The organism is Psychrobacter sp. NZS113, from assembly GCF_015864825.1.
GTDB lineage: Bacteria > Pseudomonadota > Gammaproteobacteria > Pseudomonadales > Moraxellaceae > Psychrobacter.
Genome location: NZ_JADYWL010000011.1, coordinates 1 through 54,945 on the forward strand (window position 1 = coordinate 1; position 54,945 = coordinate 54,945).

General features: G+C 43.1%; 45 protein-coding genes and 1 tRNA gene. 19 read left to right on the top strand and 27 right to left on the bottom strand.

All coding sequences use genetic code 11. The annotated features are described in order from the left end of the window. On the bottom strand, nt 1-2,861 hold a 2,861-nt coding region (locus I6E61_RS13510; protein ID WP_197135230.1), incomplete at its 3' end, for a Calx-beta domain-containing protein. Between the two features lie 77 nt (nt 2,862-2,938). After that, on the bottom strand, nt 2,939-3,922 hold the full coding sequence (locus I6E61_RS13515; RefSeq protein ID WP_197135231.1) for an OmpA family protein: 984 nt from the start codon (nt 3,920-3,922) through the stop codon (nt 2,939-2,941). A gap of 1,268 nt (nt 3,923-5,190) precedes the next feature. Between I6E61_RS13515 and I6E61_RS13520 the strand changes: the two genes are divergently transcribed. Then, nucleotides 5,191-6,900, top strand: a complete 1,710-nt coding sequence (locus I6E61_RS13520; protein WP_197135232.1) for a multidrug ABC transporter permease/ATP-binding protein — start codon at nt 5,191-5,193, stop codon at nt 6,898-6,900. Between the two features lie 250 nt (nt 6,901-7,150). Here I6E61_RS13520 and I6E61_RS13525 read toward each other — a convergent pair whose 3' ends face one another. Continuing rightward, nucleotides 7,151-8,659: a PepSY domain-containing protein gene (locus tag I6E61_RS13525; protein WP_197135233.1), complete on the bottom strand. Its 1,509-nt coding sequence runs from the start codon at nt 8,657-8,659 to the stop codon at nt 7,151-7,153. 290 nt (nt 8,660-8,949) lie between these two features. On the opposite strand from I6E61_RS13525, the gene I6E61_RS13530 reads away from it, so the two are divergent. Then, on the top strand, nt 8,950-11,154 hold the full coding sequence (locus tag I6E61_RS13530; protein WP_227685945.1) for a TonB-dependent siderophore receptor: 2,205 nt from the start codon (nt 8,950-8,952) through the stop codon (nt 11,152-11,154). Nucleotides 11,155-11,257: 103 nt separating this feature from the next. Next, nucleotides 11,258-11,467 carry a TonB-dependent receptor gene (locus tag I6E61_RS13535; RefSeq protein ID WP_197135234.1) on the top strand — a complete coding sequence of 70 codons (210 nt, stop codon included), beginning with the start codon at nt 11,258-11,260 and terminating at the stop codon, nt 11,465-11,467. Nucleotides 11,468-11,596: 129 nt separating this feature from the next. Here I6E61_RS13535 and I6E61_RS13540 read toward each other — a convergent pair whose 3' ends face one another. Together I6E61_RS13540 and I6E61_RS13545 are read right to left on the bottom strand one after the other, a co-directional pair. Continuing rightward, the gene (locus I6E61_RS13540) at nt 11,597-12,280 is read right to left on the bottom strand and encodes a cupin domain-containing protein (protein ID WP_197135235.1); all 684 of its coding nucleotides are present in this window, start codon (nt 12,278-12,280) and stop codon (nt 11,597-11,599) included. Nucleotides 12,281-12,448: 168 nt separating this feature from the next. Beyond that, nucleotides 12,449-13,312 carry a universal stress protein gene (locus I6E61_RS13545; protein ID WP_197135236.1) on the bottom strand — a complete coding sequence of 288 codons (864 nt, stop codon included), beginning with the start codon at nt 13,310-13,312 and terminating at the stop codon, nt 12,449-12,451. Between the two features lie 476 nt (nt 13,313-13,788). On the opposite strand from I6E61_RS13545, the gene I6E61_RS13550 reads away from it, so the two are divergent. The 10 genes from I6E61_RS13550 to I6E61_RS13595 all read left to right on the top strand — a co-directional run bounded on the left by I6E61_RS13550 (nt 13,789) and on the right by I6E61_RS13595 (nt 24,610). Continuing rightward, nucleotides 13,789-14,322 carry a DUF2058 domain-containing protein gene (locus I6E61_RS13550; RefSeq protein ID WP_110922836.1) on the top strand — a complete coding sequence of 178 codons (534 nt, stop codon included), beginning with the start codon at nt 13,789-13,791 and terminating at the stop codon, nt 14,320-14,322. A gap of 370 nt (nt 14,323-14,692) precedes the next feature. Then, on the top strand, nt 14,693-15,112 hold the full coding sequence (locus I6E61_RS13555) for a hypothetical protein (RefSeq protein WP_197135237.1): 420 nt from the start codon (nt 14,693-14,695) through the stop codon (nt 15,110-15,112). A gap of 344 nt (nt 15,113-15,456) precedes the next feature. Further along, nucleotides 15,457-17,610: an FAD-dependent oxidoreductase gene (locus I6E61_RS13560; protein ID WP_197135238.1), complete on the top strand. Its 2,154-nt coding sequence runs from the start codon at nt 15,457-15,459 to the stop codon at nt 17,608-17,610. A 7-nt stretch (nt 17,611-17,617) separates the two neighbouring features. Then, entirely contained in the window at nt 17,618-18,916 is a 1,299-nt protein-coding gene (locus tag I6E61_RS13565) for an ABC transporter substrate-binding protein (RefSeq protein ID WP_197135239.1), read from the top strand. After that, entirely contained in the window at nt 18,913-20,724 is a 1,812-nt protein-coding gene (locus tag I6E61_RS13570) for an ABC transporter permease (protein WP_194196787.1), read from the top strand. The genes I6E61_RS13565 and I6E61_RS13570 overlap by 4 nt, the downstream gene beginning before the upstream one ends. Before the next feature lie 47 nt (nt 20,725-20,771). Next, the gene (locus I6E61_RS13575) at nt 20,772-21,401 is read left to right on the top strand and encodes an ATP-binding cassette domain-containing protein (RefSeq protein ID WP_110922831.1); all 630 of its coding nucleotides are present in this window, start codon (nt 20,772-20,774) and stop codon (nt 21,399-21,401) included. A gap of 40 nt (nt 21,402-21,441) precedes the next feature. Continuing rightward, the gene (locus I6E61_RS13580) at nt 21,442-22,086 is read left to right on the top strand and encodes a CDP-alcohol phosphatidyltransferase family protein (protein WP_194196788.1); all 645 of its coding nucleotides are present in this window, start codon (nt 21,442-21,444) and stop codon (nt 22,084-22,086) included. Between the two features lie 20 nt (nt 22,087-22,106). Continuing rightward, complete coding sequence (locus I6E61_RS13585; protein WP_197135240.1) at nt 22,107-22,928, top strand: sterol desaturase family protein; 822 nt, start codon at nt 22,107-22,109, stop codon at nt 22,926-22,928. A gap of 360 nt (nt 22,929-23,288) precedes the next feature. Continuing rightward, entirely contained in the window at nt 23,289-23,840 is a 552-nt protein-coding gene (locus I6E61_RS13590; RefSeq protein ID WP_197135241.1) for a carboxymuconolactone decarboxylase family protein, read from the top strand. A gap of 116 nt (nt 23,841-23,956) precedes the next feature. Then, entirely contained in the window at nt 23,957-24,610 is a 654-nt protein-coding gene (locus I6E61_RS13595; protein WP_197135242.1) for a DsbA family protein, read from the top strand. Nucleotides 24,611-24,745: 135 nt separating this feature from the next. Here I6E61_RS13595 and I6E61_RS13600 read toward each other — a convergent pair whose 3' ends face one another. From I6E61_RS13600 to speB, 9 genes are all read right to left on the bottom strand, one after another. Further along, entirely contained in the window at nt 24,746-25,357 is a 612-nt protein-coding gene (locus I6E61_RS13600) for a TetR/AcrR family transcriptional regulator (RefSeq protein WP_194196792.1), read from the bottom strand. A gap of 332 nt (nt 25,358-25,689) precedes the next feature. Next, nucleotides 25,690-27,219, bottom strand: coding sequence for an aldehyde dehydrogenase family protein (locus I6E61_RS13605; RefSeq protein ID WP_227685951.1), 1,530 nt, complete (start codon nt 27,217-27,219; stop codon nt 25,690-25,692). A gap of 185 nt (nt 27,220-27,404) precedes the next feature. After that, nucleotides 27,405-28,811, bottom strand: a complete 1,407-nt coding sequence (locus I6E61_RS13610; protein ID WP_197135243.1) for a YjiH family protein — start codon at nt 28,809-28,811, stop codon at nt 27,405-27,407. A 1-nt stretch (nt 28,812) separates the two neighbouring features. Further along, nucleotides 28,813-30,606 carry a D-lactate dehydrogenase gene (gene dld, locus I6E61_RS13615; RefSeq protein WP_197135244.1) on the bottom strand — a complete coding sequence of 598 codons (1,794 nt, stop codon included), beginning with the start codon at nt 30,604-30,606 and terminating at the stop codon, nt 28,813-28,815. 91 nt (nt 30,607-30,697) lie between these two features. Then, nucleotides 30,698-32,419: a 5-guanidino-2-oxopentanoate decarboxylase gene (locus tag I6E61_RS13620; protein WP_197135245.1), complete on the bottom strand. Its 1,722-nt coding sequence runs from the start codon at nt 32,417-32,419 to the stop codon at nt 30,698-30,700. 91 nt (nt 32,420-32,510) lie between these two features. Next, entirely contained in the window at nt 32,511-33,254 is a 744-nt protein-coding gene (locus I6E61_RS13625) for an MBL fold metallo-hydrolase (protein WP_197135246.1), read from the bottom strand. Further along, nucleotides 33,251-34,051, bottom strand: coding sequence for a carbon-nitrogen hydrolase family protein (locus tag I6E61_RS13630; protein ID WP_197135247.1), 801 nt, complete (start codon nt 34,049-34,051; stop codon nt 33,251-33,253). The genes I6E61_RS13625 and I6E61_RS13630 overlap by 4 nt, the downstream gene beginning before the upstream one ends. Next, nucleotides 34,048-35,394: a cytosine permease gene (locus I6E61_RS13635; RefSeq protein ID WP_197135248.1), complete on the bottom strand. Its 1,347-nt coding sequence runs from the start codon at nt 35,392-35,394 to the stop codon at nt 34,048-34,050. The genes I6E61_RS13630 and I6E61_RS13635 overlap by 4 nt, the downstream gene beginning before the upstream one ends. A gap of 171 nt (nt 35,395-35,565) precedes the next feature. Further along, nucleotides 35,566-36,534: an agmatinase gene (gene speB / locus I6E61_RS13640; RefSeq protein WP_194196800.1), complete on the bottom strand. Its 969-nt coding sequence runs from the start codon at nt 36,532-36,534 to the stop codon at nt 35,566-35,568. A gap of 185 nt (nt 36,535-36,719) precedes the next feature. Here speB and I6E61_RS13645 point away from each other — a divergent pair, with 185 nt between their 5' ends. After that, nucleotides 36,720-37,622 carry a LysR family transcriptional regulator gene (locus tag I6E61_RS13645; protein WP_227685952.1) on the top strand — a complete coding sequence of 301 codons (903 nt, stop codon included), beginning with the start codon at nt 36,720-36,722 and terminating at the stop codon, nt 37,620-37,622. 8 nt (nt 37,623-37,630) lie between these two features. Here the strand turns inward: I6E61_RS13645 and I6E61_RS13650 are convergent, their stop codons facing one another. The 3 genes from I6E61_RS13650 to I6E61_RS13660 form a co-directional block, all read right to left on the bottom strand. After that, complete coding sequence (locus tag I6E61_RS13650) at nt 37,631-39,424, bottom strand: potassium/proton antiporter (protein ID WP_197135249.1); 1,794 nt, start codon at nt 39,422-39,424, stop codon at nt 37,631-37,633. Between the two features lie 434 nt (nt 39,425-39,858). After that, nucleotides 39,859-40,194 carry a GlpM family protein gene (locus I6E61_RS13655; protein WP_110922815.1) on the bottom strand — a complete coding sequence of 112 codons (336 nt, stop codon included), beginning with the start codon at nt 40,192-40,194 and terminating at the stop codon, nt 39,859-39,861. A gap of 202 nt (nt 40,195-40,396) precedes the next feature. Continuing rightward, a complete protein-coding gene (locus tag I6E61_RS13660) occupies nt 40,397-42,061 on the bottom strand; it encodes an alpha-keto acid decarboxylase family protein (protein ID WP_197135250.1) in 1,665 nt (554 codons plus the stop codon). A gap of 244 nt (nt 42,062-42,305) precedes the next feature. Here I6E61_RS13660 and I6E61_RS13665 point away from each other — a divergent pair. Next, nucleotides 42,306-42,380: transfer RNA gene (locus tag I6E61_RS13665), tRNA-Gly, on the top strand. A gap of 427 nt (nt 42,381-42,807) precedes the next feature. On the opposite strand, the gene I6E61_RS13670 is transcribed toward I6E61_RS13665, so the two are convergent. After that, nucleotides 42,808-43,035, bottom strand: a complete 228-nt coding sequence (locus tag I6E61_RS13670) for a helix-turn-helix transcriptional regulator (RefSeq protein ID WP_197135251.1) — start codon at nt 43,033-43,035, stop codon at nt 42,808-42,810. 196 nt (nt 43,036-43,231) lie between these two features. Here I6E61_RS13670 and I6E61_RS13675 point away from each other — a divergent pair, with 196 nt between their 5' ends. The 4 genes from I6E61_RS13675 to I6E61_RS13690 are packed head-to-tail and all read left to right on the top strand — an operon-like array spanning nt 43,232 to nt 45,310. Next, complete coding sequence (locus I6E61_RS13675; protein WP_011513303.1) at nt 43,232-43,447, top strand: hypothetical protein; 216 nt, start codon at nt 43,232-43,234, stop codon at nt 43,445-43,447. Nucleotides 43,448-43,465: 18 nt separating this feature from the next. Then, nucleotides 43,466-44,689 (top strand): tyrosine-type recombinase/integrase, encoded by a 1,224-nt coding sequence (locus I6E61_RS13680; protein WP_197135252.1) that lies wholly within the window; start codon nt 43,466-43,468, stop codon nt 44,687-44,689. Beyond that, nucleotides 44,686-44,979, top strand: a complete 294-nt coding sequence (locus tag I6E61_RS13685; protein WP_197135253.1) for a hypothetical protein — start codon at nt 44,686-44,688, stop codon at nt 44,977-44,979. Before I6E61_RS13680 ends, I6E61_RS13685 begins: the two co-directional genes overlap by 4 nt. A gap of 10 nt (nt 44,980-44,989) precedes the next feature. Further along, nucleotides 44,990-45,310: a hypothetical protein gene (locus tag I6E61_RS13690; protein WP_227685954.1), complete on the top strand. Its 321-nt coding sequence runs from the start codon at nt 44,990-44,992 to the stop codon at nt 45,308-45,310. 398 nt (nt 45,311-45,708) lie between these two features. Here I6E61_RS13690 and I6E61_RS13695 read toward each other — a convergent pair whose 3' ends face one another. The 9 genes from I6E61_RS13695 to hisD all read right to left on the bottom strand — a co-directional run bounded on the left by I6E61_RS13695 (nt 45,709) and on the right by hisD (nt 54,436). Beyond that, the gene (locus tag I6E61_RS13695; protein ID WP_197135254.1) at nt 45,709-46,656 is read right to left on the bottom strand and encodes an ester cyclase; all 948 of its coding nucleotides are present in this window, start codon (nt 46,654-46,656) and stop codon (nt 45,709-45,711) included. Between the two features lie 39 nt (nt 46,657-46,695). After that, the gene (locus I6E61_RS13700; protein ID WP_197135255.1) at nt 46,696-47,754 is read right to left on the bottom strand and encodes an ester cyclase; all 1,059 of its coding nucleotides are present in this window, start codon (nt 47,752-47,754) and stop codon (nt 46,696-46,698) included. Between the two features lie 141 nt (nt 47,755-47,895). After that, nucleotides 47,896-48,438 (bottom strand): ester cyclase, encoded by a 543-nt coding sequence (locus tag I6E61_RS13705; RefSeq protein ID WP_197135256.1) that lies wholly within the window; start codon nt 48,436-48,438, stop codon nt 47,896-47,898. A 63-nt stretch (nt 48,439-48,501) separates the two neighbouring features. Continuing rightward, a complete protein-coding gene (locus I6E61_RS13710) occupies nt 48,502-49,206 on the bottom strand; it encodes an RraA family protein (RefSeq protein ID WP_197135257.1) in 705 nt (234 codons plus the stop codon). 70 nt (nt 49,207-49,276) lie between these two features. Beyond that, nucleotides 49,277-49,987, bottom strand: a complete 711-nt coding sequence (locus I6E61_RS13715; protein WP_197135258.1) for an alpha/beta fold hydrolase — start codon at nt 49,985-49,987, stop codon at nt 49,277-49,279. A 74-nt stretch (nt 49,988-50,061) separates the two neighbouring features. Continuing rightward, nucleotides 50,062-51,054 (bottom strand): cupin domain-containing protein, encoded by a 993-nt coding sequence (locus I6E61_RS13720; protein WP_197135259.1) that lies wholly within the window; start codon nt 51,052-51,054, stop codon nt 50,062-50,064. 54 nt (nt 51,055-51,108) lie between these two features. After that, nucleotides 51,109-52,158 (bottom strand): LacI family DNA-binding transcriptional regulator, encoded by a 1,050-nt coding sequence (locus I6E61_RS13725; protein WP_197135260.1) that lies wholly within the window; start codon nt 52,156-52,158, stop codon nt 51,109-51,111. Nucleotides 52,159-52,288: 130 nt separating this feature from the next. After that, on the bottom strand, nt 52,289-53,062 hold the full coding sequence (locus I6E61_RS13730) for an SDR family NAD(P)-dependent oxidoreductase (protein ID WP_197135261.1): 774 nt from the start codon (nt 53,060-53,062) through the stop codon (nt 52,289-52,291). Between the two features lie 66 nt (nt 53,063-53,128). Next, on the bottom strand, nt 53,129-54,436 hold the full coding sequence (gene hisD, locus I6E61_RS13735) for a histidinol dehydrogenase (protein ID WP_197135262.1): 1,308 nt from the start codon (nt 54,434-54,436) through the stop codon (nt 53,129-53,131). Nucleotides 54,437-54,945: the final 509 nt, after the last annotated feature.

Genomic DNA, 54,945 nt, shown 5'->3' on the forward strand with positions numbered 1-54,945 from the left:
ATGTCGCCAAGCGCTAGGCTTGCGGTGACGGTGCTGTCTTTGTCCGTCGCGCCCGTTTGACTGATGGCGAAGACGATGCTGTCGCCTGCGCCTTCGGTGGCGCTATCACTCGTTGCGGCAATGCTCACCACAGGTATGGCGTCGCCGGCATCGATGATGGTGCCAGTGCCACTATCCGCCCCAATGGTTAAGCTGGTGGTTTCATTGTTCTCAAGGATGGCATCATTTGATGTCGGGTAGCTGACGGTAAAGTCGGTCACCCCAGCCGGGACGGTGATGGTGCCGGTGGCAGCGTCATAGGTGACGCCATTGCTAAAGAGGAGATCAGCAGGGTCGCTACTGTAATCATCGCCCTCTGTGGCGCTATTACCTGCCAAGTCAAAGTCATAGGTGACGTCGGCTTCGGTGACGCCATTGATGGTGACTTGGTGAACCAGATTGTCCCCTTCTGTGGCGCTGGCATTGCCCACGCTGACGGTCGGTTTGTCGCCCTCGTTGACGGTGCCGTCTGCCGCATCTTCATCGAAGATGGTGGCGCTGTCGGTGGCGGTGCCAATGCTGGCGTTGATCGGATTGCTGATCTCGAGCACCAAACTGTCTGATTGTTCATAAACCAAATCATCGACTACAGTAAAGGTAATGGCTGGCGCAGACGTGCTGCCCGCTGGGATGGTGACCTGAATACCTTCATCAAGGAATGTCTGAATATCTGTTACATTATCTAGAAATATAACCTTACCATTAATATCGGTATAGCTGATTGATGCAATATCAGCCGCTTCTATTGTGCTATCCGCTAACTTGACATCTACAGTCGTAGGAAATTCGCTTAAGTTGTTCTGAGATACTTCAAATACCAAACCATTACTAACACCTTCAATGGCTTCCGCTTTAGTCGCTGCGATATCAACCACTGGTTTGTCGCCACCCAAAGCTGGATTATTAGGATCCACAGGTGTACTGCCGTCAGTAGTGCCATCATCATAGATGATCGTACTTACCGTGTCATTATCAGTACTAATAGTTGCTGTTCCTGATGTGACTGCAACGATCTTAACGGTAAAGTCCTCTGGACCTTCAAACACATTATCATCAGTGATCGTTACAGTAACATCCACTGAGGTTTGTCCTGCTGGGATAGTAATATCTTGTGTCACAGGCGTTGTATAATCAGCTGATCCTTCAGTACTTCCATCACTAATAGTAACAGTAATAATCGTATCTTCAGTGCTCGGATTACTTAAGCTAACGGTATAGGTCGCTTCATTTGCACTACCATCAGCAGCAGTTTCACTCAAGGTTTTAGTCCCACTAATGCTCACAACTGGGGTGTCATCACCTACCGATGGATCAGTAGGATCAACTGGTATGCTACCGTCAGTAGTACCATTATCATAAATAGTAGTTGTAACACTATTATTATCTGGTCCAACAGAGGCTGTACCGGATATGACTTCAGTTACCATAACTATAAAGTCTTCTGGGCCTTCAAACAGATTGTCATCCGTAATCGGTACAGTGACATTCGCTGACGTTTGACCTGCTGGGATAGTGATTGTTTGAGTTATAGGTGCTGTATAGTCCTCGCTACCTTCGGTGCTACCGCCACCAATCGTAACAGTGACCACAGTGTCTTGATTGCTTAGTTTGCTAAGATTAATCGTATAGGTTGCTTCATTCGAGCTGCCATCAACAGTCGTTTCGTTCAAGCTCTCGGTGCCTGTGATACTAACTATTAATGGATAGTCTGCGGTAATGGTCGCTTGATTCGACTGCAAGCCATTGGTGTCAGATACTATATAGTCAACTGGGGTTGGATCAGTGATAAATCCTGACTCTGGTGTAAAGCTAACCTTTCCTGTCGTAGGATCAACTTCCCAAGTGCCTTCACCATCTACTACTAAGCTGGTGACTTCATCACCGGTAACAGGGTCGATTAATTTTACGGTCGTTGGGTCTAAGTCATTTTCAGTATCACTATCATTTGCCACGACATCGATAGTGATTGACTGACCTGTTTCACCAAAGACAGTGTCATCTTCAGCAATAGGAGAAGTTTGTGGATAGTCAATAACGATGGTCGCTTGATTCGACTGCAAGCCATTGGTGTCAGATACTATATAGTCAACTGGTGTTGGATCAGCGGTAAAACCTGACTCTGGTGTAAAGCTAACCTCTCCTGTCATAAGGTCAACTTGCCAAGTACCTTCACCATCTACTACTAAGCTGGTGACTTCATCACCGGTAACAGGGTCGATTAATTTTACGGTCGTTGGGTCTAGGTCATTTTCAGGATCGCTATCATTTGCCACGACATCGATAATGATTGACTGACCTGTTTCACCAAAGACAGTGTCATCTTCAGCAACAGGAGCATTATCATTATCATCACTACCACCGCCACTGATACACGCAATCAAACCTGCCAATCCAAGTCCTGCAGCGGCAGGTATCCACCAAGGTATAGCCACTGCAATATATTCTTCACCGCCAAGCGCCTGTCCTTCTACATCACCGATTTCTAACTGAGTCACATAATCGTAGGTTTCGCCAGTGTCAGGAATGTAATAATAGTACTCACCATCCTCAGCAACACCGACTAAAGCACTGTCTGAAGTATCATAGAAGCCTTCTATAATCAGATCGCTGTCTACCCCTTCTTCTTCGAATGAGACATGCAAGTCGTTTTTTAGGCGCTTAGTGATGATATGGTTAGGGGCATGGCCAATCGCTGTGTCAAAAAACTCATAGTTCACTTTGTCAGTGGCTGCGATAACTGTCGGTATACCGTCTTTAGTAACGACCGGTACTTGGCTGATAGTTTGAGTGGCATCATTAATTTTAATTATAATAGTATTCATTTTTTTACCCTTGATTTTAAATATATTGGCTAAATTTCTTTATATCAGGCAACCTTAGCTACCAAAGTAAAATAAAATTATCGATGACGCACATCTTCTTCTACGACAGCTATCACACGGCGATTTAGCTGACGACCCTCTACAGTATCATTGCTGGCTCTTGGCTGTGTCTCTCCGTAACCAATCGCGCTTAAACGCTCAGCTTTGATGTTAAATTTTGAAATCAAACGCGCTTTGACAGCATCGACTCGGCGCTGTGATAATGCTTGGTTATAGCTATCACTACTGCGACTGTCAGTATGACCTTCAATGGTCGCTATTGTATTTGGGTATTGCACCATAAACTCTGCCAATTCAGCTATTTTTGTATCATATTCAGGCCGTACGATCGCTTTGTCAGTCTCAAACAATACTTCAAGATCAATTGTCATCTTTTCGGCCAATACGGCAGGTTGCTCCACGACTGGCGGCAGCTTTACTGGCGGTGTAGTAGCAATCACTGGTACAGGACAGTTTGGTACGACACGACTGATTTGATGCGTTTGATAACGCTTATTTTCTAGCAGTGGTAATGCGCTATCTGTCGTTATTTGATTGAGCGAACCTTGGCCATTTTCATCCATATCTACATAAAAAAAGTATGTTTGACCACCAACCAGCTCGTAATCTTTTTGCTCGGCCAACAGATTATTGTCTTTAAAACCAGTTGCATGAGCACTTATTTGGTTTGTACCCACACAAGAATTGACCGCTGTATAATTACCAGGATGCAAACTGACTTGAAATCTATTATTAATCGCAATATTGGCACTGGTTTGCTCCGGATCATTATCACTTTTGCGCACAAATATCAGTCGAACTTCATCACTCGCGACTTGTTTCGCCAATACAGTACTGATATCACTGTCAATTTGATTATTCCATACAACCCTATCAACACGGCGAGTATCTCCATTATTATCGAGGCGGCTGTTAGCCGTTGTGGTCGCACAAGCAGTCACTCCTAGCAGCGTGGTTACTAGCGCTACTTCGACGATGACTTTTTTGAAAAATTTACTCATGATAACTTCCTAAATAACAATTTATTGAGCTATTGTTGATTAATATATGGCGTTTTTGAATTAATTGCTGTATAAAAGATATATTCCTTAATATGAATATAGTTATTTATTAATAATTTATTGGTGGCCTTTGCCTTCGCAGAGCGTTTTTTAGATGGTGTAAAAGGCTAATGTCTATACTGATAATTCGATCAGACTTCATAAATATTATATAGATGTAGGTATAACCCATATAGTTTGTCAATGTCAAAAAAATCAAGCACATACACGATAAGTGGCGTATATTCTATGACCAGCTACCATTATATATGGTTATCTGATGTCAATTCCGTAGGTACTTATGCCAAAGTCTAGATACCAATAGCATAACAGCAAAAATCAAGCCAAACCTGTTTCTACATCTTATTCTATAAAAAGTTCTGACGCCAAATTTCACCACGCTCGTAACTGCTATAGTTGAATTCAAATAATTTCGATACAAGGAAATCAAGTGCAAGTTATACATTATTACGCTTAGCGAGGATGATGTAACGGATTTGACTATATGTTACGTTAAAACAAGGCAGTATGTCGCTTTATCTCTCCTTATGTAATACCTCTTATTCTTCTTCAAAAATCTATGACTTCCCTTCAAACAGCTTACTTAATTTAAGTGCTCTCATAACCTAAGAATCATACTACTCCATACTGATGAGATTACCTCGATTTGGTTTTCTTACTTACGAGATAGTATATACCTGATCCTACCTAACTGATGCGCAGTCGTGGATATACTGCATGGTTGTCTACTATTTTTTAGACCACTGCTATCTTGAATTTCATACTTCCGTTTTACCTATTCTTAACCATGATAGATTCCTATCGATACGATGAAATCAATCGAGTTTGAGTTCTATGCTTTTTTCAGCATCACTTAAAACGGTAGTAACACAATATTCAGCATTCCCTCTCACGGTCACAAACACGTTGACACATATACAGATTGACGTCACAATATTGTAAATATAAATGGTTATCAATAACATCTAAGGCCTGTCTGACTTTTCTTGCCTACCTTCTTCTATTCCACGTATATCTATATATCTTCTGCTGTCTTGATAAGATACCGCCGAATATCATTCAGAGAAGTGCAATAAATAACGTTAGCAACTCTCAATTTATAGTCTGCAATGATTAAAACTTACTTGTATATTTACGATAAAAGTCAGGCTTTGCCTAACAATCCTTTTCTCCCATCACACATACAATTATTATCATAACGAGCCATTATGTCTTCACGCACTACCGCTTCTTTGTACCATATGATTTGGACGCATTATCGCCTGCCTTTTCTCAAAGTTATCCTGCTTAATTTGGTAAATGCGGCTGTCAGTGTGGGCATCATTGCGTATATAAACCATACCTTTATCAGCCAGCCTGTTTTTGCTACTTTGTCATTACTTAGCTTAGGCTATTTTTCCGCCTTGATTGCACTACTATTAATCACTACTTTTTTATCACAGTATGCGTTGACACGTCTGGGCCATCAGTTTGTGTACGAGCTCAGAACAAAACTGGTCAAACAAATTATAGATACCAAAGTGCCGCAGATAGATCACTTAGGTAGTGCACGATTAATTGCCAGCTTATCTTCAGACATCCAGTCTATTACGACTGCCTTTGTACGCATGCCAGAATTGGTACAAGGCGTTATATTATCTGCGGGTGTTGCCCTTTATTTAGGATGGTTGTCACTTCCACTATTGTTTATCATCATGTTTTGGATTGTGATGACAATCTGGATAAGCACCATTTTAGTCAAGCATGTGTATACTCATTTGATAGAGCTCAGAGCGATTAATGATTTTTTATATCAAGATTATCAATCCATTATAGAAGGTCGTAAGGAGCTTGCGCTCAATCAGTACCGCGCTGAAAAGTTATATGCAGATGAATTTTTATCCCATGCTAAGTCATACCAAAAAACCGTTATTAAATCTGATACCTTTCACTTATCTGCTGTGAACTGGTCCAATATCATGATGTTTGCCTCGATTGGTGTGGTGTTTGCGGTATCGAATTATCTGAATATACCGATGGGCGTCGCAACCACCTTTTCCTTAACCATTCTATTTATGCAATCACCCATTCTGCACGCGGTTGGTGCGTATCCAACCCTACAGACTGCCCAAGTAGCACTAGACAAAATACAGTCTCTAGATCTGGCTGACTACCAAGCAGAATTTATGACTGATCGCGTGGCAAAAGACTGGCACTCTATCTCACTGACTGACGTTAGTTATCGCTATAGCGGTATCAATACGCAGACACAAAATCTAGCTGTTGACGTAAATAACCCTGATGATATCTTGAAGTCGGTCAATCTTACCGTGAGACGTGGCGATGTAGTGTTCTTAATCGGCGCTAATGGTAGCGGTAAGTCTACCCTCGCCAAAATCATTACGGGGATTTTCACCCCTACCACAGGCTCTGTACACGTAGATCAAGACAACATTGATTCAGAGAATAATGCCGATTATAGACAGCTGTTTTCTGCTATTTTTAGTGATCAGTATCTGTTTAAGCAGCTAATTGGCAATCAAGGAAATCAGCCTGATGCGGCACTGGTATCTGACTGGCTACTTAAGCTCAATCTACAAGACAAAGTAAGCGTGGCTGACCATCAGCTCTCTACAGACAAGCTATCTCAAGGTCAACGTAAACGATTGGCCATGCTACTCTCTGTCGCCGAACAGAAAGATATTTTATTGCTTGATGAGTGGGCCGCTGACCAAGACCCTGCTTTTCGCCGTGTGTTCTATCAAACGCTAATACCTGAGCTAAAAGCACTGGGCAAAACACTGTTTATTATCAGTCATGACGACAGCTATTTTGAACACGCTGACCGGTTATTATTGATGAAAGAAGGCCGATTGATTGAATTGAATGCCGAAGAACGACAGCGCGCCAGTACCGATGCAATCGCCATGTTGCAATGAGTATGACTTGTTATAGATGAAGACGGTCACGAAAAAAAATGGGGCGACTTATGATAAGTCGCCCCATTATGGTAGAAAGAATCACGCTATAGCTATAGTCGGTGAAATACTAAACCGCTACGGCGTTACCCTCCTTAGATGTACTACTTGTACAATCTGTAGTCGGCTGCCTTGTACCCATTTTGGCGTTCTTTGACTATATATGAATCCAAAGTATCTAGACACTTGAAAACTCGTCTAAGCCGTTTGCTTATTTTAATAATTTCTGTAAAAAAGCACTACGAGATATCACCAAAAAGTCTAACAGTGCAATGACAACGATTGCGATAATGGCTGTCGGAAATATCATCGCGATTATCAGTAAAGGAATAGCAAGCGGCCACCAAATAGAAAAACGCTGACCACTTGCTGGCGGGTTTAACCCACTACTCTCATTGGTATTGCTAGGGCGACGTTGCCACCACATGATATAGCCGCTCACACTAATTACGATAACAAACAGACAAAACAAGATATTGGCCATCACGCTCCACCATCCGAGCGTACCCATGTGAATAGCAATACCTGCCGCCATAAACTTACCAAAGGCATTATAGTCGTCGTAATGGATATCAGCTAAGACATTGCCTGAATAGCGATCGATATGTACTGTGCGATCAGCGGTTGGACTCGTCATATCATAACTCATCGAGTCTTGACTGAGGGTCCAAACCCCAGTTTCACCTTGTGGCAGGTTCAACTGATAACGGCCTACAAATCCAATTTCACGAGCGTAGCGGTCTACCGTATCGATCATAATAGGTATGTTAGGCGCGATACCATCCTTACCCATCGTCGTACCTGATACTGGCATCGGCGTCAGCTCCAGCACCCAAGGAACTTCCTTAGTGTCGCCCGAGTTTAAGACACTGCCGTGCGTGGGTGCTTCAGTATGTGTTTCAGATGCTGCCGCACCATGGACGTGAGGTGCAGCCATTGACTCCTGCATCGCAGTGCTGTGTTGGCTATGATCAATTGATACCGGCATAGGAGCAACGCCCCATTTACCTGCAGGAAACTGACTCCATGCTTGTACCATTCTTTCGCCCCACACACCTGCCCACGCCATACCTGATATACAGAAAAACAGCAGCAGGATCGATATCCAACTCCCCAATGTCGCATGAATAGTACGGATAAAAGAGCGTTTTTTCTTGTTGGCTACCACCTCGTTAGGTATCAGCATGGCCTTAACTGATTTGCGTTTTTGCCACCAGAGATACCAACCCGATAAAATCATCAAGATGGTCAATGAGGCAGCCGTTTCTAGCAGATAATCTCCTGCTTTACCGATGAGCAAATCACTATGAATATTATTAAACGTATCATAAAGACCGCTGCTAGCAGGTGCGCTATTGACGACATCAGCTGTATAGGGGTTCACTGCCACCATATTGGTCTGGCCTTCTGACTGCACCTGAAACAAAGCAACGGTCTCTGCGTCACGGGGTGCAATATATTTGATCAATGCGCTATCAGGTAAAGTACCGAGCGCGTTTTTGGCTTGTATAGACACTGGTGCTTGGACAGTCGACTCTGGAATCATGACAGTTAAGCGATCGTTATCTCTACCTGCTGTGTTGGACATAAACAGCATACCCAGTGCGGTGACCGCCAAAACAATCAAAAAAGGCGCGACAAACATGCCAGCATAGAAATGCCAGCGCCATACCGTAAAATAACGCTGCGTGTTAGGTGACCGACTGCTGTCTCTGTTCATAAATACGACCTTTGATAATCTCTGATTGCCCAAGTAACAACATAAATCTATTCATAATGTAATATCGGCTGCATCATACGAGAAAACCCCTGAAAAAACCACTACCCCTCTAGTCACATATCAATAATATTAGGGTGTTTTAAACATTCAGAACCGAGCCTAATATTTCTAGAATATGTTAATTGTAACTTTTTAATGATAACAATAATCATTAGTGTTATTATTATTTCCGTATTTATCTCCCTAAATTTGAATCCAACATATTCAACGAATATTATTGAACAGGAAATATGATGCGGCTTCCTCTAACCTCTGAATCTATCCGAAAAAAACATCTGGCCATAGCAGTACAAATTGGCTTAGCAATGAGCATCAGTCATATCGCTTATGCTGAGTCAGCTGATACTGAGGGCACGCTAAGCAATACTCAAACAGAAAATTCTGAGACAGCGACACCATCAACGACCTTAGATACGATTACTGTCTATGCCGATAGTTACCGCAGTACAGGCACAAAAACCGCATTAGACCCTGATGATGCACCGATGAGCTATACCAGAATCGATCAAGACCTATTGCAAAAACGCCAAGCTGACAGTGTCAACGCTGCATTACGTTATGAGCCTGGTGTCAGCTCTGAGAGTCGCGGCACGGTATCTATCTTTGATGAGTACAGAGTCCGTGGCTTTAAGACTTTATCGAATTTTTATGATGGATTGCGACTGCCTTACGATGGTGCTTGGAACCTTATGCCGCAAGTAGACATCTATGCGACGGAAGCCGTAGAAGTCGTGAAAGGGCCAGCCTCTTCCCTGTATGGTTATACAGCCCCTGGTGGTATGGTCAATCAAATTGCCAAGACACCCAAAAGCACTCAAGAAACTGAAGTACAGCTACGACTAGGTACTCAAAACCTAAAAGAAGTGGCCATCGATACAACCGGGACGCTCACAGACAGCTTAAATTATCGTTTTGTGGCATTAAAACGCAAAAAAGACGGCCAGATGGAGACCACGGAAGAAGAGCGCACCCTGCTCAACCCATCGCTTGAATGGCAAGCGACAGACAATGTGTCCGTACTTGCTAATCTATTTTATCAAGATGATCCAGACATGGTGCCCTCTACTCCACTGCCTTCGGTAGGTACTGTCTATAACGCCAGTTACGGCAAGTTGGATAGCGATGCCTATGCGGGTGACGAATGGAATAAATTTAGCAAAGAAGTGTTTATGCCGAGTGTCACCGTAAACTGGGACATCAATGACCAACTAACCTTTAAGCACATACTGCGCTATACCGATGCTGAGGCAGAGCAACGCAATATGTATAATAGTGGAGGGTTTGTCAGCGGTAGTGATACGATATTGAACCGTGTGGCCTATACCACTGATGAAACCATGAAAAACTGGACCACAGACAACCAGTTGGCTTATAAATTCGATACAGCCAATACCTCGCACAATTTATTATTTGGTGTCGAGTATCAAGAGACGGATAGCACTGCCGCGTACTATGATGCTGGCGCGGATGGTACGCCAAACCTTGACTTGTCTGACCCTGATTTCTCTCAAATCAATACCGACACGCTGCCATTAGATGTCTACAGTCAATATGAAGACATCGAACAGAGCCAGCTTGGTTTTTATGTGCAAGATGAGATGAAATGGCAAGACTGGACAGTGGTTGCAGGCTTACGACATGATAAATTTAAGAGCATCACCGATCAAACCAAAGCCTCGGCGGGTGTGATGTATAGCGACAAAACCATTAATAATGATGCGTCAGAAACCAGTGGTCGTCTGGCTGCTATTTATGTTTTCGATAACGGTCTATCGCCTTATGCGAGCTACTCACAATCGTTCCAGCCAGTCGTTGGCAGTAACTTCGTGACCGATGAGCCATTTAAGCCTACGACGGCTGACCAACTAGAAGCCGGTATTAAATATCTCTCGACAGATGGCGGAACCAAGGGAACACTGGCAGTATTCGATATTAAACAACAAAATGTCGTGGTGTCAGATTACGTCAACTATAGAAGTCAAACCCAAACGGGTGAGATTGCGTCTAAAGGATTTGAAGTATCCGGCAGTCATATGCTCAATGACTGGGTGGATGTCGCGGCGAGCTACAGCTATACCGATGCTGAGATTACAGAAGATGAGTTCAACCCTGATGTGGTCGGTAACACGCCAGCGCAAACAGCGAAACATAAAGCCACGCTATGGACAGACTACTACGCCACAGATAAGCTGACGCTCAATGCGGGTGTTCGCTATGAAGGCGGCATGCAGATCGATAAACAAAATTCAGATAAGTTGCCAAGCGTGACATTGGTAGATATCGGTGGCAATTATAAAATTAATCCTATGCTCACTGTCGGTGCCAGTATCAACAACCTCTTTGATAAAACCTACGTCGGTTCTTGTTATGACATCAATAACTGCTGGATGGGACCAGAGCGCCAGATGACAGTCAGTCTAAAGGCCAATTTTTAATCACAAAAAACTGGCTATTGTAATAATAGCCAGTTTTTATTAAATGATAGAAAGTATAAGATGCACATTTACAACACCAAGGTAGAAAATAAGGCAGAAAATTATGCAGATAGATAAACAAAATTCAGACGAGCTACCAAGCGTGACACTGGTAGATATTGGCGGCAGCTATCAAGTCAACCCGACGCTCACTGTCGGTGCTAGTGTGAATAATCTGTTTGATAAAACCTATGTTAGCTCCTGTTACGACAGCAATAACTGCTGGATGGGACCCGAGCGTCAAATAACAGTCAGTGTAAAAGCCAATTTCTAATCATAAAAAACTGGCTATTGTCATAATAGCCAGTTTTTATCAAATGATAGATGAAAGTATAGGGTGCATATTTATAACACCAAGGTAGAAAATAAGACAGAAAATTCAGGTGGCTTGGTCAATTGCCAATCACAGACCAATCACTTGTATTAGATGTCCTCTCTTAACATATACCGTGGCGCCTTCTAACCCTGCTTTTATTTTCGACTGCTCACCTACTGGTAGACGTATCCAACTATCTCGTTGATATACCTTATCACCATCTAATAGGCTGCCCTCTACAACCAGTAACTCTGCACCGCCTGCACCTACACCACTAATGATATCTTCGTCGAATAATACGTCGCCTGCTGTGAGACGTTGCAAACTCACCTGCTCACCATCATCAGAAAAAAGCGCACAGACATCACGATTGCCTTGGCGTGTCCAATTGCCATCATCGTGAGTATCAATAGCAACATAGCGGTCTTCATCAGACGGCATCTGTCTGAGCTTCACAAAGATCACCGCACCTTCGTCACTATAAGGGGTGTGACCTGATGACGGTGGGTTACGCAAATACCAGCCTGCTGGATAGTGCTTGTCATCTGCAGAAAACGTACCTGACAATACCAAAATCTCTTCACCACCTGGATGCAAGTGATGCGGAAAATAAGAATTAGGCGCGTAACGCACCAGACTGGTGGCTCGGGCTTTCTCTTCGCCAACGCGATCTAGCATGATACGCTCTACACCACTCTGCGGTGAGTTTACCCATTGTTGGTCTTCAACTGCAAGTGCGGCGCGACTAGAGAAATCTGCATTAATAAGCATAAGATTATGTCCAAAAATAGTAGTGTGCAAGGCAACTAAATACTCTCTTATAAAGTATCTGGCATCATTTATTGAGCCTTATTCATAATTATCAATCATTTTTTAAGAATCATTAGAGATAGATAACAAATGCACCAGTTTTATAAGACGCCCCGACCTTTATTGCACTTATCGCACTAAAATGACTGGCGACAATGTACTGGCAATAATCTCTGTTGTCGTACTACCGAGAAACAGTTGCTGCAATTTAGAGTGACCGTAAGCACCCACGACCATGATATCGATGTTATTTTCCGTTTGAAAAGCCAACAAACCATTGACCGCATCAGCCGCTGACAAATGATGAGCGGCCACAATAAACCCAGCTGCTTCTAATTGTGCTGCTGCGGCACTCAAGCTCTGCTTAGCGGCATCATTGTGGCTTCCTATCATGACGATATGACCTTGCAGCCCTTTTAGCACTGGGCTTCTTGCAACCATCCATGCTGCTTTGATAGCGGTTTTGCTACCATCAAAAGCGATCATGTACGAGCTTGGCGCTTTGAATGTCTCTGAGCAAATCAATATAGGAACATCGGATGCACGGGCGACTGTTTCGATTTGACTACCGATATTGATACGACTGTTTTTGTGATCTTCTCCGCGTCGACCCATGACAATGGCACGATTTTCTGTTTTAAAATGCTCAATGGCAGGTAGCAGCTTGCCGCGGCGTTGATAGATGCGGATAGCGACATCACCGAAATCACTTTGGATGTGGCTTTTTGCATCTTGAACCAAGGCATTACTATAACTATTGACCACCTTCGCCCTTTGCTCATCCATCTGGGTCAGTTCCTCTAACAAAAACTGACGACTGTTCACCCCTATCGCGCCCGACAGATCGCGTCTGGTCGATGCAGGAACCTCACTGACATGCAACAAGCCAACAGGTAAATTTAACTTACTGGCGTACCATGCTGCATAGTCACAAACCGATTCAGTCACTGCTGAACCATCAATACAAGCTAAAACGTGCTGTGATGTTGTCATAATATGTCCTTAATTTTAATTATTTAGGGCGTGTCCTCATTTTAAAAATGGTGATAAAAATGAGATATATTGCCGTCAAACAAGGAAAATAGCGCAGATAATATCGAGATATTAGTCAGCTATTTGACGATGTTTGGCAAGATTTAGCCATTTTTAGCCCATTTAGATGACTATCGAGTGAATTGAGGATAGGCCCTAGTTCCATATGGCGTCCAATGCTCATTCTAAATGCTCTGAGAGAATCCTTCCCATTACTTCGATAGTAACCAATTTGGCTGACTTCATCCAGTGATGTGTGCCTGCCTCTACAATAATCTTTATTCTGCTGTCTGTAGCGTTGCGCAAGATTTAAAAATGCATGACTTTACCGCATCAACAAAGTCTTGTCATCGTCTAACAACATGCCCTAACAAATTTTGCTACAATGTATTTTTTAGCATTTGTGATTTAAATATCGTTATTTAGGTGATGGAATTATGGCAAAAAATGCCCTACAGGCTCAACTACTCAAAGCGGGATTGGTTGATAGCAAAAAAGCCAATAAAATCAGCAAGCAGAATCAGCATGCTAAGCGTACTGGTGACTCAGAAAGTTTAGAGGCCAAAAAAGCATTGGCAGATGCGCAAGCAAAAAAACTAGAGAAAGATCAGCAGCTCAATCAAGAAAAACAACGCGCTTTAGAAGAAAAGGCACTCAAGGCCAATATTATACAAATGATTAAGCAGCATCAAATCACTGATATCAGTGGTGATGTCAGCTATCAGTTTGTCGATGGTTCTAAAGTCAAAAAAATCTCTATTACCCAAAAACTATATGACCAAATCGTCGCCGGTCATGTCGTCATTGCGCGATTAGAAGAAGGCTATGCATTACTTCCCCGTCCATTAGCAGATCGTATAGACTCAAAAATGGAAGGCTTCATGGTCGTATCAAACGATACATCAGAAGACGTGCTGGCAGAAGATGACCCTTACGCCGCCTATGTGATTCCAGATGATTTGATGTGGTAACCAATCAGTATTTGTAAGACTTGCTTTGTTAACTTAGATACCCTTTGTAGAATACTTAGTTCTACAAAGGGTTTTTTATTGTATAGAAAATAATCACCTTTAAGCTAGCGTTACAGGTTTTATAGAAAAAGGTAACAAATCGCCATAACCCTGCCATACGTGGCAATGCGAACTTGAACAACCATTCAATAACAACTACAATGCGATTTCTTGACCTCTCTAGTGCTTAGGTTTGCTTGAAATTGAGCAATCACTCAAGAATTGAATACATTTTGACTTTTACTAATCATATAACAAAAGCCAATTTCGGCACCCTACTCATCAAGAATTTTTGAAAAGGCTTTCAAAATTTCTCAAAAAGAGATTTCTCATGCCAAAACATTTACCACTTTCGCTCTTATTGCTTCGACTTGGTGTCTTCACTGTCTTTTTATTTTGGACGCTTGATAAATTTATCAATCCTGACCATGCCGCAGGCGTTATGTCTAAGTTTTATGGAATGGAAAATATGGGTGATTCCATATTCTATGTTATGGGCGCTGTTCAGTTGATACTCATCATACTGTTTGTCGTCGGGTTATTTAAAACTTGGACCTATGGTATTGTTCTGCTGGCTCATGCTGGCTCAACTTTTGCGACCTTTTCTTTATATCTAGAACCATTTGATAACCTGTTGTTTTTTGCCGCATGGCCAATGCTAGCAGCATGTATCGCTCTCTTCTTGATGAGAGACTGGGATACATTGACACTAGGCAAACGAACCGTGGGCAAAACCGTTCCCTTGGCATAGCTATAAACAGAGTCTATCGTTTGACTATGGTCAAATCTAAATAAATTCAGTACCAGCAATCCAAGCGAGACCGTACAGGTGGTACGTCAAATGCAGGTGTTGCCGTAGCAAAGCTATAGAGGTTAAACGGTGCAATAATATAAATGCTAGCTAAAGCGGTACAAGCTATATATTATTAAAACTAACAACTTAGCTGTTTTATTGCAGGTAAACGAATAGATTATTCAACAATTCAATGTAATTGCCACCATCACTAAAACAGCAAAAGTTTTTTGATCATAGTTTTAATTATAGAAATATGACTATGAATGAAACCTTTGCTTTACTATCAGGCCGAATCTTTCATGATTAAGAGAATATTTCTAATACTGTTAATAGTGCTATTAGCAGTGGGGTTCTTCTACTTTGACCTCAACCAACTGTTGACGCTTGAGGGCTTAAAAGGCTCGATGGCGCAGTTCAACGACTATAAAGCAGAATCACCGTTACTGATTATCGGTGGATTCTTTTTACTATATGTTGTTGTTACTGCTCTCTCACTACCTGGCGCTGCTATCTTAACGCTAGCATCTGGGGCTCTATTTGGTCTATTTCAGGGCTTAGTCATTGCCTCATTTGCATCAAGTATTGGCGCGACACTTTCGTTTTTAGCATCACGTTATTTACTACGCGATACCATCAAACAGCGTTTTCCTGAACGCCTTGCCGCTATCGACGCTGGCGTCGAAAAAGAAGGTGGCTTTTACTTATTCACATTACGTTTAGTGCCTGTATTTCCCTTCTTTTTAATCAATTTGCTCATGGGTGTGACCGCCATTAAGTCATGGACCTACTACTGGGTAAGCCAAATAGGTATGCTGGCGGGTACTTTTGTATTCGTTAATGCGGGTACGCAACTTGCTCAAATAGAAAGCTTGTCAGGTATTTTATCGCTCAATCTAATTTTATCGTTCGCTTTATTGGGCATATTCCCGCTTATTGCTAAAGGAATTTTAAACGTGTTCAAAAAACGTCGTGTCTATAAAAACTACTCAAAGCCCAAACAGTTCGACCGTAACATGATTGTGATTGGTGCGGGTGCTGGCGGCTTGGTAACGAGCTATATTGCTGCTGCTGTTAAAGCAAAAGTAACGTTAATCGAAGCTGGTGAAATGGGCGGTGATTGCTTAAACTATGGTTGTGTCCCAAGTAAAGCCGTGATTAAAAGTGCAAAAATCGCAGATCAAATTCGCCATGGTGAAAACTACGGCCTTGAAAATGCGTCTCCGCAGTTCTCGTTCAAAAAAGTCATGGCACGTGTACATGATGTCGTGGCTGAGATTGCACCGCATGACAGTGTTGAGCGTTATACCGATTTGGGCGTCGATGTAGTAAAAGGCTATGCCAAGCTCATCGATCCATGGACGGTAGAAATCGCACTAAATGATGGTGGCACACAAAAACTAACTGCGCGTACTATCGTTATTGCAACTGGTGCACGCCCATTTGTACCGCCATTACCTGGTATTGAAGAAACGGGCTACGTGACCAGCGATACCATATGGAACAAGTTTGCAGAACTAGACGAAGCGCCTAAAAAGCTGGTCGTACTGGGCGGTGGCCCTATCGGTAGTGAATTGGCGCAGAGTTTTGCACGCTTAGGCTCAAGTGTGACTCAAATTGAGATGAGTGAGCGCATCATGATCAAAGAAGATCTTGAAGTGTCTACCTTTGCACACCAAGCGCTGGTTGAGAGCGGCGTAAATATTTTGACCTCACATCAAGCATTGCGCTGTGAAGCTCGCGATGGCAAAAAGTATATTGTCGTTAAACACAACGATACTGAAATCGATATAGAGTATGACGAGCTATTGTGTGCTGTTGGTCGAAGCGCTCGCCTTACTGGTTACGGCCTTGAAGATTTGGGTATCGAAACCAACCGTACCATCGTCACCAACGAATACTTAGAAACGCTGTATCCTAATATTTTTGCAGCAGGTGATATCGTAGGTCCGTATCAGTTTACTCATGTCGCATCCCATCAGGGTTGGTACGCCGCAGTGAACGGCTTGTTTGGCAATCTGAAAAAGTTCAAAGTAGATTACCGTGTGATTCCGTGGACCACGTTTATCGATCCAGAAGTCGCTCGTGTGGGCTTAAATGAGCAAGACGCGATAGATAAAGGTATTGAGTACGAGATTACTCGCTTTGAGTTTAAAGAGCTGGACCGTGCCATTACTGACAGCGCAGCTAAAGGATTTATCAAAGTCATTACCCCTAAAGGGAAAGATAAAATACTTGGCGTGACCATCGTATCTGAACATGCTGGTGATTTGATTGCTGAGTTTGTATTAGCGATGAAACACGGCCTAGGACTGAACAAAATACTTGGTACGATTCATAGCTACCCGACTTGGGCGGAAGGCAACAAGTATGTGGCTGGAGAATGGAAACGTGACCATGCCCCTCAGCGCGTATTAAGCTGGCTAGAAAAATACCATACTTGGCGTCGAGGTTAGCCCATCAATGCACGTTCTTAAATCCTTGCCAGCATTAAAAAACGTCATGCGCTATAGCTCTTATGCTATGGCGTTAAGCGTTTGTATTGGTATCTCTGCCAGCACTGCCTCCCCTAATATAGGCAGCAGTGGTGGCAAGGAGTCACTTTGGCAGCAGGTTGAATCTCAGGGTAAAAATCAAGACGTTTACTTCTACGCGTGGGGCGGCGACCCTCAAATCAATGCCTATTTACAGTGGGTAGCCAAGCAAGTTGATGATAAACACAACATCAACTTGGTCCATGTCAAACTCACAGATACCAGCGAAGCCGTCAGTCGAGTATTGGCAGAAAAATCAGCCAATAACAATGATCAAGGTAGCGTGGACCTCATATGGATTAATGGCGCAAACTTCGCCACCATGAGCGAGAATTCACTATTGCTTAAACAGTGGGCAAACAAGCTGCCTAATTTTGCCCTCACTGACCCTGATAACAACCCTGCTGTTACCTTTGATTTTGGTGTACCGACCAATGGTATGGAAGCACCATGGGGACAAGCATCACTGACTTTTTATTACGATAATCTATCCGTCAAAAAGCCACCCACTACCTTAAAAGAACTAACGACTTGGACAAAACAAAATCCCGGGCGCTTTAGCTATCCAAAACCACCTGACTTTTTAGGCATGAGCTTTTTGAAATACGCCTTGGTCATGCTGCATGAGCAACACGATGCCGATACTGGCGAGAATACTAGCGCTCAGCTCAACATGCCTGTCACTGAACAGAATAAAGCGATTGTCCTCGACCCACTATGGGAATTCTTGGATGACTTACATCCGACGCTTTGGCGCAGGGGTGAGCAGTTTGTACAAACGGGTGCGCAAATGCGTCGGTTGGTCGATGATACCGAACTTAGTTTAGCGTTCAGCTTTTCAGCCCCTGAAGTTCCAGCAGCTGTGCAGCGTTATGACTTACCTGAAAGTATTCGTAGCTATGCGATGAGCGATGGTAGCTTGAGTAATACTCACTTTGTGGCCATTCCTTATAATGCCAGCCATCCACAAGCAGCACAGCTCGTCGCTAACTTTTTGATGAGTCCAGAGGCACAAGCCAAAAAACAAACGCCTTCTGTATGGGGTGACAAAACCGTACTCGTCCAGTCTACCCTCACCTCTGAGCAGCAAGCCTTGTTTAAAACCAACAAACCCCATCCTAGCGCACTGCCGTTTGATAGTATTACACGCACAGTGAGCGAGCCACACCCAAGTTGGGTTGAAGCAATCATGAAAGGCTGGCAAGCACGCTACGGGGTTCGCCCATGAATAAAGATTTGAATGACAAGGCCGCTCAAAGCAGTGTCAATAAAAATGATATAAATAAAGGCAGCGTCAATAATTGTACGGCAATTGCCACTCCTTATAAAAAAGACCTATTTACGCGCATTGCCATATCTAGTCCAAAGCTTTTATTGCTGATACTGGTGCTACCGGTACTCGGCGGACTGATTAGTGTGCTATTGCCTGCGTTTAGCTGGGTGCCCGCGCTTGACCAGACGACCATCAGTCTACAAGGGTTCAAAGATCTTTGGATGACGCCAGGTCTTACCCAGATGGTGGCGCTTAGCCTGGCAACTGGACTCATCAGTACTCTGCTCGCTTTTGTCATGACACTTATGATACTGGCAGCGTTTTTCAATAGTGTTTGGCTCACGCGTATCGAGCATTTGCTAAGCCCCATTTTAGTGATTCCTCATGCCGCAGCGGCGATTGCCGTTGGTTTTCTCATTGCGCCTTCTGGTATGTTTTCACGATTAATTTCACCATGGTTAAGCGGTTGGGAAATGTCACCAGAGGGGATATTTCCTCATGACCCCTACGGTATCAGTATCATTCTGGGCTTGACGTTGAAAGAACTGCCTTTTTTATTATTAATCGCATTGGGTGCTTTGGCACAACCAGAGCTTGGTAAAAAACTGCGTCAACAGTATAAAGTCGCATTAAATCTGGGTTATTACCCGATTGCCGCCTTTTTTAAATCGGTATTTCCTCTGCTATATCCATTGCTGCGTTTGCCGATTTTGGCAGTGCTTGCCTATGCCAGTGCCAGCGTAGAGATGCCATTGATATTGGGCCCGAATACACCGCCCACACTTGCAGTCACTATCATGCAATGGTTCAATGACGTGGACCTGAATTTACGTATAAAAGCATCAGCAGGGGCACTATTACAGCTGGCATTGACGGGTGGCTTGATCGCTTTATGGCTTGGCGGTGAGCAAATAGTAAAAATACTATTCTGTAGCTCACTAACCAATGGTAAACGCAATTATGGAGATGCTGTCTGTCAGAGAATCACGGCCACTATGACTACTGTGGTCATTGGCTTTATTTTCATGTCACTCATTGGTCTTGCCATGTGGTCAGTGGCTGGGTTTTGGCGGTTTCCAGACGCTTTGCCAGAACAGTTTGTATTGCTACATTTCCAAAGCGCCTTTATGCAAATGGGTACGCCACTCTTTAATACCATTGCTATCGGCCTAGTGAGCACACTCTTTGCTATTGTACTCACATTATTATGTTTGGAAGCCGAGCAATTAAGTGCAAAGCGACTTTCAAACTTTACCAGCTTAATCATTTACTTGCCGCTGCTGGTGCCTAGCATCGCTTTCTTGTTTGGCTTGGTTTGGCTACAGCAGTTGGTTAATAACCAAGCGGCGTTTTTTAATGTGGCATTTACACATTTATTATTTGTACTGCCCTATGTGTTTTTATCGCTGGCTAGCAGCTATCGACGCTTAGACCCACGTTTTGCGAATGTGGCAGCAAGCTTAGGTTCGACACCTATAAAAGTGTTTTTTCAGGTTAAACTACCACAACTGTTTACGCCCATTTTGATTGCCGTTGCACTGGGCCTAGCGATCAGCTTCGGCCAATATTTACCGACGTTATTGGCAGGTGGCGGACGTATTGCAACCATCACTACAGAAGCCGTGACACTCGCGAATGGGGCCAGTAGGCGCACTAGTGCGGTCTATGCCATCATCCAAATGGCACTACCGCTGATTGGTTTTATACTGGCAAGTCTGCTCCCTAAATATATTTTTAGAAGTGGCAAAAACAACACTCATTAACACGCCCTACATAAGCCAATAATGACAATACGAATAAAGGGGTTTTGATGTCACCATCTTTAGAGATAAGAAACTTAGAGCTATATCGAGAAGACACGCGTCTACTAGGCATAGATGAGCAAATTTTTGGCGGTGATATACTCACCGTTATGGGGCCATCTGGTAGTGGTAAATCGAGCTTTTTGAACTGGCTAACAGGTACATTGCCCAGCGGTTTCCATGCCACGGGCGAAGCTTGGTTAAATGATGAAAACGTGTGCCAACTTCCGCCGCATTTACGCCATATTGGGGTGCTGTATCAAGACCCTTTGCTGTTTTCACATTTATCCGTTGCCGGAAATATCGCCTTTGCTATGCCCAAAGGTAATAAAAAACAGCGTTTAGAAAAAATCGAACAAGCATTAGAGCAAGTTGGATTGGCAGGCATGGGTAGTCGACATCCTGATAACTTATCAGGGGGACAGCAAGCACGAATCGCCCTACTACGAACCTTGATGAGTGAGCCAAAAGCCATATTGCTCGATGAGCCATTTAGTAAGTTGGACACACAGCTTAGAGTCGATACACGTCAGTTGGTATTTGAGCAAATTCGCACGTTCAAACTGCCTGCGATTATGGTGACGCATGACCATAGCGATGCCGAAGCAGCAGGCGGCAAAGTTATTCATTTAACCTGATTGTCTTAGACATCAACGCGATTTACAGAAGGCCATTCGCATGCTCGACAAATTTATCACGCCCATCATCAAACCAATACTGACCTCTGTGGTTGTCGTACTGCATAAGCGCGGTGTCACAGCAGATCAACTCACGATGATGGGGTTTTTGATTGGCATGCTAGCCTTACCATTACTCGCGTTTGAGTTTTGGTATGGGGCGCTTGCAGCCATTGCAGTGAATCGCGTTTTTGATGGTCTGGATGGTGCTCTGGCTCGACATGCCAACCAAAGCTCAAGCGCTGGTGGCTATTTGGACATTACGCTCGATTTTTTATTTTATGCAGCCATACCGCTTGGCTTTATTTTGGCAAATCCTGAACAAAACGCCATTGCAGGCTCGATATTATTAGCCACTTTCATTGGTACTGGCTCAAGCTTTTTGGCATTTGCCATTGCAGCAGAAAAGTTCAATCTGGACAAGCCGCAGTTTAAGTACAAGAGTTTCTACTATCTAAACGGCCTGACTGAAGGAACCGAAACCATCGCGCTGTTTGTGGCGTTTTGTCTTTGGCCGCAGCACTTCTCACTCCTTGCTGGTATCTTTGCGACTGCTTGTGCCGTCACAATATTCACCCGCATCCATGGGGGCTACCATACACTCAAACAGCTAGAGACTGACGTTCATCAAAAACCATATCCATAAAAACAGTGAAGAGTTAACCAATGACAAATGAAGTATGGTGGAGACTTGGCGTTTTTTTTAGCGTCTTAGTCATCATGATGATGCTTGAATGGCGTATGCCTGCACGTAAATCCCCAATCAAAAGTAGTAAACGCTGGTTTGCTAACTTTAGCTTGGTGGTTGCAGCTTCTATTGTCACACGGTTGGCCGTACCTATTGGTCTGACAGCTGTAGCGCTATACAACCAACAGCATGGTATCGGCTTATTTAATATCATTGAATTACCAAGTATTGTAGTCATCATACTGAGCTTGCTATTGCTTGACATCGTTATCTATTGGCAGCATCGACTGTTTCATCGCGTCCCTATTCTATGGCGCTTACATAGAGTACATCATGCCGATGCGCACATTGATACCAGTACGGGGCTGAGATTTCATCCTATAGAAATCTTATTGAGCATTGTAGTGAAGCTTATTGCTGTCACCTTGTTGGGGGTGCCTGCAATCGCCGTGCTGATTTTTGAGATTGCCCTAAATGGACTGGCGATGTTCAATCACGCCAATATTCGCCTAGCACCTGCGATCGAAAAGCCCTTGCGCTTAATATTGATGACCCAGATTTTGCATCGTATCCACCACAGTAAACGTGTGAGCGAGACCAATTCAAACTACGGTTTTAGCGTTATTTGGTGGGACAAGCTGTTTGGCAGCTATAAGAGTGAGGCCAAAAAATCTGATCATGAGTTGGATATTGGTCTAAAAGAGTATCCATTACCCGAGCAAAATGCATCGTTATGGAATTTGCTCATCATGCCATTCAAAGATAAACCTCCCAAAGGTAAGCCTTCTAAAAGCAAGTAAACTTATCGGTCAATCGTAAAATGACCAAACTCACCTGTGACCTTATCTAAAATTCACTTTTAGGTAGGGTAAATTTTTTAATATCTATTGTGTTTGTAAACCCTTATCTATCAAAGCCTTCACAATCATTACTTTATTAACCCGTTCTAAATGTAAACGAAATTTACAAATAACTTGAGCAATCGTTCAAATAATATTTGAACGATTGCTCAAAATGAATTATAGTGGTTGTAGTTGTTAAGCGACTCACGAAAATATCATTTATTAATATGAGTGTTCGCTCAAATAAATGTTTGTTTCTTTAGTCACTTGCACACTTACTTTACAACAATTTATTAATAATGAATAAAAGGTTTTAATATGACTGATTTTACTCTACACGACAAAGACACAGCCCCAGCAGAAAGCAAAGACTTACTTGATTCTTCTATCAAAGCATTTGGTATGGTACCTAACCTACACGCTGTAATGGCTGAAGCACCTGGCTTGCTCGAAGGCTATCAACGTCTACATCAACTGTTTTTAGACAGCAGCTTTGATGATGAAGAAACCACTGTGGTATGGCAAACTATCAACGTTGAACATGCTTGCCATTACTGTGTACCTGCACATACTGGTATTGCTAAGAGCATGAAAGTAGATGACGCTATCACTGATGCATTACGTGATGAAACGCCACTACCAACTGAAAAATTGGAAGCATTGCGTACCTTCACACTATCTGTAGTCCGTAATCGTGGTAACGTTGATGACAGCGCTGTTCAAGCGTTTTTAGATGCAGGCTACACTAAGCGTCAAATATTAGAAGTTATCTTGGCTGCTGCGCAAAAAGTCATGAGTAACTATACTAACCATTTGGCCAACACGCCAATCGACAAGCCTTTCCAAAAGTTCGAATGGCATAAAGCATAAAATTGTCTAATTATATAAAAAGATAAAGGGCTGTCCTAGATTATCTAATTTAGGATAGCTTCTTATATATAATATAGAAAAAGACAATTTATATAAGCATACAATAAGGAGCCGCTATGAGTGATTCACAAAAACCATTACGAATAGATATTGTGTCGGATGTGGTCTGTCCTTGGTGTGCTATCGGCTATAGTCAATTAGCCGAGGCATTAAAACAAACCAACACGCCGCACGAGATTCACTGGCACCCATTTGAGTTAAATCCTAATACGCCGCACGAAGGACGAAACTATCGTGAGCATATTATGGAGAAATACGGTACAACTGCTGAGGACATTAAAGAGAACCGAGCTAGAATGACAGCAGCAGGTGCAGAAGCTGGGTTTAATTTTCAGTTTACCGATGAGTTTCGTACTTACAATACTTTTAATACGCATCAGTTGCTGTATTGGGCCGATCAGCAAGGACGTATGCACGACCTAAAACAAGCATTGTTCGTCGCACACTTCGTCGATAATAAAAACGTAGCTGACAGTACCGTACTCGCAAATGTCGCAGCAGATATCGGATTGGATCGCAGCGAAGCATTAGCGGTCTTAGAAGAGCAGCGTTTTGCTACAGCAGTAGAAAAAGAAAAACAACACTGGCAGCAAAAAGGCATTCAAAGTGTGCCATCTATGGTTTTCAATGAGCGTCACCTCATCAGCGGTGCTCAAGGTATTGAAAATTATAAGAGCATTTTGCAACAATTGGCTGACATGCCAGACTAATTCATTTGAATGATGGTTGGTTTTATAACATTAAGAGTTGTAGAGGAATTGTGTAGCCCGAGACTATACAGTTCCTCTACAACTCTTTTTTATGGTGCTAACTTCTAATGATATTAGTTTTTAATAGTATAAAGATTAAACAGTAGCATGTTCATCGATACGTAGCGCTTCTATAGAGAGTGCCATATCTTCAGCCAATGCATGTACTGCTGCACTGTCTACATCACGCTGTGCAAAAGCTCGCAGCCCCATCACTTCGGCCTGTAAACGGCGTGCTAATCTTAGCGGATCTAGCTCGCTATCCATCTCCCCCAACCGCTGCGCTTCGGTAAAGTAACCGACAAAACGTGTCTCCATACCTGCCAGCAGCATCTCTACTTTTTGTAGTGCCGCTTGCTCACGGGCACCCAGTTCTAGCAAGCTTTTGACTAGCATACACGCTCGACTCGGTAGCTCTTTGTCACGAATACCACCAAGCTGACGTAAGTAAGCTGCCAATCCCAATAAGGGAGATGGCTGCTGACTCAATATCCGTTCAAGCTCAGTCAACCCTGAACGAGCATAATAGTCTAAAGCTTCTTGGAACAAGCCATCTTTACTACCAAACGCGGCATAAATACTGCCCGGACGCATATCAAGCGCCAATTCTATGTCTTTTAAGGAGGTAGCATGAAAACCCTTTTGCCAAAAAAGCTTTAAGGCGCGTTCTAAGGAATCATGACGATTATAAAGTGCGGTACGTGACATATTTTTTCCATTACACAAGCAATGGCTTATATATACATAGCCATAGCAATAAATTTGAATGATTGTTCAATTTTATCCCGAATGGTGGTTCTAGTCTAGTAAAGTTACTTTACGCAATGAAACTTATGGTAACTATTAGCGATAGATTTAGGACTGACCTTAGGGTGGTATCAGTCCTTTCTATATAGTTAAGACAGGTCTGCTATAGTCGGTTCAATCTAGTGTTGACACAAGAAATCCAAGCAGATCAAGCAGACCAAGCGCAGATAGTACGAGTAGCCCATCAAGCGAGAATGGACGATTTAGTCGATTTACATGAATGTGACTCTATCTTAATGAGGCAATAATACATGCTTGCTTTTCTGATAAGCAGACAAACCATCCGTACCTAGCTCACGTCCGATACCACTTTGTTTAAACCCGCCCCACCCAGTTTCAGGCAACACAATTTGTTGCTCATTAATCCAAATATGGCCAGCCTGAATTTGTAGCGCTATCTCCAGCGCTTTGGTTTCATCAGCACTGACAATAGAAGCTGCCAAGGCAAACTTACTATCGTTGGCTAAAGCGATGGCTTTTGCTTCCTCTGCAAAGGTTTTACATACTAATACTGGTCCAAAGATCTCTTCTAACCATAACTGACTGGTCACTGGTACGTCCGTATAAATCGTTGGCTTCACAAAGTACCCTGAGCTTGCTACTGTCTCACCACCTGTCAGACACTCAATGTTTTCATTCACTGCAATATCAAAGTATTTTTTTACTTGATTGAGCTGCTGTTCACTAACCATTGGGCCAATTTGCGTATCCGCAGCGAAGCCATCACCTATTTTGAGGCTTTCTGTCTTGGCCTTCAACGTTTCAAATAATGAATGAGCAATGTCTTTATGAACGAGCAACCTTGAAGTGGCCGAACATATTTGACCGGCATTTGTAAATATACCGCCGATGATTAAATCACAAGCGTAATCGATATCTGCATCCGCACATACGACAATGGCAGACTTACCGCCAAGCTCTAGGCTGATATCCTTGATACCTTTTGCCGCTTGGGTCATGACTTTTTCACCGACTACGTTGCTACCAGTAAAGGAGACTTTATCAATTAGCGGGTGACTGGTCATGGCAGCGCCTACTTCAGCTGCACCGGGTAGGATATTGACCACCCCTTTTGGCAGTCCTACCTCAGATAAAATATTGCCCAACATTAGCTCTGGCAATAATGTCACCTCAGATGGCTTTAAGATCACAGTGCAACCTGCTGCTATGGCTGGCGCTACCTTCCAAGCGGTCGTAACCATTGGAAAATTCCAAGGCACGATAAGGGAACAAATACCAACAGGTGCATAGGTCTTTAGCAAGCGTATGCCTGATTCGAGCGTTGACACTTCAGACCAAGTGGGCTGCTCTATGATGAGGTTGGCATAATAACGATAGCAAGCAATAGCATCACTGACGTCTATTTTTGCTTCTTCCGTCGGCTTACCATTATTTAATACAGACAACCCAACCAACTTATCAAACTGCTGTTCCATCACATCTGCAATGGCATTGAGATAGCCTGCGCGTTCGCTTACCGCCGTTTGTGACCAAGACGGATATGCTTGGCTAGCAGCGTTGACCGCCATGTCTACATGGGCTTGGGTGCACAAACAAGTAATGGCTATTATTTCGCCAGAATTTGAATCATACAAAGCATGGTTGTTTGTTTTATCAGCGTCGGCTTGGTCAGAGTCAGCAGTAAACGCTTCAATCGTCATCCAGTCTCCATTGATATAAGCGGCATTCAGCATCACTTCATCTTGGACGGTTTGTATGGCGCTTTCTCTACTTATTTCCTGAGAGTTCATCGTTTCCATCATGGTTAATTGCCTTTTATTTTCTTATAAAGTTATCTACATCTGCTGTTATATAAGTATTTTTTTATTCATTGAATATTTTTATGTCTAGCGCTCGTAATACTATTAACAAAATAATCGGCTTATCTGATTAAAGAAAAACCGATTATTTGCTTAGGCTAGATACTTTATCAATATTGGACGTGTTACTAATACAGCAGATGCGCCACAGACGTGATTACTACCAAGCTAATAATTGTACGAAGCATAAAGATTAAGAATAGCTCTAAGACATTAAGCTTAATGTTAGATTTTAAAATCAGCGCACCCACTTCAGACATATAAATAATCTGCGTAATAGAACAGGCACCAACGATAAATCGTGTCATCTCACTCTCGATACTTTTACCCACCAAGGCTGGCAAGTACATATCCGCAAAGCCCATAATCATGGCAGGTGCTGCTTTTGCTGCTTCTGGGATCTGTAACCATTCAAGCAAAGGTACTAGTGGTGTCGCTAACCAATTAAAGACAGGCGTGTACTCTGCTAGACCAAGTCCAATCGTACCGATAGCAAAAATCACAGGGATTAGGCCAAAGTAGATGTCAAACAAATTGTTTACACTGCGTTTGAACACCTGACCTAAGCTAGGCATAGAGTGTGCACGAGTCACCGCACGGTTCACTGCCCATTGATAAGTTGAATACTCAGCAGGGATCCCTTCATCTAGCATACTTTTGCCCGAATGATATGTATCAGGTTTGCGTGACAATGGCGGTATGCGCGGCATGATGATCGCAGCGATGAAACCAGTCAAAGCAATAGTCAGATAAAAGTAGACGAAATTGTTATCTACGCCGATGGTTTTTGCGACTACATAGGTAAAGGCAATAGACGTCACCGAAAAGGTCGTGGCAATGACGGCTGCTTCGCGCTGGCTATAGAAACTCTTGTCATACTCTTGCATGGTGACCAGCAAGCCAATAGAAGCTGCGCCAAACCAAGAAGACATCGCATCGACAGCAGAACGACCTGGTAGCTTGAAAAGCTTGATAAATACTTTACTGGCAAGCGTTCCCAAAAACTCCATCAAACCAAAGTCTGTCAAAAACGGCAGCGATAAAATAGCAAAGAAAAATAAAGGAATCAGAATAGGAATCAAGTCTTCAAAAATGACACCACCGGTATTACGGTTGATAATAAACTCAGGGCCGACTTGTAAAAAAATCATCCAAACAAACAACATGCCCAAGAAGCGAGTGGCTAACCAAAACCAATCAACATCAAAGAGCTTTTTTACTGGTGACTCTTCATGCAAAGTGGGTTTTAATACTTTGACCGCCAAAGCCCCTATGAAGGAAATCGATACGATCGCCATTGCGATATAGACCACAAACCCGCCTAACGCGGCTTGTAGCGTATCGGTCAACACACCCAATAAAATCGTGACCTTACCATCCCACTGAAACGGTATGATAAATAGCGCAATACCTAATGCTGAAAACAATAAAAACTTCCACATAGCCGCACGCCACTGTCCTGCTTTTGGTGTTTCTGGATCGACAGTATTATTCCCTAAAATCGGTTGCTGCGACTTATCCATATAGTTTGTCATTTCACTTCTCCTTAATGGGCGATGATTGCCAGTTTTTCCATTTTTCTGTCTGACCAATACCTGGGTTAAGCGAATTGGTTGGATCTAGTTTTTTATAAAAAGAATGTAATGCAGGTTTGGCGGTATATACATGGCCCACATTGTGCTCAGCAGGATACTCGATATGACGCTGATCATAAAACGCCAGTATGTCGTCCTTGAATTTTTTTGAATCTACTTCAGGATGTAGCAGGTAGTCTTGATGCATAACATGGCAGAAAAAATGCCCTAAATAAAAGGTCTTGCTTACCCGTTCTTGTAAGTGATTAGGCAAAGACTCATCCCAATCTACGGCATTCCGTGGCAAGGCAATATCGGTAGACAACAGCTCACCAAACTCTGTGTGGTTGAGGTTGTGATAACGGAACATAGCAGCCGTGGCAGCACTACGAAACACCAATAACGCTTGCGCTTCTTGTTCAGTACAAAGATGCAATGCGCCCTCATGCTGCTGCATATGCAACTGTAAAAATGCTTGCGCTGCGGCAATATGTTGATGACTGGCGCTATCGTTGCCGTCATCATTACCTTTCCCATTGTCACAACCATTTGCCACTTTGATAATCAAATGATAGCGATATGCTTGCGATTGCTTAGCCAAGGGTTTTGGCAACGATGGCGGCATAAAGACACTAGCCATCTGTAGCACACGGTCAGGCAAAGTCTGTGGCAATCGCCATTTGTCCAAATAATAGCCAATCTTCGTTTGTAGCCGATATAACTCGCCTATCTTGCTAGCAGGGAGTTTTCGCATGCTTAAGCATGTATCGCGACCATAACGCATGGTAATGTCGTTATAGTCTTTGTGCATATACTCTGCCAACACAGGCAGATTCAATGCACTTTTTAGCCACTGTTGCCTGAGCGTGGTCAAGGTATCTGCGTCATTGGTCGAGATGTAGAATGTTTGCTCTTGTGTCGGTTTGGCAAAGGTCGCCACTCGCACAGCAAATATGATGACTTTGCCTGCTGAACCAGACGCTTCATACAGACCATTAGGGTCATTGTTAAATCTAGCAGGTGTATCCGCTTCGCAATCACGTACTTTGTGTTGATACTGATGGTTGGTACAGGCTTTACTGTTCGCACTATCCAAATTTTCCTTGAACGTGCCAGCCTCTAGATTTTCAAGCATCTCCTCTGGATGTGTACCTAAATCAACCCCTAAATGGTTGATTAACTCAAACTGTCCTGAGGCATTGCGTCGGGCAAACAGCGACATCTCGGTATACGCAGGTCCACGTTGCACCAGCATACCGCCAGAGCTGTTACAGATACCACCTATCACAGAGGCACCGACACAGCTAGAGCCCAACACTGAATGTGGCTCACGCCCTAAAGGCGCAAGGGTAGACTCTAATTGCTGCAGGGTCGCCGCTGGCAAGGCAATGAGTTCTGTCGCCTCATTGAGTAAGTGCACACCGCGCAATGACTGCATCGAGATAACCACCAGTGGTCTATCATACTCACCATAAGGTGTTGAGCCACCTGTTAGGCCAGTGTTGGCCGCTTGAGCGATAATAATCGTATCCGCTGCTGCACAAAGATTAATGACACGCCATAGAGTTACTAAACTGTCTGGGGTCACGACAGCCAACACATTATCTGCACTCGCTTCTATAGCACCTTGTACATAAGACTGCTGTTGGCTCGGCTTTGTCATTACATTGGACACGCCAGCAACGGTCACTAAGTCTGCTAACAAGCTCGCCTGCGATACATTCAAACTATTAGACGAGTGGTGAACATTTAACATTACAGGCGTTTTTCCTTGAGTGACCAGCCTTTCGTACATTTAAATCATTATTGTCAACTTAAGTCATTATCATCCGCTTAAGCCATTACCATTAACTAAAGCAGGTAAAGCTCTGCCCCATCTCAGTGACAAATGCATCGGTTTCATCAATCTCATAAATAATCGGTTGCTTACCGTTGATGTCTTGTTGCAAAGCTTCTAGCAATTGCTGTTTATCAGTAATTCTGCGATATCCAGCGCCAAATCCTGCTGCTAAAGGTTCAAAGTTCGGTGTCTTAATATTGACGCCAATCAATGGCAAACCACCCTCTTCCATATAGCGGCGAATTTCACCATAACCTTGGTTATTCCATAGTAGGACAATCAAGGGTAGTTCAAGCTCGGCGGCGCAGATGAGTTCTGCAATAGTAAACTGAATACCGCCGTCACCCATTAGGCTGACCACTGGCGATTTTGAGCCAACCATCGCTCCAATAGCAGCGGGCAAGCCATAACCTAACGTGCCAAACCCTGTCGATGAGTTAAACCATCTACGGGTCGCCAATGCTTCAAAGCCAAGATTGCCACTATAGACAGTTTGTGTCGAGTCACCAACGAAGATGACGTCTTTCACTTCATCGCGAATAAGTTGAAGCAGTGCATTTTGACCAGCAAATTCTGGCGTCATATCTGCTAACAATGCCTGCTTTGCCTCAGCGACTCGCACTGCTGCTTGATTATCCAACTTCTGACTTTCTAAACGTGTGCAGAGTCCGCTAACGGCCATTTGCGCATCGGACAATACCGCGATATCGGCTCTAAAAGGACGATGCAGTTGCTGAGCATCACAGTCGATACGAATCAACGTGCCATTGATTTTAAACTCGCCATTAAAGAAGACATCATAGTCCGTCTCACCAAGCTCAGTACCAATGGCCAATACCAAATCAGCCTCGGTGATAACGGCTCGACCTGCCGCTAATGACTGGTTGCTGCCTAAACTCAACGGATGAGCAGGTGGTAATAAACCTTTGGCATTAATCGTCAAAAACGTCGGCGCATCGATCAGCTCTGCCAGTTTCTGTGCCGAACTATCGACATCAACGCAGCCGCCACCATAAAGTAAGACCGGATTCTTTGCTGATTTTAGCGTCTCAACGATTAAATCAAGCTGCGCAGGATTAGGCAGTGGTCTCATGACTTGTGGTAGCGTTAGAGCGACACTATCAGCTTGGCTAGCTTTAGAGTCGTTTATGCTAGGCGGCTTAGCCACGTGGCTGGCATCGGCAGTGATAACATCAATAGGCAACTGAATGTGTACTGGTCCCGGACGTGCACCATTGAATAGAGCAAAGGCTTCTGCGATGACTTTCGGTAGTGCTTCTGGTTGCCAGATGGTCTTGCTCGTGAGTGCAACTTTACTGACCATGCCCTGCTGGTCATGCAGCTCATGTAAGTGCCCTTCCTCACTACCGGTATCTTTTACTTTATTCACACTAGATATCACTAGCATCGGTATAGAGTCAGCGAGTGCCTGTGCCATTGCCGTCATGATATTGGTCATACCAGGGCCAGTAATAATGAAACAAACCCCAATCTTTCCAGAAGCACGGTAGTAGCCATCCGCCATAAACCCAGCGCCTTGCTCATGACGCGGTGTTACGTGACGAATATCAGTATTAGGCAGGCCACGATACAGCTCTACTGTGTGCACGCCTGGGATACCAAATACAGTCTCTACACCATAATATTCTAGCCATTGTACTAGCAGCTCACCGCAGGTTAGAGATGGGACTGTAGATACGTCAGAAGACATTTGCGTCAATTGGGTCATGAGTTTTTCATCCTGAAAAATGTAATAAGTATTAAGTTAAGATTTTTATATTGGTTCGCGATTTTTTTAAATATGTCTTAAATGCTATCAATCACAAACCATGGTGACGTAACCAATCATCAATCATGATATTTAAACGTTTGCCTGAGAAGCTAGGGAAATGACCACCGTGGACAACTCGTACAGGCAATGCATTTAAGCGGCGCATACTCTTGGCATAATCAGACATATTACTGTGCCATGTATCTTCGATTAATGGACCGTCATAGATAAGATCACCAGAAATCAAAGTTTCGCTAGCAGCTTCCCACAAGGCGATACCACCTGGGGAGTGACCAGGCGTATGAATTACTTCAAATTGACGATTGCCCAAATCGATCACATCCCCATCCTCAAGTTGCATAATTTTCGCTGGGGCAGCGATTTTATAGCCACAATGAGCATAAGGCTCAGGAGGTAGCGCATCAAACATCTCATCATTGACAAACATATCAGCCAAGGTGCGAGCGTTGTCTGGCTCAGCGAGAATGTGGGCTTCAGCAGAATGTACATGACAGCATTCAAACTCATTTGCCGCGCCAATATGGTCAAAATGCGTATGACTGGCAACACCAACAATATCGCGATCAGCGAGCAAAGCAACGTGGCGGCGCAATGGTACAGCACCTAAGCCAAAATCTACTAATAAATCTCGCTGACTGCCTCGCACGTGCCACAGATTACAGCGAAAAAACGGCTTAATCCACGGCTCATCGATGAGCGTAATACCATCACTGAGGGTGGTTGTTCGATACCAGTTTTCTGGTTTGATACGTGGTAATAATTGCTCACTCATGAGTCCGCTCCATTAACAACATGAGTATCTTTAAGAACACGCAGGTCTTTAAGATAGTCTTGATGCGTGCGACTCTCATCAATGCAGGCGAGATCGATATCTACTATCATGGTGCCTGCCGATAAACCAAGTCTACCGATTACCTCACCATCAGGACCAGCGACGATGCTATTCCCACAGTAATGAAGCGTTTCTTCCATACCTGAGCGGTTGATACAAGCAACAAAACATTGATTGTCCATTGCTCGCGCGCGGATTTGTAGCACCTGACGCTCTGCATTTGGCAACATATTTGCCGTAGGTGATAATATGATTTGCGCCCCTGCTTGCGCCAGCTCTCTTGCTACTTCTGGAAACTCATTGTCATAGCAAATCATCACTCCTAATTTACCGAATCGAGTATCCACCACACAAGATTGCTTACCTGCGGCAAAGAAGTCATTTTCGCGATCCCATAAATGTCGCTTATGATAAGTGGCAAGGTGCTGACCGTTGTCATCTAACAATACAGCAGCGTTGCTCAACTCACCATTAGCCCCCTGCTCAGCCAGACCAAATAGCAAATGCACGTTGTATTTATCAGCAAGCTTGGCAGCTTCGGTGACGATTGGACCGTCGATCGCTTCAGCGAGATCATCAAGGCGCTCAAAGATGTTGTAGCCTGTAAATGCTAGCTCTGGCAGGGCCAATAAATCCACTTTAGCTTCTGCTGCTAAGCGACAGAGTGACTCCAATACTGCTAAATTAACAGTAGGCTCAGCCCATAAAGGATCCGTTTGAGCAATCATCAATCTCATAATGAAGGCTCCTTTTGAGCAGAAGTGATCGCACTATTAGGACGAGTGAATAAAGTTGCACCTAACCAGTAGAGTCCACCAGTGATGATAAAGACGGGTAACGAGGCTCCAAAAGATGGCGGTGCTATCAAGGTCCAGTAAGCGGCAAGCGCTGCACCCATTATGTAAGCCACGATAGCAATTTTTGCAGTAGGACGGCCTAATTGCTTAGTAGAATTAAGCAGCTTTTCCGTATAGCCTTCTTGACCAACAAGATAGTAATCCACAATCATGACTGAGAATGCTGGAATGAACAGTGCACCGACGATTAACAAGAAGTTTTGGAACTGATCTAAAATACCAGGAATCAGTGCACCAAAAATAGTGACTAAACCAATGATAAGTGCAGGTTTCCAAAAGCTCATATTAGGTGCGATGTTCATACATGATAGCGTGGCGCTATACACGGCCATCACATTGGTTGTCATGACTGAGAAGAAAATAACCAGTGCAGCGGGTAAACCAAAACCAAACTCAGCGAGCAAGCGAGTCGGATCATAAGTCTGCTCCATGCCGTTTAGAATAGAAAGCCCTGAAATTGTCGCACCCAAGCCCATGGCAACGATGGCCGCTATGATATAACCAAAGTAAGTACCCCATACTGCGATTTTAGATGTCTTACAATTGCGATTGTAGTCAGCTGCTGAGGACATCCACGAAAATGCAGTGGCGATGACGATATCAAAAGCGATACCTAGCGTAATACCATTACGCGATTCAACGGGCATCTCAAACAGTGTAGACACATCATAATGCTGATTTAACTGATAGAGCACCACCACTGTAAGACCTGCCATTGCTAATGCAGCCCAGCGTTCGACAAGCTCGATACCGAGATGACCACGTAATACAATCAACACCACGACTGTCTCACACAGAATGACAAATAGTGGCAGATTGCTATAACCTGTGGTAGCTTCAACGGCATAGTTAAGGCTCATACCAGCGAGCAAAGCCTGAATACAGCTCCACGCGATGAGCACACCCATGTTTACCAGTGAAATCAACTGACTACCCAGTGGCCCATAAGCTCTACGCGTTAGCGCCATTGAAGGCAGGCCAGTTCGCTGACCCATCAGGCCAACTAATAGTAGCGGAATGGCACCGATTAATGAGCCAATGAGTACCGTCGTTATAGCCGTGGTAAACCGTAAATCAGGGACTAATAACATACCAGTTAGAATAGTCGTGACGACGATATTGGCACCGAACCACAGTGCAAACGTACCAATCGAACCTAAACTGTGTCCAGCCTCATTTGGAGAGAGCGTATCTTGACCAAAAAATGAAGAAGGTTTACTCATGAGCATCTTCCTTAACCGAGTTGTATTCATACCAGCAAGCCAATTGTACTGGTGACGATGCAGCTATCCGGTCATATATCATATTTGGATAGCTACCCTATGCTCCTAATTTAACCAACAAGAGAGAGCTACTACCCCACCCCTTTATGGTTATCATTGCGAGACACTCTACTAGTAAACAGCTTTGACCTTATCGTCATAACGCACACCCGGTAAAATGCATAGCATCTCAAACAATAAGTTCGCAGCCAGTACAGAGGTGTTACCAAATGGGTCATAAGGTGGCGATACTTCAACCAAATCGCCGCCGACTACATCTAGACCGCGCATACCACGAATGATTTCGATACCCTGAGTAGACGTCAGACCACCGATTTCAGCAGTACCAGTACCTGGTGCAAATGCAGGGTCAATACCATCAATGTCAAAGCTTAAGTAGACAGGACCGTCACCTAGTTTTTCACGTACTTCTGCCATCAGCGGGGCCAATGACTTGTACCAACACTCTTCAGCCGGCACAACGCGAAAGCCCTGCTCGGTTGACCAGTCAAACTCTTCAGCGCTATAACCTGTACCACGCAGACCGATTTGTACCACACGGTTGCCATCGATTAGATTTTCTTCGACAGCACGGCGAAACGGTGTGCCATGGGCAATTTTTTCGCCAAACATATCATCATTGATATCCGCATGAGCATCGATATGCACCATGCCGACAGGGCCATGTTTTTTGGCAAGTGCGCGTAAGATAGGAAGTGCGATGGTATGATCGCCACCCAACGTTAATGGAATGGCACCATGTTTAACGATTTTATCGGTATAGAATTTTTCGATGATATCGACGCTTTTTAGGAGGTTAAACGTGTTGATAGGTACATCACCAATATCAGCGACTTGTAATGATTCAAAAGGAGCAGCGCGAGTGGCCACATTGTAAGGACGAATCATACGTGACTCATCACGAATCTGTCTTGGGCCTAGTCTCGCACCGCTACGGTTCGATGCACCGATATCTAAAGGCACACCTACAAACGCGACATCTAACCCTTCGGCATCTGCCTGAGTTGGCAGACGCATCATAGTGGCGAAACCGCCAAATCTTGGCATCTCGTTACCGCTTAGTGGCTGATTGAAGCTCATAAATCACGTCCTTATTACCTGTTAATTAAAATACACAATTTGCTACATACCCTTGACAATACCTAAATATAAGACAGCAAACCATGGTAAAATTTAGAAGTAAACTTCTGAATTTTCGTAGTAAAGCAGACTTATACGTTATTAGCAGAAGTTTGTTGAAGAGAGTATTTATCGGAGGATGAATCTTGATATTAGATGAGTTGATAAAAATAGATGTAAAAACCCTACGTAGCTTTATGGCCATCGTAGACTGTCAAGGGGTGACAGCAGCTCAGACGCGCCTAAATGTCACCCCTTCGGTGATTAGCGGTCATTTAACACATTTAGAAGACCGTTTGGGCATGACATTATGCCATCGTGGTCGCGCAGGATTTAAGCTGACAGAAGATGGCGCAGCGGTTTATGAGGCTTGTGTGGCCTTTACCGAATCGGTCGCCAACTTTCAACATCAGCTGCATTATATTCAGCAACTAGACTCTGTTCATGGCGGTCATATTAGACTGTGCCTAACCGATCAAATGCCTAAGTTTTTTTATGACGTGCTTCGACAACGGCTTGCGAACAGCTACCGTAACAATCCACTGATACATTTTTCTATCGACGTACAAAGCCCTGAAAGCATGTTAGAGAAACTGCTCAGTAACGAAAGTGATATTGGGGTCGGTTATTTTGGCAGCTTTCCACCACTACTGACGTTTAAGCCAGCATTTGTAGAGAGACAGGTCGTTTGCTGCGGACGCGAGCACCGGTTATTTTACAATTCAGAAGATTTGACATTAGAAGACTTAGAACAAAACCATCCGTGGATAAAAAGAGGCTATATTACTGATGTCAGCATCCATCATGTACGCCCCAAAACATTAAGCGCCACGACGTATCATATGGAGGCTACTGCACAGTTGATTCTGGCCGGCCACCATGTTGGCTACTTGCCTCGTGACCTAGCCATGCGCTACGAAAGAGAAGGTTTGATGAAAATATTACTGCGAGAGGAAGCCAGTTATGCCGTCGAGCACCATTGGGCGTATCGGCAGAACCAGCACAAACACATTGCTGACTTTTTGAATAAAATGATGAATTTATTGTAGGCTATAAATCACTGACTTATAGTGGGTGACTCTCGGTGTTTTAAGCCAATGGTTCGCAGTCTGCCTTTGTCATCTACTTCTTTGATGACCAATGACCATTCGTCGCTTATGACAACAGTGTCACCAGAGACTGGTGCGGTAGCCAAACGTTGCTTTACATACTCAGCGACCGTCTGATCCCACATACTTTTTGAGCCGTCTTTAGGTTTTGGTTTTAGGTTATCCACTAGAGATTCAGACGTCATCGCGCCAGTAAAAAATGGCAAATCGCCGAGTTTGACACTGGGTGATAGCAGCCAATCTCCATAAAAATCATCAATCGCTTTATGATTCAAAGTCGTGTCATTAAAGATTTTGGCAATCTTGCTGGCATGATTGCCTCGCATTGCATACCAGACGCTATCACCAAATTTCAGCTTCGTCTCTTCATCAGTAACGACGATCTGCTGTCCACGTACCAGTGCAAAAATACGAATCTCATCAGGGTTGACACGTTTAGAGATCTCTAAGGGATGTCGACCGATAGCGAAAGCGCCTGATTTAACTTCGAACTCATACAAAGTAATACTGGCTTTATCGGATACCCAAACTTCGTGTTCTTCTTTTGGGTCTTGGTTGGTTGGAATACGTACCTTAAACAAATTCGCCATGATAGGAATGGTCGTTCCTTGTAAAATCAAAGACACAACGACCACACCAAAAGCAATATCGAACAGCATAAAAGCATTGTCTATGCCTGCCATCACCGGTAAGAGAGCCAATGTAATAGGTACCGCACCACGCAGTCCAACCCAAGAAATAAAGCCGATCTCTCTGTCTTTAAATTTGAATGGTTTCACACTGGTATATACGGCAATAGGACGAGCAACGAAGATCATAAAGGCTGCTATCGCTACTGAATAGTGCCAGACATTGAGAACATTCGATGGCGTGACCAATAGCCCTAATACGACAAAAAGCACCGCTTGTGATAACCATGCAAAGCTATCCATCACTCGCATCACATGCTCAGTCGAGCGCACTTTGTGATTGCCAATCATAACACCCGTGAGGTACACCGCCAAAAACCCACTACCGCCCAACATATTGGTAGCCGCAAAAACGGCCAAGCCCGCAGACAGGATTAAAATAGCATACATACCCTCTGCCAAATGCACCTTGGGCAATAGCCGAGATAGCAAATAACCAAAAAGCAACCCCATGCCCAAACCAACGCCCAACTGCTGCAATAGCAAACCCAAAAATCCAAGTACGCTCTGACCATCCGGATCCACATTTAGAGCAATCAAACCAGTGACCAATAAGATAGCCAATGGATCGTTACCACCGGACTCCAGCTCAAGCGTGGCTTGGACGCGATCGTTAAGCTTGACGCCACCATTACGTAATAGAGAGAATACCGCTGCCGCATCGGTCGAACCAACAATGGCCGCCATAAGCAAACCAAAGCGCCAATCGACATCGAGCAACCAAGTAACGAATATCCCGAGCACCATGACCGTGGCTAGCACGCCCCATGTGGCCAGCGTAATCGCAGGCTTTAGTCCGACTCGAAATGACTTAAAAGAAGTACGCAGACCACCATCTAGCAAAATACAAGCTAAAGCTGCCTGCCCGACGAAATTGGCCAACGCATATTGAGAAAACTCAATCCCTAAGATACCTTGCTCACCAGCCAACATGCCTACTATCAAAAACAATAGTAACAATGGAACACCCAAGCGCGCTGACAATGTACTGGCCATAATACTGGCAAAAATTAACAATGCTCCTACGAGATATAGGATATTTAAGGTATCCATCTTTTTTTAAGCCCTATTTTTATCAATGGTGATGAATTAAGTTGGTGCGAAAATATTACAATTTAATCTTTTATCTTTGTTAGAGCGTGTCTTCAATTCACTCGATAGTCATCTCAATGGGCTAGTAGACTCCACATCTAGATATAGTCGATTCAATTTAAAAATAGTACAAAGCAACCGAGTGTAGTTGTAACTGTGATACTTCAAGCGAGGGTAACGCTGTCACTCTTTTATAGAGGATTAACTATCCTAAAAATATCATTAAGAATAACATCTACTATCATGTCTATAAAAACTATCTATAAAGATTTTTACTAGCATTTTCTTTTAATTTAATCATGATAATACAAGTGAGTTTGATGACATGACTTAAGGACTTTAAATACAGTTGGAGCTATTTCTCATACTGTTTTAGACGCTCTCTTCAATACTGGCTATGCTTGTATGTATTGCCACGTAAGCACTAAAATAGCCGCAGCAATCATCCAAGCGACCACCCCTAGCATTAATGCTTTATATAAGCTGACATAGCCAATGCTAAAAAATACCACAAAAGTATAGATAAGATGAGGTATGACGCCGAGCATGCTAAATATCAAGGCGACTTTTAAATCAGCAGGGCTACGCTCGGTACCAACAATGAAATGGCTGATTAAAGTAAATGTGGGAAAAAGCGGCGCAAGTGCTGCCAAATAGAAAAATCGAGTTTGTGCAAATAATTGAATCGCCAATACCATCAAAGCACCAATAAGCATTTTTAGCCAAATCATGATGCGTTCTCTCCTGTCGCATATTAATCGCTTAATTTATCATGATAATGAGCGCACAGAACAAAATAGCTGATAATAAATAATGAGAATTCTAAAATACAAAAAAATCCCTACTTAGCATCATGCCAAATAGGGCTTTCACTGTCTAAAAACTAAAGAAAATTGATATAAAATTTAATTTCCTTCATACACTGCTACTCATTTAAGAAGGCTTTAGTGCCGCGCTGATGTCTGCTAATAATGGCGGGATATCATGTTTGTCGGCGATGACTTCTAGCATCACCAACTTATCCGTGGTCACTGCTGCTTTTTCGAGTGCTGCTTTCAACTCGCCAGCGGTCTCTACTTTGATCATCAAGCTGTTTTCTTCAGTCGCACCAAATGCTTGTGGCATCAACTGCCAATTGCATTTAGGAATATCATTGTAAGCTTGATTTTCACCATGAATTGCACGCTCTACCGTGTAGCCATCATTATTAATCAACACGATAACTGGATTGGTACGCTCTTGGATCATCACCGCGATTTCTTGAATAGTGAGTAAGGCAGAACCATCACCAATCAGCAACACACTACGCTTATCTGGCGAGGCAATGGCAGCACCCAAACTTGCGGGCAGCGTGTAACCAATCGAGCCCCACATTGGTTGCCCATAAGATGTAACACCCTGTGGCAAACGCACATCACTAATACCAAAGTAAGCCGTTCCTTGTTCAGAGAAAACCAAGTTATTATGATCTAAGTGGTCTGCAATAATGTGCCAAAGGTCGTCTTGGCGGATGGCTTCATCGTCTTTACCGTTTTGCTCATGAGGATTGACAGGCTCACAGAAAGGTTTTGGCACGATTTTGATACCAGAGGTCATGACTTCATGCAAGACTTGCAGCGCATCTTTTAGCGCAATCGGTGCAAAATTCTGACCACTAATTGACGCACGCTCATAATGCAAGTCTACTACCACATCTTCGTTGATATCTTGACTGAATCCTGCTGTAGTTGTATCCGTATATTGCACCCCTATTTTGATCAGGCACTCGCAGTTTTCTACTACGTCCTTGACCACAGGGCGTGAGGCGACGCCTGCATAAGTTCCTGCCCAGCGATTACTGTTTTCATCGAGCAGTGTTTTGCCCCAAGACAGCGTGGTATAAGGAATATCCGTATCAGCAATCAGTGCTTTAAGCTCATTTTGTAACCCCAAACGATGCACCATTAAATCTGCCATCAGCGTCGTGGTTTTGTTCGGTAAAAACGCTATAAGTGCTTGCTTGAAATCTGCCAATGCCGCTTGGCTGGTAATATCTTCTTGGCTGTCAATCAGCTTCGTGGTTGGTGGGTAAATGGGCATTTTTGCCACATCAGGTGATAGCAGCAGATAACCAGGACGATGTTTCTTAAGAATCAAGCGGATGACACGGTCAATTTCTGAAGCCGCGTTTTCTGGTGTAATTTGCGCTCGCGCCACAGTCACTGGCTCTACCATTTTAATAAAGTGATTGAATACGCCATCACCAAGCGAGTGATGAATACGGCGCTTTGAGTCTTGTAGCGCCGTACTTGGTGCGCCCACGATATGCAATACAGGCGCATACTCAGCAAAAGAGCCTGCCGTCGCATTAATCGCTGACAACTCCCCTACACCAAAAGTCGTGACCATAGCTGCAAACCCACGCTCACGTGCGTAGCCATCTGCAGCATAGCCAGCATTTAGCTCATTGGTATTGCCCACCCAGCGCAATTTATCAGAGGCAAGAATATTGTCTAAAAAAGTTAAGTTGAAATCACCAGGTACGCCAAATATCTCAGAGGCACCCGCTTCTGCGACACGATCAAACAAATAATCGGCGATGGTATATTGTTGTGTCATTTTTTATCCTTATAAATACTGATAATCTTTTATGGTTGAAGTGAATTATAATGAGTATTCCAGTCTATTTATCTCATGCAAATTTTTTGGAATGCATATTATAAGAAACTGTTATAACATATCTGTGCAGTTGTATGACATGCCTGTTTTGCTAACTTTAATTTTTTTTAACGTAAGTGTTGACAGGTAAAAAAAACTGCGTATAATACGCCTTCATCAACTGACGATAGTTAATTGATAATTAGCGGGAATAGCTCAGTGGTAGAGCATAACCTTGCCAAGGTTGGGGTCGAGAGTTCGAATCTCTTTTCCCGCTCCAAATACTTAAAAAGCCTCACTTAACAGTGAGGCTTTTTTTTGTCTAATTTTCAGGGGCTACAGCGTTCTTATATCTTATTGACCAATCAAACTATTAAGTTAATCTAACGAGATAAAAGTCTCAAAATCAGCACCGTGACCAAAACGTGACCATTTCGTGCCCACGCTATAAACACCGTTTCTATAATTGACCCCAACTTACTACTCCTACCTTTATAGGAAGCGATGCTAAAAAATATTTTCTTAGTATCGCTTTTCCTTTTCCACTGCTTTTTTACAATTAGCTCATATCGTGACCAGAACGTGACCAAAACAGAGAAAAGTAAATATAAAAAATAACCCCAACCTTAATTGTATACTTTGAAGCGCCTTTTAGATAAGGCTATACAGCTGTTTCTCTACTCATATATTTCCAGTTTTATAAGTCATCAAGACTGGTCACCCACATGTTTAGTATTTGGCTTATAGATAAACAAGTCACCCACCTGCACGTCTAAAAACTCACATAACTGGTCGATAGTATTGAAATCAATTCTTGATGACTCTTCATTATATAGTTTGTGAAGGGTTGATTTACTCATGCCTGTTGCTCTTACAACATCTGCTACACGCAATTTTTTCTCTGCCAAAATAACAGGGAGTTTAGACACGATCATAAAATTTACCTCTTTTCGGGTAAAAATGCTTTACATTGCAGTAAAAAGGTAATATATTACACAAATCGGTTATTAATTACCTTTAAGCGGGTAAATTTTAACTGATTCCTTCAAGATGCATTTTTACAGGTTGATAAAATAATTTTTATTCTATCACTTAATGCAATTACTTAATAACTGAAAAGAGGTAAATACTATGAGTAATACTTATTTAACAACTGATGAGTTAGCCGAACGCATCAAGTACGACGCACGTACTATCCGCAATCAAATGAAAGACACCGTTTTGATTGAAAACATTCACTACATACGCCCTTTTGGTGGTCGTAAGATTTTGTACGTATGGGAGCGTATCGAGGAAGACATGTGCAAGCCAGTTATGAGCGCTATCAATGGTATGGCACTTCAATAAAAAATAAGGAGATTTACTATGGCTACTATGCGAGGACGGTTTGGTAAGCTAGTCGTTGACTTCCGCTACTTAGGTAAGCGCTGTCGAGAAAAGACCAGTTTAGAAGACAACCCAGCTAATCGTAAAAAATTAGCGCAAGTCATGAAAAAAATGGAAGCAGAAATAACTTTAGGCATCTTTGACTATGCTGCTTACTTCCCAAAGAGTGAACGAGCGCAGGAGATGACGGCACTGGCTGATAGAGCCGAAGCTTGTATCAGTCGCAATCCGACCTTTAAGAAGTTTTCGGAAACGTTTTTTGAGGAGAGGAAGATTGAATGGCGACCGAGCTATCGGCAAAAGATACAGATTATTTTGAATAAGTATTTATTACCTGAGTTTGGTGGTAAAGCGGTACATGCCATAAAAAAATCAGACTTGCTGACCTTCCGTAGCTCCCTCGCCAAAGTTTGTTACGGTAAAGATGGTCAGTCAAGTCTGTCAGTAGCACGGATCAACCAGATCATGATACTTCTTCGTATGATACTAGAAGAAGCGTCAGATCGCCATGATTTTGAGATGCCTTATAAAAATATTAAGAACCTCAAACAAGCTCGTCCGGATGTAAATCCCTTTACGCTGGCTGAGGTATGGCTGATTTTAAAGCATGTTCGAGCTGACTATAAGCCCTACTACACTATTCGCTTTTTTACGGGAATGCGTACCAGTGAGATTGATGGGCTTAAATGGGAGTGCATTAACTTTGATCGTCGTGAGATCAGTATAAGAGAGGCATTAGTTAATGGTGAGATGGGTCCGACGAAGACATTAGGCTCACAGCGTGATATTGCGATATCACAGTTAGTTTATGACGCCTTACTGGAGCAAAAGACTCGCACCTTTGGTAAGTCAGAGTTTGTGTTTTGCAATTCACAAGGCAATCCGATGGAGTACCGTAATGTGAATAGACGGGTATGGAAACCCACGCTTGCCCTACTCGGTTTGAAACACCGGCGTGCTTATCAAACTCGGCACACGGCAGCGACGCTTTGGCTCGCTGCTGGTGAGAACCCTGAGTGGATAGCACGTCAGATGGGCCATAGCAGTACAGAGATGCTGTTTCGAGTGTATAGCCGTTATGTGCCTGATATCACCCGTCAAGATGGCTCAGCGATGGATAACTTGCTAATGGCGAGCAAGGAAAAGCTAACCAGTGCATCGAATAGCTCTAATGCACAAACTGACAAGGAGACGTCACAATGAAAATTATTAATTATGAAGAGCTGTTTGGTGAGTTTAAACGGGATGGTGCAATCAGTGCAGATGCAAATCTTATCGCCAATGCATTGATGCGTGAGTTGTACGTTTCATCGGGTTATAACCTAGCACGCTTCTTAGGAGTGAAGCGGTGCTTTAATAATGATATGGCGATGCGTGTGTGGGTGCAGAAGAGCTTAGATGCTCAGGATGGGTACTTTGTGGAAGATATAAGCATTAAGCTTCAAAGCGAGCTTTATGAGCTATTACCGCAATCTAGCTATGGCAGCTACTGAGGAGAGTATTATGAGTGTAAAACTTCAGCCCAATATGACGCAGAGTCCATACGATATCAAGATATGTGAGGATTACTGGGCATATGATAATCAGAGCGGCTTTATTAAACATGTGCAGACGCTTTGTGAAAAGTATGAGGTAAGTCCTCAAATACTGTTTGAGACAATCGCTCAGTGTTATGCCTACTTGGACGATGTTGTATGTGAGTACTGCGGTTATGCTTGTCCAATTGAAGTACCTGCTGATATTCCCTATATGCGCGCAAAAGACAGTTGGTTATGCGCGATATGTGAGAATGCTTTATGGCGGACAGATAAAGAAAACAAATGAGTGTTAACCGTCAAAAATTCCGGACAGCTTGGGTTGTCTGGATTTTTTGTGTCTATCATTTCTCATACACGGTTCAAATTTAATGAGCCACTACAACTCTTATTTAGCTCAAGCATGTAAGCAAATATTAGAGTCAGTATAAATACACTGATACAGTCAGTTTTTATAGTAAGATAATACATTTCTTCTGAGTAGCTAAGTAATAAGCGAAGTTAGGATAACTACTGATAGAATTTAGATTGGCAAGTTTATTACTACGGTTTAGGTCAACATATAATAAAGATGAAAAAGGATGCTAGTACCATTAAGTATTACCATCCTCCTTTCCAAAATATTTTTTGCAAAAACTCGTGATAATTAGCGTCTATATACAACGCTATAACTTTTAAGCACCTAAATTATTTTGCAGCCAATAATATCTGTTGCCAAATCGCTACTTCATCATACATCACATATTCGCGGCGTAAGCCCCAAGGTCCAAACTCAGCATGGCAGGCTCCCATGACATGTACATCTGCGCCAGTTGGCTGTCCAAAATGCCCATAACCTTCATGCTTGCCAGTTAATGACCATCTAATCGCTGCACGAGGTGACATTAACTTATCTTCCCGACCAATCTGGTGGTGAATCTTAAACTCAGCATTAGGAAATGATGAACGCAACCCTAGCCAGAAAGCATCAACATCACCATGTGATATACCTGAAACGCCACCTGGATACTCACCTAAACAACAACGATCGTACTCATGTGGAATCAAAGCAAACTCTGCATTCATTAAGCGAGTTAAAATATCAGCATACTTCTCACCCCATGCATTGTCGTTACCACGACCTAAATAGGGACCTTCTTGATCAATATTTGGGGTAAATGGTGGTTTGGCAATACCATTTCTCTCTTGCATTTCAATAACTTCTTGCGCGCGTTCTTTAGGCGTTTGACCCATTTGTCGAGCAATGGCTCCTTGATCTCTTATCAACCATTCATCATCAATCTGATTGTTTTTTGCATGGCAATCAGCAATGACTCGAAAACGAAGATTTTGACCCGTTTTAATATGTGTGGCCGTGGTGATGATACGGTGTGAAGACAGCATGCCCGTCTCTGGCGTACCGCTCCAAATGACATCTTCACCCAGCAAGGTACGGTTAGGAAACTCTGCTAACACATTCATGGTCGCATTTATCACGCCTTGATTTCCAAAGTCTATACCTAGTGGCGTCCTAACCACAATATCTGGAGCATAATAGTCATGTAGCGTGTGTAATCCACGGTTTTCCCAGATTTCATTAGTAATTTTTAATATATAGTCAGGAAAATCGTTAAACTTCTCATCGAATCCTTTCATAAATTGCTCTTTTTTAAAGTAAATGTTAGTAAATTGGTTTTATTTATCAAACTGACGGTAACGTGCTTTATTAAATTCGCGCATTCGAGCGAGGACATCTACGCCAACTTGTTTATAGGCATGTAAAATATCTACAAGCACCCAGTTCTCACGAATTAAGCCATCCTCACAACGCCAAAAGTCTAGGCTACGAAGCGTTACTTGTTGTCCGGCAGGTGCAATACCAAGCCAGCCATCGTTAGAGACAGTCATCGACATGCCAGGCCAAGCGGTGAAAGCGACATAATCTCCTTCAGCAAAAAAATACCCGTTTTCTTCAATGGTTTGACGGTTTGGCAGAGCATTTAAAAATGGGATTTGATGCCAGTTGCGAAACCCTGCAATACCTCGGCAAGCACCAATACCAGAAGGTCCGTACCAAGTGCAACGAGGATGCCAATACTTTTCTAGATTCATGGCTGAGACACCGCCTGTCGAAAACTTACCCAAACCGTTTAGCATATCGAGCACTAATTGCCCGCTTCGCTGATTTTGTTCAACAGAGTAATCTTGTCCCACTAGGTTGCCATCGAGGGTAGCTGGTGCTGAGGTGATACCTTCACGCCCAAGGCTTCTTACCATTGGCCATGCATCCGCTTGATACATCACTTCCGGTATGTCCCAAAGTGCTTGCATTTCAACAATCTTGCCGTTTTCAAAGCGGTAAAACTCATGAAAACGCATGGTAACCTGATGTCCTGTGGGAGGAATATCAAGCCAGCTTTCCATGAACGTACCTGTATAGTAGCCAGCACACCCTACCCAGTCAGTATTACTATTTTCATTGCTGGTCATACTGCTACCACTATTGCCAGCCATGACAATAAAGGTTCGACGCTCTAGATCTGGAATGGCTTGTTGTAATGGCTCAAATGCTTCAGTAAATAAAGCGTCACGGTTTTGCAGGGTTTCTAATGGGTAAGCCAATTGAATGACAGCAGATTCAGTAAAGAGCTCATCGATTAGAGACTTCACTTTTTCACTATCATAATTGTATAGCGCTTTATTAAACCGCTCAATTTGATGTTTATTTTGCTGTTCTGCTGTCTTGTTATTCATGTGCTTTCCCTTGCTATATTTTTTAGATTTGAATCGATTAAAAATCTTACAAGCTTTCAGTTAATTAATCATAACCACATCGACAATAGTAGATGTGGTTATGGCTTTGATTGGTCGCACCTTAGGTCTTAGGTTAGGACTTTATTCCATGATAGTAGGTGTGTGGGCCAAATCACCTGATTTGGTGTCAAACTTTTCCCAACCATGACCATTAAAGGGGTCAATACCTAGCTGCATCATAATAGAAGGAAAATCGACCATGACATAGTTATCTTCGATTTTACCATCGGCTACTTTCCAAAAATCCATATAGCGAATAATGACTTTCTTGCCGGTGGGCTTTATACCCATGAATTCGCCACTGTGGATGGCTTCTTGACGACCAAATGCTGCACACCATTCACCTTGGGTTAGTCTTGCTTCATCAATACACACTTTTTCAGAGAATGCTTGCTGAAATGGACGCTGCCAACCATTTTGAAACTCTGTTAAGCCTTCTTTGTAACCACATCCTGCATTACCCATCCAGCGAAAAGTTTCGGCAAAAAATCGACCCATATTATCAATATCATGATCATTTAAGCCGTCAACCATGGCATCAATCACACCTATGGTTTCATCCGTTTTACTAAGATCATTATCTTTGGTTAAGATGCCTTGCTCTGGACGTTTTGAGGTTGTCATAATATTTCTCTCTTTTAAGTTAAAAGGTAAAAGTTATTTTTTAAGCATTGATGAAGACAAAAATCAAACTCTTGATTCTTCGAACGCTTGCCACGCTTTCTCAAAAGCTGCAAAGTCAAAACCTTCTTGTTTTGCTGGTGTTAGGATGATTTTCTCGCTATTTAATAACTTCTGAATAGCTGCTTCCAATTTATCGATTATATTTTTAGGTATGACGACGGCGCCATGACGGTCAGCATGTATTAAATCACCCACCTCAACCGTCATGCCCATAATATCGACTGTGGTATTAACCTCTTTAATATGGACAAATCCATGACTAGGACCGACAAAAGGGGCAATCACTGGAAAGTCTTCTGCCATATCACCCAAATCGCGCATCACGCCATTTGTTAGTGCCCCATTCATCCCAAATGCCTTATGTATCGTCGTGTTGATTTCGCCCCAGTATGCGCCAATGCAGTTTGGATAATCGACATCTTCAACCACTGCGACTGAGGGCATATCACCTTTAGCACCCTCTGACATGGCACGATAATAATCCATACGTCTGGCGCGGATCACCTCTTTTGGTTCTGTGGGTTCTGCCAATGCGCTAATTTTTGCGGTCACGGCATAACCGACAATCGGTCTTGAATCAGGGTCAGATGACAACATATTTCCACGTGTAAAACTATTAAAGCCTCTTTTACCCTGAGCCACTTCAATGGCGTTACATACCGTTGGCGTATCAACAGATTGCAGTAATTTAAGTAACGTATTATTCATAGATATCTCCTTTCATTTCCATATGATTTGAGCGACAAGCTAATTTTGGTTAACTAGGGTATGTCATTATTTAAGAAAACAACCAGCTTTCTAAGGCACAGTTGGTTTGCTCTGGCGCTTGCAATGTCGGTAGGTGGCCTGCACCTTTGATGATGTGTAAATCTGCATTTGGCATCAAAGACTTCATCAATGTATGACGCTCAACAGGACAAAGTTGATCGTTTTCACCACACAAAATTAAAGTAGGGACATTGGCAGCAAGTTTTTTTAAAGTTTCTTGCTGGTCTTGTCTATCACGTAAAGCCATGCTTTGGTTAATATAAGCGGCTATACCAGATGACTGAGACATGGCGTTGCAAAGCTCAATTATTTTTAAATTTCTCTGAGTTGATAGACTTTCTGTAGGCGAGAAATACTTAGGAATAGTATTCGCTATCACCTCAGCCAATCCATTCTGTTGCACATTGGCCATTAATAATTGGCGATTTCTCTTAACCTCTTCTGCTTCTGATTTTGGGTTTGTGTCAAGTAGCGCAAGTTTGGCAATGCGATTGGGTGCTTGACGTAACACTTCCATAGCAATAATACCGCCCATGGATAATCCTGCCAGCGCAAAGACTGGTGGTGCATTATCTATAATGTCTTTTGCTAAATCCTGCATATTACTGTGAGTTGAAACCGGTACAATATGAATCGGCACTCTGTGCGAAAAAGCTGATATTTGAGGCTCGTAAAGTCTTGCATCACACATCATCCCAGGGATAAGAACCAAAGGTATCATTTTTATATTCCTAAACAGTCTGCCTTAACTTCTAAGGTAATAATCTTAATCACACTACGGCTCAATTTGGGTGGTTAACTCTGTCTCCAAGTCGCCCCTGCCGCTTCGGCGGTGTTTTTTACTCTAAATAAGGCAGTTTCACCAGACATAGAAGGGTAAATACGATGTTTTAGATTAGGCGGTACGGCTACCACGTCCCCTGGTGCTATGCTTGTCTGAGATTCTTCACCAGTATCATCTAGCCACTTAAATGTCCAATACCCTGTTTTCACCATCAGAATTTCATGACAGTCAGTCTGATAAGGCGCTTCACTGATTGAGCCGCGTGTCAAAAACTCTACCGAAAAACCTGGCTTGTCTTTGATCAAGGCATATTCACCAATTACTTGGCAAGGTGCTTCTTTGGCCAGTGCCATCATGTCCCAATAACGGGCGACATAATTAGGGACGATTGCTGATGTCGGTACTTCTAGATACTGCTTAAGCGCTTCTTTTGTGAGTAACGGCATTGGAGCAATACCCTCAGGCAAGTTCTCCCCTTTTTTGCTGTCATACAGTCGACCATCATTGCCCAAAATCAGACCATGAGCCTTAGCCTCTTCAATAACTTGCGGCGCCCAAGTCACACCGCCACCCGCATCGTCACCACCCAGTATCGACATAATCATACCGTAGTCGTTACCGATATTTTCAAAGCCACGAAACACACCCGTTGGAATATTAAAAATATCTCCTGCTTCGCAAATAACTTCTCCCGCTGTACCATGAAGGCCCCAAAAAAAGCGCCAACGACCACTCAATACAAAAAAGACTTCGGCCGTGGTGTGTAGGTGCAAGCTGTTTTTACAATGTGGTGGTTGCCCTGCAGCACCAATGTTAAAGCCAGGGGTGTCTTGAATATGTACGTGCTGGTCTGGGCTTTCTGACACACCACCACCAATAATAGTGAAGTTTTCTTTATGATTTGACCCTGGCGTATGTGCATCAATAAAGGCAGTACGGCAAGGCTGCAAATCTCCATAACGCACGATACGTTTTTCCATCTCAAGTCTGCTGATACCTTCCATTACTTTATTCCTATTTTAATTTGTCTTCCAAACAGCTTATTTAATCAGAAGCATTTATGGTTTTTTTGCCGAGTTACGAACAATCAATGGGCCATCTATAGAAATACGCCTCGGTGGAGAATCAGGGTTGGCTATTTTCTCTAATAAAGTAGATACCACCTCATCTGCCATACGCTGAGCTGGTTGACTGACGGTCGTTAAGCTATAAGATTCCCAAGATGCTACTGCAACATCATCGTACCCAACGACGGATACATCTTCTGGCACTTTAAGACCCAACTCGTAACGTAAGGTATCCATGACAGCAAAAGCCATAAAGTCATTAGCGACAAATACAGCATCTGGGCGGCTTGTTTCAGATTTATTAGCAAATAACTCTATCGTGGCTTGCTTCGCCATTTCACGATCATAGTTACCGACTGCTTGGGCAAATAGCTTTTGACCAGACTGTTGCAACCCTAAAATGAAGCCAGCTTCACGATCTCGCTGTGTAGAAGACCCTGTCCAACCTGAAATATGAGCTATTCTTTTATGATTACCTTTAACAAAAAACTCTGCCACTTTACGACCACCGACAAAGTTGTCAGAGCTCACCCCAGAGAGTCGATCATCATCTTGCAAACGATTAAGCATAACCACAGGAATGTTCTCTGTATAACAACGGTCTGTCAAATCACTAGATAAACTCAGAGACGCTGTGATAATACCGTCCACTTGATAATCCAAAAGCTCATCTACCACCTTAAGCGTAGAGTCTTTGTCATTCATCGCCATAAAAATTAGTAAATGATAACCTTGTGACTGCAACGCATGAGAAAGCTTTTCGATCACATCTGCATAAAAGAGGTTTTCTAAGTGCGCAACAACCAAACCAATTAAACGACTTTGCCCAGTAATTAATGAGCGTGCTAGCATGTTGGGCCGGTAGCCTAGTTCTTTAGCGGCTTTCTTTACCTTATCTTTAATTTTTTGCGACACACTCGCACCCGGGGTATAAACCCGAGATACCGCAGATTGACTGACCCCTGCTGCTTCAGCAACTTGATCTGCTGTAACACGTTGGGTTTTTATAGTATTTGTGATATCAGAATTTTTATTTGTCATCTCATAACCTTTTATATCCAAGCTCTTAGTCATTGGTGTTGATAGGGTGTTCTGCTAATTATTATACCTAAGCTAATAAATCAAAAACACTTAGTGTCAAAACCACTGAGAACTCAATATCTAGCGTTGGCTATCCTGCGGTCCATCCACCATCTATTAACAATGAAGTACCTGTTATCATGGCGGCAGCATCTGATGCCAAAAATACAGTTGCTCCCATAATATCCTCTACTTCGGCCACTCTGCCTAAATGAATTTTATTCATAATCCATTGGCTTTTGTCAGCGTCAGCAAACGTTGCTGCACTCAAGGCTGTCCTTACAAATGTTGGACAGATGGTATTAATGCGAATGCCATGCTTTCCCCACTCTATTGCCATGGCCTTGGTATAACCCTCAACAGCATGCTTAGTTGCACAGTACACGGCACGATCTGGCCCACCGACATGCCCCATTTGTGAGGAGACATTGATAAGGCTACCAACTTTATTGGCATGAATGAGTTTCTTTGCTGCCGCTTGCATCAAAAAATAAGAGGCGCGCAGATTAATATCAGTCACATCATCAAAATCATTAGGTTCAGTCTCCAGTGCAGGTGTATGTTTGGCCATACCTGCACTGTTGACCACAATATCAAAAGCTTCTGTATTAGAGAGGTTTTCAAATAAATGACGAACAGAGGCGACATCGGTCACATCTAGTTTTAAGGCGTTGGACTTTAAACCTTTATCTGCCATTAGTGTCACCACAGCTTGCAACTTATCGGAGGAGCGCGCCGCTAATGTGACGTCTGCACCTGCTTCAGCCAATGCAACAGCACACCCTAACCCAATACCAGATGAGGCTCCAGTCACTAATGCACGCTTTCCTGTCAGATTAAATGAGGGTGTTGTTGGTAATTGCATAAGTCTTTATCTTCTCTAATTTAAATGTGTGATATCCAATAGATATGATTGAATGATAATGCTGGCTTAGTCAGCAGCTGTACCATAAGGTACTTCTTGATGACCATAACGGCGTACACGCACATTACACTGTTCAGCATGACCGACAAAACCTTCTAACATGCATAAGCGCGACCCATAACGTCCAATCTTGGCAGCGGCCTCATCCGTAGTGATTTTTTGGTATGAGTGTGTTTTTAAATATTTTCCTACCCACAATCCACCGGTATAACGGCCTGCTTTTTTGGTGGGTAAAGTGTGATTGGTACCGATGACTTTATCACCATTAGAAACATTGGTACGAGGACCTAAAAATAACGCCCCATAACAAGTCATATGTTCTAAGAACCAATCATCTCGATCTGTCATCACTTGCACGTGTTCTGATGCATAGTCATTGGCAACTTCTAGCATTTCTTCATAGGTGTCACAAACAATGATTTCACCATAATCTTCCCAACTCACCGATGCTGTATCGGCCGTTGGCAATACTTTCAGTAGACGCTCGATTTCGCTCATGGTGTCTTCAGCCAGTTGCTGTGATGTCGTTAGCAGTACAGCAGGTGAGTTATAGCCGTGCTCTGCTTGACCTAGCAAATCTGTAGCACAAATCTCGCCATCAACCGTATCATCCGCAATGACCATTGTTTCAGTAGGTCCTGCAAATAAATCAATTCCCACACGACCAAATAACTGACGTTTTGCCTCAGCGACAAAAGCATTACCAGGGCCAACCAACATATGCACAGGTTCGATGGTTTCTGTACCTAATGCCATTGCTCCAACAGCTTGAATACCACCCAACACATAAATTTCATGCGCGCCGCCCAGGTGCATAGCAGCAATCACGGCAGGGTTCGGCTTGCCTTTAAACGGTGGTGTACAAGCAACAATACGAGGTACACCAGCGACCGAAGCTGTAGCAACAGACATATGTGCTGATGCGACCATCGGAAACTTACCACCTGGGATATAGCAACCTGCCGACTGAACAGGAATATTTTTGTGACCCAAAATAACCCCAGGCATGGTTTCAATTTCAATGTCTTGCATCGAGTCGCGCTGAGCTTGGGCGAAATTACGTACCTGAGCTTGAGCAAATTTGATGTCTTCTAAATCACGAGGCGAAACTTGCGCAATTAGCTCATCAATCTCTTGTTGGTTTAAGCGAAATGCTTGTGGAGAATAATTATCGAATTTCTCTGACAGCTCACGTATGGCAGTGTCACCACGCTTTTCGATATCTGCTAATGTGTTCTCAACAACTTGACGCACCTTTGCATCATCTTGGCTACGTTGTGCTTCAGGCTTGCCTTTTTTTAAATATGTAATCACATCCATGTCCTCGTTTATGCTTATTTAGCATGTTTTTTGGTAGATAAAAAAATTGGCTTTCTTACATCATGTTATTAATGGTATGAAACCATTCACGCATCATATTTATAATGCATACGAATTTATCATTAAAACCCTTATGCTGATACTTATCTAAATACATTGAAAATGCTAATAATAACCTTTAAATAAAGCGTATAAAATAAACATTGTTAATCTAAAAACCTACTGATTATAAATATATATTAGCGCGATACGACCAATAATACAACATTTTATTGAATTCGAATTCATTAATTTTTATACGTCTGTTAAAGGGCTTTAATGTGAGATATTTGATGCTTAACTTTACGAATATTTGACAGTCGTGCCACTCTTTAACATAAAATATAAAAGTCGATAAGAACGAGCATCACATTATTCATGTTATAAAACGCAAAAAAAGCCACCTCAGTGACTTTCTTTACTTAAAAATTTATAGGCAAAAGCTAACCGTTAAACACATATTT

Coding starts and splice junctions, on each gene's coding strand:
- I6E61_RS13515 (WP_197135231.1), bottom strand. CDS start 3,922: ATGAGTAAATTTTTCAAAAAAGTCATCGTCGAAGTAGCGCTAGTAACC.
- I6E61_RS13520 (WP_197135232.1), top strand. CDS start 5,191: ATGTCTTCACGCACTACCGCTTCTTTGTACCATATGATTTGGACGCAT.
- I6E61_RS13525 (WP_197135233.1), bottom strand. CDS start 8,659: ATGAACAGAGACAGCAGTCGGTCACCTAACACGCAGCGTTATTTTACG.
- I6E61_RS13530 (WP_227685945.1), top strand. CDS start 8,950: ATGATGCGGCTTCCTCTAACCTCTGAATCTATCCGAAAAAAACATCTG.
- I6E61_RS13535 (WP_197135234.1), top strand. CDS start 11,258: ATGCAGATAGATAAACAAAATTCAGACGAGCTACCAAGCGTGACACTG.
- I6E61_RS13540 (WP_197135235.1), bottom strand. CDS start 12,280: ATGCTTATTAATGCAGATTTCTCTAGTCGCGCCGCACTTGCAGTTGAA.
- I6E61_RS13545 (WP_197135236.1), bottom strand. CDS start 13,312: ATGACAACATCACAGCACGTTTTAGCTTGTATTGATGGTTCAGCAGTG.
- I6E61_RS13550 (WP_110922836.1), top strand. CDS start 13,789: ATGGCAAAAAATGCCCTACAGGCTCAACTACTCAAAGCGGGATTGGTT.
- I6E61_RS13555 (WP_197135237.1), top strand. CDS start 14,693: ATGCCAAAACATTTACCACTTTCGCTCTTATTGCTTCGACTTGGTGTC.
- I6E61_RS13560 (WP_197135238.1), top strand. CDS start 15,457: ATGATTAAGAGAATATTTCTAATACTGTTAATAGTGCTATTAGCAGTG.
- I6E61_RS13565 (WP_197135239.1), top strand. CDS start 17,618: ATGCACGTTCTTAAATCCTTGCCAGCATTAAAAAACGTCATGCGCTAT.
- I6E61_RS13570 (WP_194196787.1), top strand. CDS start 18,913: ATGAATAAAGATTTGAATGACAAGGCCGCTCAAAGCAGTGTCAATAAA.
- I6E61_RS13575 (WP_110922831.1), top strand. CDS start 20,772: ATGTCACCATCTTTAGAGATAAGAAACTTAGAGCTATATCGAGAAGAC.
- I6E61_RS13580 (WP_194196788.1), top strand. CDS start 21,442: ATGCTCGACAAATTTATCACGCCCATCATCAAACCAATACTGACCTCT.
- I6E61_RS13585 (WP_197135240.1), top strand. CDS start 22,107: ATGACAAATGAAGTATGGTGGAGACTTGGCGTTTTTTTTAGCGTCTTA.
- I6E61_RS13590 (WP_197135241.1), top strand. CDS start 23,289: ATGACTGATTTTACTCTACACGACAAAGACACAGCCCCAGCAGAAAGC.
- I6E61_RS13595 (WP_197135242.1), top strand. CDS start 23,957: ATGAGTGATTCACAAAAACCATTACGAATAGATATTGTGTCGGATGTG.
- I6E61_RS13600 (WP_194196792.1), bottom strand. CDS start 25,357: ATGTCACGTACCGCACTTTATAATCGTCATGATTCCTTAGAACGCGCC.
- I6E61_RS13605 (WP_227685951.1), bottom strand. CDS start 27,219: ATGATGGAAACGATGAACTCTCAGGAAATAAGTAGAGAAAGCGCCATA.
- I6E61_RS13610 (WP_197135243.1), bottom strand. CDS start 28,811: ATGACAAACTATATGGATAAGTCGCAGCAACCGATTTTAGGGAATAAT.
- dld (WP_197135244.1), bottom strand. CDS start 30,606: ATGTTAAATGTTCACCACTCGTCTAATAGTTTGAATGTATCGCAGGCG.
- I6E61_RS13620 (WP_197135245.1), bottom strand. CDS start 32,419: ATGACCCAATTGACGCAAATGTCTTCTGACGTATCTACAGTCCCATCT.
- I6E61_RS13625 (WP_197135246.1), bottom strand. CDS start 33,254: ATGAGTGAGCAATTATTACCACGTATCAAACCAGAAAACTGGTATCGA.
- I6E61_RS13630 (WP_197135247.1), bottom strand. CDS start 34,051: ATGAGATTGATGATTGCTCAAACGGATCCTTTATGGGCTGAGCCTACT.
- I6E61_RS13635 (WP_197135248.1), bottom strand. CDS start 35,394: ATGAGTAAACCTTCTTCATTTTTTGGTCAAGATACGCTCTCTCCAAAT.
- speB (WP_194196800.1), bottom strand. CDS start 36,534: ATGAGCTTCAATCAGCCACTAAGCGGTAACGAGATGCCAAGATTTGGC.
- I6E61_RS13650 (WP_197135249.1), bottom strand. CDS start 39,424: ATGGATACCTTAAATATCCTATATCTCGTAGGAGCATTGTTAATTTTT.
- I6E61_RS13655 (WP_110922815.1), bottom strand. CDS start 40,194: ATGATTTGGCTAAAAATGCTTATTGGTGCTTTGATGGTATTGGCGATT.
- I6E61_RS13660 (WP_197135250.1), bottom strand. CDS start 42,061: ATGACACAACAATATACCATCGCCGATTATTTGTTTGATCGTGTCGCA.
- I6E61_RS13670 (WP_197135251.1), bottom strand. CDS start 43,035: ATGATCGTGTCTAAACTCCCTGTTATTTTGGCAGAGAAAAAATTGCGT.
- I6E61_RS13675 (WP_011513303.1), top strand. CDS start 43,232: ATGAGTAATACTTATTTAACAACTGATGAGTTAGCCGAACGCATCAAG.
- I6E61_RS13680 (WP_197135252.1), top strand. CDS start 43,466: ATGGCTACTATGCGAGGACGGTTTGGTAAGCTAGTCGTTGACTTCCGC.
- I6E61_RS13685 (WP_197135253.1), top strand. CDS start 44,686: ATGAAAATTATTAATTATGAAGAGCTGTTTGGTGAGTTTAAACGGGAT.
- I6E61_RS13690 (WP_227685954.1), top strand. CDS start 44,990: ATGAGTGTAAAACTTCAGCCCAATATGACGCAGAGTCCATACGATATC.
- I6E61_RS13695 (WP_197135254.1), bottom strand. CDS start 46,656: ATGAAAGGATTCGATGAGAAGTTTAACGATTTTCCTGACTATATATTA.
- I6E61_RS13700 (WP_197135255.1), bottom strand. CDS start 47,754: ATGAATAACAAGACAGCAGAACAGCAAAATAAACATCAAATTGAGCGG.
- I6E61_RS13705 (WP_197135256.1), bottom strand. CDS start 48,438: ATGACAACCTCAAAACGTCCAGAGCAAGGCATCTTAACCAAAGATAAT.
- I6E61_RS13710 (WP_197135257.1), bottom strand. CDS start 49,206: ATGAATAATACGTTACTTAAATTACTGCAATCTGTTGATACGCCAACG.
- I6E61_RS13715 (WP_197135258.1), bottom strand. CDS start 49,987: ATGATACCTTTGGTTCTTATCCCTGGGATGATGTGTGATGCAAGACTT.
- I6E61_RS13720 (WP_197135259.1), bottom strand. CDS start 51,054: ATGGAAGGTATCAGCAGACTTGAGATGGAAAAACGTATCGTGCGTTAT.
- I6E61_RS13725 (WP_197135260.1), bottom strand. CDS start 52,158: ATGACAAATAAAAATTCTGATATCACAAATACTATAAAAACCCAACGT.
- I6E61_RS13730 (WP_197135261.1), bottom strand. CDS start 53,062: ATGCAATTACCAACAACACCCTCATTTAATCTGACAGGAAAGCGTGCA.